Origin of the sequence: Evansella vedderi (genome assembly GCF_030813435.1) — a bacterium.
Lineage (GTDB): Bacteria > Bacillota > Bacilli > Bacillales > Salisediminibacteriaceae > Evansella > Evansella vedderi.
Map to the genome: position 1 here is coordinate 1 of NZ_JAUSUG010000034.1, position 44,045 is coordinate 44,045.

39 protein-coding genes, 1 rRNA gene, 1 other RNA gene and 1 other annotated feature are annotated in these 44,045 nt (G+C 37.0%); of the genes, 2 read left to right on the forward strand and 39 right to left on the reverse strand.

Features of this window, described 5'->3' with window-relative positions:
* Positions 1-322 precede the first annotated feature (322 nt).
* From J2S74_RS25595 to guaB, 37 genes are all read right to left on the reverse strand, one after another.
* Entirely contained in the window at positions 323-589 is a 267-nt protein-coding gene (locus tag J2S74_RS25595) for a pro-sigmaK processing inhibitor BofA family protein (protein WP_307332049.1), read from the reverse strand.
* Between the two features lie 160 nt (positions 590-749).
* On the reverse strand, positions 750-968 hold the full coding sequence (locus tag J2S74_RS25600; protein ID WP_307332051.1) for a YaaL family protein: 219 nt from the start codon (positions 966-968) through the stop codon (positions 750-752).
* A gap of 11 nt (positions 969-979) precedes the next feature.
* Positions 980-1,576, reverse strand: a complete 597-nt coding sequence (recR, locus tag J2S74_RS25605; protein WP_307332053.1) for a recombination mediator RecR — start codon at positions 1,574-1,576, stop codon at positions 980-982.
* 318 nt (positions 1,577-1,894) lie between these two features.
* Entirely contained in the window at positions 1,895-2,206 is a 312-nt protein-coding gene (locus J2S74_RS25610) for a YbaB/EbfC family nucleoid-associated protein (RefSeq protein WP_307332056.1), read from the reverse strand.
* A gap of 43 nt (positions 2,207-2,249) precedes the next feature.
* A complete protein-coding gene (gene dnaX / locus J2S74_RS25615) occupies positions 2,250-3,974 on the reverse strand; it encodes a DNA polymerase III subunit gamma/tau (RefSeq protein WP_442345773.1) in 1,725 nt (574 codons plus the stop codon).
* A 417-nt stretch (positions 3,975-4,391) separates the two neighbouring features.
* Positions 4,392-4,657, reverse strand: an RNA gene (gene ffs, locus J2S74_RS25620) — signal recognition particle sRNA large type.
* Positions 4,658-4,794: 137 nt separating this feature from the next.
* Positions 4,795-4,959: a YycC family protein gene (locus tag J2S74_RS25625; protein ID WP_307332062.1), complete on the reverse strand. Its 165-nt coding sequence runs from the start codon at positions 4,957-4,959 to the stop codon at positions 4,795-4,797.
* Between the two features lie 56 nt (positions 4,960-5,015).
* Positions 5,016-5,510 (reverse strand): tRNA adenosine(34) deaminase TadA, encoded by a 495-nt coding sequence (gene tadA, locus J2S74_RS25630; RefSeq protein WP_370876076.1) that lies wholly within the window; start codon positions 5,508-5,510, stop codon positions 5,016-5,018.
* A gap of 137 nt (positions 5,511-5,647) precedes the next feature.
* On the reverse strand, positions 5,648-6,157 hold the full coding sequence (locus tag J2S74_RS25635) for a TlpA family protein disulfide reductase (protein ID WP_307332064.1): 510 nt from the start codon (positions 6,155-6,157) through the stop codon (positions 5,648-5,650).
* A 46-nt stretch (positions 6,158-6,203) separates the two neighbouring features.
* Positions 6,204-6,332 (reverse strand): CcmD family protein, encoded by a 129-nt coding sequence (locus J2S74_RS25640; protein WP_307332067.1) that lies wholly within the window; start codon positions 6,330-6,332, stop codon positions 6,204-6,206.
* Between the two features lie 12 nt (positions 6,333-6,344).
* Entirely contained in the window at positions 6,345-7,079 is a 735-nt protein-coding gene (locus J2S74_RS25645; RefSeq protein ID WP_307332070.1) for a cytochrome c biogenesis protein, read from the reverse strand.
* 6 nt (positions 7,080-7,085) lie between these two features.
* On the reverse strand, positions 7,086-7,775 hold the full coding sequence (locus J2S74_RS25650) for a heme exporter protein CcmB (protein ID WP_307332072.1): 690 nt from the start codon (positions 7,773-7,775) through the stop codon (positions 7,086-7,088).
* Positions 7,772-8,473 (reverse strand): heme ABC exporter ATP-binding protein CcmA, encoded by a 702-nt coding sequence (gene ccmA / locus J2S74_RS25655; RefSeq protein WP_307332075.1) that lies wholly within the window; start codon positions 8,471-8,473, stop codon positions 7,772-7,774. The genes J2S74_RS25650 and ccmA overlap by 4 nt, the downstream gene beginning before the upstream one ends.
* A gap of 16 nt (positions 8,474-8,489) precedes the next feature.
* Complete coding sequence (locus tag J2S74_RS25660) at positions 8,490-8,885, reverse strand: hypothetical protein (RefSeq protein WP_307332078.1); 396 nt, start codon at positions 8,883-8,885, stop codon at positions 8,490-8,492.
* Positions 8,886-8,888: 3 nt separating this feature from the next.
* Positions 8,889-9,275: a hypothetical protein gene (locus J2S74_RS25665; protein ID WP_307332080.1), complete on the reverse strand. Its 387-nt coding sequence runs from the start codon at positions 9,273-9,275 to the stop codon at positions 8,889-8,891.
* 12 nt (positions 9,276-9,287) lie between these two features.
* Positions 9,288-9,788, reverse strand: coding sequence for a cytochrome c-type biogenesis protein CcmH (locus J2S74_RS25670; protein ID WP_307332082.1), 501 nt, complete (start codon positions 9,786-9,788; stop codon positions 9,288-9,290).
* A gap of 2 nt (positions 9,789-9,790) precedes the next feature.
* On the reverse strand, positions 9,791-11,770 hold the full coding sequence (locus J2S74_RS25675; RefSeq protein WP_307332084.1) for a heme lyase CcmF/NrfE family subunit: 1,980 nt from the start codon (positions 11,768-11,770) through the stop codon (positions 9,791-9,793).
* 361 nt (positions 11,771-12,131) lie between these two features.
* Positions 12,132-12,584, reverse strand: coding sequence for a cytochrome c maturation protein CcmE (locus J2S74_RS25680; RefSeq protein ID WP_307332087.1), 453 nt, complete (start codon positions 12,582-12,584; stop codon positions 12,132-12,134).
* A gap of 16 nt (positions 12,585-12,600) precedes the next feature.
* Positions 12,601-13,611: a hypothetical protein gene (locus J2S74_RS25685; protein ID WP_307332089.1), complete on the reverse strand. Its 1,011-nt coding sequence runs from the start codon at positions 13,609-13,611 to the stop codon at positions 12,601-12,603.
* 635 nt (positions 13,612-14,246) lie between these two features.
* Positions 14,247-15,926, reverse strand: coding sequence for a peptide-binding protein (locus J2S74_RS25690; RefSeq protein ID WP_307332092.1), 1,680 nt, complete (start codon positions 15,924-15,926; stop codon positions 14,247-14,249).
* Between the two features lie 533 nt (positions 15,927-16,459).
* Positions 16,460-18,115: a peptide-binding protein gene (locus J2S74_RS25695; RefSeq protein ID WP_307332094.1), complete on the reverse strand. Its 1,656-nt coding sequence runs from the start codon at positions 18,113-18,115 to the stop codon at positions 16,460-16,462.
* A gap of 336 nt (positions 18,116-18,451) precedes the next feature.
* The gene (locus tag J2S74_RS25700) at positions 18,452-20,098 is read right to left on the reverse strand and encodes a peptide-binding protein (protein ID WP_307332098.1); all 1,647 of its coding nucleotides are present in this window, start codon (positions 20,096-20,098) and stop codon (positions 18,452-18,454) included.
* 284 nt (positions 20,099-20,382) lie between these two features.
* Positions 20,383-21,291, reverse strand: a complete 909-nt coding sequence (gene opp4C / locus J2S74_RS25705) for an oligopeptide ABC transporter permease (protein ID WP_307332101.1) — start codon at positions 21,289-21,291, stop codon at positions 20,383-20,385.
* A 13-nt stretch (positions 21,292-21,304) separates the two neighbouring features.
* Positions 21,305-22,252, reverse strand: coding sequence for an ABC transporter permease (locus J2S74_RS25710; RefSeq protein WP_307332104.1), 948 nt, complete (start codon positions 22,250-22,252; stop codon positions 21,305-21,307).
* Between the two features lie 136 nt (positions 22,253-22,388).
* The gene (locus tag J2S74_RS25715) at positions 22,389-23,372 is read right to left on the reverse strand and encodes an ABC transporter ATP-binding protein (RefSeq protein WP_370876078.1); all 984 of its coding nucleotides are present in this window, start codon (positions 23,370-23,372) and stop codon (positions 22,389-22,391) included.
* 32 nt (positions 23,373-23,404) lie between these two features.
* A complete protein-coding gene (locus J2S74_RS25720) occupies positions 23,405-24,385 on the reverse strand; it encodes an ABC transporter ATP-binding protein (protein ID WP_307332109.1) in 981 nt (326 codons plus the stop codon).
* Between the two features lie 704 nt (positions 24,386-25,089).
* The gene (gene opp4C, locus J2S74_RS25725; protein WP_307332112.1) at positions 25,090-25,998 is read right to left on the reverse strand and encodes an oligopeptide ABC transporter permease; all 909 of its coding nucleotides are present in this window, start codon (positions 25,996-25,998) and stop codon (positions 25,090-25,092) included.
* A 13-nt stretch (positions 25,999-26,011) separates the two neighbouring features.
* Positions 26,012-26,959, reverse strand: a complete 948-nt coding sequence (locus J2S74_RS25730; protein ID WP_307332114.1) for an ABC transporter permease — start codon at positions 26,957-26,959, stop codon at positions 26,012-26,014.
* A gap of 78 nt (positions 26,960-27,037) precedes the next feature.
* On the reverse strand, positions 27,038-28,705 hold the full coding sequence (locus tag J2S74_RS25735; protein ID WP_307332115.1) for a peptide-binding protein: 1,668 nt from the start codon (positions 28,703-28,705) through the stop codon (positions 27,038-27,040).
* A 77-nt stretch (positions 28,706-28,782) separates the two neighbouring features.
* Positions 28,783-29,799, reverse strand: coding sequence for an ABC transporter ATP-binding protein (locus J2S74_RS25740; protein WP_307332117.1), 1,017 nt, complete (start codon positions 29,797-29,799; stop codon positions 28,783-28,785).
* The gene (locus tag J2S74_RS25745; protein ID WP_307332122.1) at positions 29,792-30,778 is read right to left on the reverse strand and encodes an ABC transporter ATP-binding protein; all 987 of its coding nucleotides are present in this window, start codon (positions 30,776-30,778) and stop codon (positions 29,792-29,794) included. Before J2S74_RS25745 ends, J2S74_RS25740 begins: the two co-directional genes overlap by 8 nt.
* A 538-nt stretch (positions 30,779-31,316) precedes the next feature.
* Entirely contained in the window at positions 31,317-32,990 is a 1,674-nt protein-coding gene (locus J2S74_RS25750; protein ID WP_307332124.1) for a peptide-binding protein, read from the reverse strand.
* A gap of 837 nt (positions 32,991-33,827) precedes the next feature.
* The gene (serS, locus tag J2S74_RS25755; RefSeq protein ID WP_307332127.1) at positions 33,828-35,108 is read right to left on the reverse strand and encodes a serine--tRNA ligase; all 1,281 of its coding nucleotides are present in this window, start codon (positions 35,106-35,108) and stop codon (positions 33,828-33,830) included.
* Between the two features lie 289 nt (positions 35,109-35,397).
* Positions 35,398-35,622, reverse strand: a binding site (T-box leader).
* Between the two features lie 43 nt (positions 35,623-35,665).
* Positions 35,666-36,250: a pyridoxal 5'-phosphate synthase glutaminase subunit PdxT gene (pdxT, locus tag J2S74_RS25760; RefSeq protein WP_307332130.1), complete on the reverse strand. Its 585-nt coding sequence runs from the start codon at positions 36,248-36,250 to the stop codon at positions 35,666-35,668.
* A gap of 158 nt (positions 36,251-36,408) precedes the next feature.
* Positions 36,409-37,296 (reverse strand): pyridoxal 5'-phosphate synthase lyase subunit PdxS, encoded by an 888-nt coding sequence (gene pdxS / locus J2S74_RS25765; RefSeq protein ID WP_307332133.1) that lies wholly within the window; start codon positions 37,294-37,296, stop codon positions 36,409-36,411.
* A gap of 186 nt (positions 37,297-37,482) precedes the next feature.
* Complete coding sequence (locus J2S74_RS25770) at positions 37,483-38,889, reverse strand: D-alanyl-D-alanine carboxypeptidase family protein (protein WP_307332136.1); 1,407 nt, start codon at positions 38,887-38,889, stop codon at positions 37,483-37,485.
* A gap of 208 nt (positions 38,890-39,097) precedes the next feature.
* On the reverse strand, positions 39,098-40,555 hold the full coding sequence (gene guaB, locus J2S74_RS25775; protein WP_307332138.1) for an IMP dehydrogenase: 1,458 nt from the start codon (positions 40,553-40,555) through the stop codon (positions 39,098-39,100).
* Between the two features lie 136 nt (positions 40,556-40,691).
* Between guaB and J2S74_RS25780 the strand changes: the two genes are divergently transcribed.
* The gene (locus J2S74_RS25780) at positions 40,692-41,630 is read left to right on the forward strand and encodes a YaaC family protein (RefSeq protein ID WP_307332141.1); all 939 of its coding nucleotides are present in this window, start codon (positions 40,692-40,694) and stop codon (positions 41,628-41,630) included.
* A gap of 45 nt (positions 41,631-41,675) precedes the next feature.
* A complete protein-coding gene (locus J2S74_RS25785; protein ID WP_307332144.1) occupies positions 41,676-41,999 on the forward strand; it encodes a hypothetical protein in 324 nt (107 codons plus the stop codon).
* 364 nt (positions 42,000-42,363) lie between these two features.
* On the opposite strand, the gene megL is transcribed toward J2S74_RS25785, so the two are convergent.
* Entirely contained in the window at positions 42,364-43,545 is a 1,182-nt protein-coding gene (gene megL, locus J2S74_RS25790) for a methionine gamma-lyase (RefSeq protein WP_307332147.1), read from the reverse strand.
* A gap of 428 nt (positions 43,546-43,973) precedes the next feature.
* Positions 43,974-44,045, reverse strand: a 5S ribosomal RNA gene (gene rrf / locus J2S74_RS27500); the annotation flags it as partial.

Here is a 44,045-nt window from a genome sequence, read left to right on the forward strand (position 1 = left end):
TGTTCTGACATCAAAACCAGTTAAACTGGCTAATTTAAAAATTCATTGACGGGATATTTGATCGGTCGTATAAATACGACGTTCATATCCCACTTCGCTTGGCTTTTTGTTTAGTTTTCAAAGGTCAAAATTGTGTGTTGTTTTTAGTGACAACTTCTATATTATATCAATATAACAATCAGTTGTCAATAACTTTTTTAAAATATTTTGTGACGCCGTTTTTAGCGGCAAGAAATAATATATCATGTAAAAAAAATAAAGTCAACAGCTTCTCCCAAAAAAGTAGAAAACTGTTGACACTACTATCTTAGTATTATTAAAACTAAGGAATAATTAGCATATCAACAAATATTAATGCTACAATGCCAGGTATCCCTAAGAAACCTGATATGGCAGCAGTAAAAACATTTATTGGCAAGCTGTAGTCAAACAATCCACCGAATGTATTAAGGAAAAATAATAATAAGGCTCCAATCAATAAACGAATTGCCCCTTGTCCCATCCATCTTAACGGCTTCATAGGAGCCCCTAATATTAATAATAAAAATATCAAAGCTCCTAATAACGATAAGACAACAACTGGTTCCATCCTTCTAGACCTCCTCCAAATAAAATAACATCAGCCCTTACCATTCCTTGCAGATAAGAAATAATCAATGAATGGTTATACCCGTATTATTAAGTACAGATATTTTGTACAAGCTTTTTTTATGAATGTATGTTATTTAGGGGGAAGTTAGAACATTAATTTATTTTTTTACGCTTGTTCTTCTAATTCGAGCTTCTTTTAATAGGAATAAATATTTCGCCTTTTCCAATTTACCTTTATATAACACCTCACCATGGTAATCAACACTATTATTAATCAATGCTTCCTTCTGATTTACCCTTTGTTTTAATTTTTCCAAATGCCATAAAAGAGACTTATCCTCTTCGTTACGGATTTTCCCTCGCTTTCTAAAAAGCATGTTGACCACCCCTAGATCTCTCTTCTTCCTTCTATTGCCTTTGATAAGGTAACCTCATCTGCATATTCTAAATCCCCCCCAACAGGTAGTCCATGGGCGATCCTAGTCACCTTCAACCCTGTTGGTTTTATTAATCGAGAAATATACATGGCTGTAGCCTCCCCTTCAATATTAGGGTTTGTGGCAATAATTACTTCCTGTATAGTGTCGTCCTGTAATCTTTTTAGTAAATCAGGAATAAAAATATCTTCTGGTCCAATTCCATCCACCGGTGAAATGGCTCCATGCAAAACATGGTATAGACCAGTATATTCCCTCATTTTCTCCATCGCTATCACATCTTTTGCATCTTGCACTACGCATATTATAGACTGATCCCTGCTTTTATCATCACAAATTCGACAAGGGTCAGAATCAGTAATATGATGGCAGACAGAACAATAGGTCAGTTGCCTTTTTGCATTAACTAAGGCTTTAGCAAACTCCAATACTTCATCTTCCTTCATATCTAACACATAAAATGCCAGTCTTGCTGCAGTTTTTGGACCTATGCCCGGTAAACGCATAAACCCTTCAATCAACTTTGAAATAGGTTGAGGATATTGCAACAATGTTTCCCCCTTTAACAAACTACATATATCTATTTTTCTTTATTTATTGGATGATAAAATACATCTTTTGTTCCTTCATAGAAAAGACTTGGTATATTACCAAGTCTTTTCTTATACATCATTTATTATTTTCTGTTGCCCTTCCATCTTTCCTTTGGCTCTGTTAAACTTGTTGTTGCTTTTTGCTCCTGGACGCTCGCTTTCCCGCAGGAGTCTCGCGCCTTCCACAAAAATCAACCATCTGTTAAAAATCAACACTATCCTTCAACAGAGCCTTTCCTTTAAATAAATATCTGAAAAATATCTTCCTGTTTATTAGAACAAACCTGGGATATTCATACCTTTAGTGAACTTGCCCATTTTCTCTTGAACAAGCTCATCTACTTTTACTAATGCTTCATTTGTGGCAGCTAGTACAAGGTCCTGCAGCATTTCCACATCGTCCGGGTCTACTACTTCTTCTTTAATAATAATATCCAAGATTTTTTTCTCACCATTAGCAACAACGGTTACCATTCCGCCGCCGGCAGAAGCCTCTACCGTTTCTTCTTTAAGCTGCTCCTGTGCTTTTGCCATTTCACGTTGCATTTTTTGCATTTGTTTCATCATATTTCCCATATTTTTCATTATTCTTCCTCGCTTTCTCATCCAACATGGATAATATTATGTGTTAGTCTTTTATTTCAACTAAATCCCGCCCAACAAGCTTAACTGCTTCTTGTACGAGAGGGTTCTCTTCTTCCGTTGTATCACCATCACTTTCAGAGTCAGATCCCTTTTTTTGCTCCCTCAAAAAGGATTCCTTTGTCTCTTCCCAGTGTGGATCTAATATGGACATTAAAGTCATGGGACGCTGCAATAATGAGGATACAGCTGATTCCACCACTTCCCGAAATTTATCATCTATCATATCCCTATGCATTTCATTCTTAAATGCTAACACAAACTCCCCTTCAGAACTAGCGACAGGTTTACAATCATTTAACCAGGCTGAGGCTGGAACACTTTTCTGCTTCACTTGCTCCATAACTTGCCCCCAATTACTTTGTAAAGCCTGTAAATATTGTTTTGATGCCCGCTGCAGCATAGCCTTAACCCTTGTAATTTGGGCCCGGCTCTTTCCACTTGCTTGAATTGGCCGAGGTTTAGGACGTTGACCTTCCACTTGCTGTATATCACTATTATTGCCCCCTGACGGTTGTACAGATGACAGGCGGCGAAGGGTACCCTCTAACTCATTAACTTTTGATAGAAGGGTTTGGATTGTTTCACTTTGATCTATAGCATTGGGAGCCGTGCCATTAGCTTGTTTGGAGATATGACACGCTTGAACAATAAACATTTCTAGAAAAACCTGAGGGTGATTGGACCACTTCATCTCCTGTTGAAAATGGTTCAACTGCTCCATGATGGAGTATATCCACTGCTGGTCTAATTCCTCTGCTATTTGTTGAAATTTATCATCAGCAGTAACCCTATTTTTACTTTCCTCCAGCTCCGGTGCTGCTTTTACCATTAGTACATCACGATAGAAGAAAATTAAATCCTCAATAAAACGATTTGGATCCTTTCCCTCACTAACAATTGTATCTATTATATTTAGACCTTTAGCTACTTCTCCATCCTTCAGTGCAACAGCAACATCATATAGAAGCTGCTGTGAAATGGCCCCTGTAATGGAGAGTACATCCTCCAAGGTAACCGCTTCATCTGCATAGGAAATGGCTTGATCTAGTAAGCTGAGGGCATCACGCATTCCCCCTTCAGACACTCTTGCGATCAATACCAGTGCGTCCTCTCCAACATCTATTTCACTGGATTGAATAATTTCTTTCATACGATCAATCATCGCTTGAGCGTTTATCCGTTTAAAATCAAATCGTTGACATCTTGAAATAATTGTTAATGGAATTTTATGAGGTTCTGTTGTTGCTAATATAAAGATAACATGTCGAGGAGGCTCCTCCAATGTTTTGAGGAGGGCATTAAATGCTCCTGTAGATAGCATGTGAACTTCATCGATAATGTACACTTTATAGCGAACAGCACTTGGGGCAAATTTGACTTTATCTCGAATATCCCTTATTTCATCAACACCGTTATTACTTGCAGCATCGATTTCCATCACATCAACAATGGTACCATCTTGAATTCCTTGGCAGGCCTGGCACTCGTTACATGGTTCTGCTATTGGTGCCTTTTCGCAGTTTATGGCTTTAGCGATGATTTTAGCTGCACTTGTCTTACCTGTTCCCCTAGGACCGGTAAACAAATAAGCGTGGGAAAGTTTTTCCTGCAGCAATGCATTTTTTAATGTTTTTGTGATGTGTTCTTGGCCAACTACATCTGTTAGACATGTTGGTCGCCAAACCCGATAAAGTGCTTGGTAGCTCATTGTTGGCACCTTCCCCTTCTCCATTAACAATCTATATATACTTCTTTAAACACATTCAGTTTGTTAACAGGCCACTTTTCTTCAAAAAATAAGTAATTGACTCCATACCTATTATACCGATTTATATGTATATTTACAAAATGTATATATATGAAATTTCATTGATAGATCTAACAAAACATTTTATAAAAATAAGTCTTCCCTGAAAATACAAATCAGGTTGTCATTCGCTACGGTCCGCTCCCTTTCCACGGGCGAACCGCAGGAGTCTCACGGACCTTCGCTCATTCATATTTTTGAATATCGTAATTTTTTGTTCGGCGAGTAATCCCAGGTGTATCCTTTTAGAATACAGCTAAAGAAAAAAACTACCTGAGATCAGGTAGTTTCATTTTTGTATTTATTAAAAATTAAATGCCGTGCACCTTCTGTCGGTAATAGTACCCCAAGCGTTACCTAAGCAGTTAGCTCAGACCAGGCGACTCTACGGCACACGGAAATGACTGCTTACTGCTGCTTCCTTCCGGACCTGACAGGGTTCACAGGTTTCCGTTGCGTAGAACCCAATCGTCAACACCACTTACTTAGGTCAGACCTCACGATACTAAAACCTCGAGAAGGGATTCGGCCTCGCTATAGCGGATTGCGAGTACAGGGCACCGCTACCTCCCCGCTTAGCACGGCAAAGTTGATAATAAAGTTAGGCGTCTTTTTCGGTGACGCAATTACTAGTATAGAGGTTTTATAACTCTTTTGCAATAGTTGACTCCTAAAGGTTTATTGGTAATAATGGATAACCTTTCCGTAGAAGGCAGTTATCCTACTTATCTTCTTGCTTTTCACCAGTACCTTCTTCTTTCTCCTCTAACTGTTTTAACTTTGCCATAAGAATATGTGGTGGCGTGTGCATCACATGCTCCAAAGGCATTTTTAACTTTTTCGCAAGCATTTGTGCTGTTTCTAATGAAATTTGGTTTGGTTTCATTTTATAATATCCTCCAGCCCTTTGGATTTAACACTCTATAATAATTGTAACATTTATTATTTCTTTTGTTCTTTCTTCCGCTTTCGAAGCTGTTTAAAAAAATCCTTTAATAATATAGCACTTTCCTCTTCCAGTATACCACTTGTTGCAGGAACTTGGTGGTTAAATCTCGGCTCATCTAATAAGTTCATTAAAGTGCCGCTGCAGCCTGCTTTAGGATCTCTCGCTCCATAGACCACTCTTTTTAACCTCGATTGTACAATAGCACCTGCGCACATAGGACATGGTTCAAGCGTAACATATAAAGTACAATCCTCTAAACGCCAACTACCCACTTCTTTACAAGCATCCTGAATGGCTAAAAGCTCTGCATGTGCCGTGGACAGCTGCTCCCTTTCCCTCAAGTTATGTCCCCTTGCGATAATCTCTCCATCTTTAACTATAACAGCACCTATAGGTATTTCACCTATAATTCCCGCCTTTTCTGCTTCAAATAATGCCTCTTGCATATATTTTTCGTCTTCTTTTATCCGTTCTGTTTTAATAGTCATCTACCCATCACCCAATTAATAGTTTAACCCAATATCCCTGCCCTTCAAAACACATTTCCATTGCTAAATTCAATATATAAAATGTAAAGGGATGACTCAAACGAATAAATAAACCCCTTTGAGTCACCCTCGTACTATTATTGATTTAATTCCATTACCTTATCACCCAATACGTCCATTCTAACAGCTCCCACATAATGGGCTACTATAATTCCATCCTTATCAACAACCACTGTCTCTGGCTGCCCTATAATTCCAAATCGATTCGTAACATTCATGTCAAAGTCAAATAAGAATGGTTTTTCAAAACCAGTTCGTTCCATCCAACGATTCACAGCATTTTTTGATTCCGCTTTTACAATACTGTAGAAAACCATATCATTTTGATATTTCTCGTGAAATTCGATAAACTTTGGAGCTTCCTCTTCACAGGGTCTACACCAAGTTGCAAAGAAATTAAGAACAACAACTTCGCCACGATGATCCTCTAAACGCAAAATATCTCCCTCAAGATTCTCTAACTCAAAAGGATATGCTTCATCACCGATTGCAACAACATTGCCTTGTGCACGTATCCCCATTACAAATACGACTAACATTCCTATAACAAAAATAAGGACTAATACTTTTGCAACCCTTTGATTCAAGATCTCCCCTCCCTTTAACAACCCTCAATTTAACGACGGAGACTTTTTATTTTTCAATAAGTTCCTTCAAAAATCTTACTTCTTTAATTGCAGCCTTTTGTCTTTTTCCCAAAAACAATACATATCCACCAATTAGTAACCAAATGATGGTGTATGCTGCGAATAAATATCCCATATCAAATCCCCCTTAGCTAATCATTTTTTCTTGCTGTTTTGCTTTTAATTTAGCAACATGTATGCGAAGCTTTTCAATATATATTCCTTTTTGCATTAATACTGTATAAACTAATGTCATCGTCAACACAGTGAATATAAAGGTGAATAGCATGGAAGGTTCCATTCCTCCGCCAGACTCCTCAACTCCCTCGCCCATTACTACAGGGTGAAGGGTAGATTCCCACCAACGGACAGACATGTAAACAATCGGTACATTAATTGCCCCGATAACCCCTAATACTGCTGAAAGCCTTCCTTTTTTCTGCCACTCCATATCTAAGCTTCGAACGGTAATATAGGCTATATAGATAAAGAATAAGATGACAGTTGTAGTTAAACGTGGTTCCCAATTCCACCAAACATTCCAGGCAGAACGCCCCCAAATGGGACCTGTAGTTAATACGATAGCTGTGAATACGACACCTATTTCAGCACTTACTCCAGCAATCATGTCGTAAATTCTCTTTCTAGTAATTAAAAATAAAATACTAAAAACTGCAACCACTCCAAATGCCAGAAAAGCGTTCCATGCCGATCCCACATGAAAATAAAAGATCTTCTGTACCACACCCATTTGTCTTTCTACTGGCGACCAAATAAAAACTAAGTATAATGCAACGACTACTGCAGGAATCGTAATCATTACCATAACTCGATGCAGCAAGCTAGGTTCTGGTAAATTGGTTAACCCTTTATCCTGTTGCATTTTTCATTACACCTCCAATACGTATTCAAATAATAAAAGACCCGCTACAAAAAAGATTAAATCGTATGCAATCATTAACTGCATCCATGACATGGCACTGCTAAGTTTTTCTAAATCTATCAAAACAATTCTAGTTGCCTGTACCGCTGCAATTACAACTGGTGTGGCCAACGGCAAAAGTAAAATTGGCAGCAACATTTCACTGCTTTTAGAGTTAGAAGATAAGGCTGCTAAAAAGGTTCCTACACTTACAAATCCAAAAGTTCCAAGAAAAATAATACCAACTAAATAGAAAATACTTTCTATAGTTAAAACTCGAAAATCAAATAATAGGAACAATAACGGAATAGCAATGATTTGTACAATTAAAACAAATATAAAATTTGCAATAAACTTGCCTAAAAATACGCTGGAGGCGTCTATTGGCGCTACTACAAAAGCATGTATATGGTCGTTGCTTTGTTCAGTAGTAAAAGACCGATTTAAACCAAGAATTGCCGCAAAAATAGTTATTATCCAAATCATTCCTGGTATTAATACGCGTACAGATTGATTAGAGGGATCAAAAGCAAAGCTAAATGTTACGATAATTAAACTTGAGAATATAAGCATGGTAGTTACAATCTGCCGCGTTTTCCACTCCGAGTATAGATCTTTTCCTGCAATTACAAGGGCAGGCAATAATAGATTCTTCATGAGTGAATCGCCTGCCTTTCGTAGTGTGTATACAGCCAATTGACATCTTGACCTTCAAGGGGGATGTCGTCCTTCACACGGCCATTTTTTAAAATAATTACCCTATCACAGGTTTTGATCACCTGAGGGAAGTCGTGTGTAACAAGGACAACTGTAACACCCTTTTTCTTTAAACGAAGGATTACTTTATTTAAAATATCCACAGCCTGCTGATCTAGCCCTGTATGAGGTTCATCTAATAGCAAAATTTTCGGGTCATGTAGAATAGCTCGAGCAATTGCTAAGCGTTGAATCATCCCCCTTGAAAAGGATCTAACCGGTTCATATTTAAAAAAGGTTAATCCCACCTCTTCAATTAAATCATCAATCCTTTTATCCGGTTTTTTCACATGATACAGCTTTGCAAAAAATCGGAGGTTCTCTACAGGAGAAAAATGCTCATATAGAAAACTTTGGTGACCAAGATAACCAATAATTTGCTGTAGTTCATACTTATCTTTTTTCAAAGGCTCTTCATCGATCAACAAACTTCCCTCTGTAGGTTTTAGAAGTCCAGCAGTAATTTTTAACCAAGTGCTTTTTCCCGCACCATTTGGACCAATAATAGCTACCGTTTCCCCTGAGGCTATTTCTAAATTCATCCCTCGCAGGATCATTTTTTCTCCGATAGTTTTAATAATGTTGTTCGACTGGATCATTGGCATTCCCTACTATCTATTCAATATATTTATTTAAGTCACTTTTCACCTTAAACAAGTACTTCTTATAGGCTTCAACCTTTTCTTCCATTTCTTTCTCCGTTATCACACCAGCGGAAAAATCTTCTTCCACCTGTAAAATTTTATTTAATAGGATGTTTTTCTTTGTTGCCAATTCTTGAAACTTCTTCTCATCCACATCTTCCATTACTCCCTCTTCTTTTAAATGTTCTTTCCTATTAATATGAATGAAGTATCCTACTCCGAAAACGAGAATGAAAAATAATAGTGCTGTTACTAAATGAGGTTCAAAGTTTCGTAAAGGGGATTCATACCAAATACGAATATGACCTGGATTATGGAAAGAAGTAGACGACCTAGTAACAGATCCTAATATAATCCATTGAGTCATCACCTACTTCCCCTTCCTCTTTTGCCTCATCAGCCTTATTTCTCTTTCAATTTCTTCTTCTAATTCCTTATCAATAACGATGGATTCATTTAAAATTTCCTTCGATTGCTTTTCCACTATTTCCGTATTACTCATAGACTCCTCTCTCATCTTCTGGGCCGCAAGGTTCTCATAATGCTTTTTTAGTTTTTCGAAGTCCTCTTTCGGAAGTTTACCCATGTTATATTCCATTTCTAGTTCATTTATTGTTGCAAATATATTTTCTTTTGAGTATTCATCAAGATCATCTTTTATCTCATCTGTTGTCCAATGCCGCTTATTTGAAAAAAACGGCTGGGCTACTAAGAATGTACATAATCCTATTATTAGTAAAGCTGCTACGTATCCCATGCCCATCACATCCTAATAATACTTTTTACGTTCTTTATCGATTATCGATCTTAAAACTTCATCCTCTGTTTCATCTACATCATCGTTACTATCCACAGTTACTTCCTCTAAAATGAGCTGTGCATTATTTACCCACTTTCTAATTAGGAGAACAACGCCAACACCTGCAACCCCTAAAACAGCAAATGGGGTAATCCAAGCCGTTAAGCTAAAACCACTTTTTTCAGGAGCAGTTAAAATTACTTCTCCGTACATTCCAACATAAAAGTCTTTAATCTCGTCTTGTGTCCAGCCATCATTTAATTTTTCTAGAATTTCAGTTTTGAAGGAATCATTTAACCCACAGCCATCCATATTACATTCTAAATGGTCTTGCCCACATCCACATAAGCACATATATTGCTGAGCACTTTGCCTGAATTCTGGAGAATTAAAATCGTACGTCCCAGTTGCAAATACCGGTAAGGCAGCAAAGGTCATCACCATCAACAGAGCAATGATTCGCTTTATCATTATTAATACACCTTCCTTCGTGGACCTGCATAACGAGGTACAATATTGCCATACCTACCGTTCCAAATAGCAAAAATAGCTCCAATAGTAACAACCCACGTACCAATCCAAATCCACTTCACCAGCGGATTAACTTTAAATTTAAAAGTAGCTCGCTGATCCTGCTCCCACGCACTCAAAACAATATAAAGGTCTTCACTTAACGTACTTCTTACAGCAACATTCGTCGACGGTTCCTCCCAGTTTAGATAGAACATTCTTTCCGGTTGCATATATCCAAGGTTTCTTCCATTTTTCTCTATCTTCATATTGGCAAAAACGATGTCATTAACTCCTTCACTACGTTGAGCTAATCCTTCATAGGTTATGGTGTAATCACCTATCTCCATCGATTCACCAACTCTCATTGTTAAAAGCTTTTCTTCGTCAAAGTTAGCACCAATAATTCCAAAAGCCATCAATGCAATTCCTATATGAACGATATACCCCCCATATCTCCTTCTTCCTCTAATCATTAAATTATATAAAGCGACTGGGACAGACTCTTTCGTAACCTTTCTACGTGCTGCAGTTCCCCGAACAAACTCTACAATATGTGTTAAAATCATAAATGTTACAATCGTCCATCCAATAATTGGGTAAGCACCTTGAACTCCCATTACTACTAACAAACCAGCCACAACTAAACTAATAATTGCTGGAATTAGGAAGTTATCACGGAGATTCTTTACAGTTGATCGTTGCCAAGCAATTAATGGACAAACGGCCATAAGAAACAATAAAGCTAGCAATATCGGTGACATAACTGTATTAAAAAATGGAATTCCTACCGTAACCTTCGTTCCACGAACAGCTTCACTTACTAGCGGAAAAACAGTTCCCCAGAAAACAGCAAAGGTTGCACCTAATAAAATGAGGTTGTTAATTAAGAAAGAGCTTTCCTTTGATAAAAACGATTCAAATTGACCCGTGTCCTTTTTAAGTAAATGGTAACGACTCATTAAAATGTACATGGAGAAAATAACCATGAATGCCATAAAAATTAGAAAGTAAGCACCTAAGTTCGATTCACTAAATGCATGTACAGAGGTAAGGACTCCACTTCGTACTAAGAAGGTACCAAACAATGTAAGGGCATAAGATAAGATAATTAAACTTAAGTTCCAAACCTTCAACATGTTCTTACGTTCTTGAATCATAACAGAGTGTAAATATGCGGTTACGGTTAACCAAGGCATGAACGAGGCATTTTCTACAGGATCCCATGCCCAATATCCACCCCAACCTAATTCCGTATAAGCCCAATAACCGCCAATAACATTTCCAAGTGTTAAGAAAAGCCATGCAAGAATCGTCCACCTTCTCGTCATTTTTACCCAGAAGGAATCCATGCTCTTTAATATTAAGGAAGCAATAGCAAAAGCAAAAGGCACCGCTAACCCTACATACCCTAAATAGATTGTAACTGGATGAAGTATCATACCCGGATCTTGAAGCATCGGATTCAAACCGCGACCTTCCACCGGTACACCATCAAGAAGGATAAATGGTTTCGTTACAAATGCTAGTATTAAATAGAAGAAAATCATGTTCAAAGTCATTATCGCAACAATATAAGGTGTCATTGGATTACGCCGCATTTTACGTGAGTAAGCGACCATTACTGCATACATTGTTAAGAAGAACGTCCAAAGTAACAATGATCCAGCATTCCCAGCCCAAAATGCTGCTAGTTTATATAGAAGTGGAAGGTCTGAGCTAGTATATTGATAAACATACTGAAATTGAAACTGACTAGTGCCTAGTAAATAGAACAATAGTAATGTTGAAATAGATGCAAGTATAAAGATAGATAGTGTAGCTCCCCTAGCACTGTCAATCAAACGTTGATCCTGTTTTCGGATTCCGAGGACAAAGGCTACAAATGCATAAATAGATAATATTAATGCTAGATAAATCGATAGATTTACTATAATATTCACGTTGTCTCACCCACTTTGATGATAATAAAAGGCACTTTTCGAATAGATTGCTTCTGCACCACTTCGTTTGCTCGTCGCACAAGATCATGTTGTTTTTAAAGCATATTTTTTGCTTGAATACGATACAGGCGGACCAATTACGCCTAAAGGTAGCCCACATCCTATGGACAACGGCGTAATTTCACCGCCCTGGTTCCGCGGGCAACACTTCAGCCGTTGCTTTTCGAGGCCATTGAAAAAGGGAAAAACATCCTTTTTCAGTGGCCTCTGCTTTTCCCGCTGGATTCGCCACCTTTTGCTTCTCCAAGCTTTTTTATAAGCAACAAAGTTTGCAAATGCAGCCTAATAAAAAACGATTAATTTAATCCTCGTTATTTCCCTCTCGAAGTAATTCCCTATGGAAATCAGCATCGTAATTTTCAGGATCTTCAGCCTCATAGACGGATGGACAACGAGTTTGAACACGTTCTGCTTCAAATACACCATCTTCTTGTAAATAACCATGTACAATTACAATAACTTCATCAGAGAAGTTATCTGGTCTAACACCATGGTGAAAAACATCTAACGTATTACCTTCTTCATCTTCGATGGTAAAGCGAAGTTCGATTTCATCGGCTCTCCAATCAACAGAACCCGCTTGTAAAAAACCTTCTGTAGTTACATATCTACCCTCATACTGTGCACCGTTTACTTTTGCTTCTAAAATAGAAATTTCTGATCCACTTGATGCTGGTGTTGCTGTTATAAGTAAAATGAGAATACTCAAAAGCAAAGCACTGCTCCCTAGAAAAACCTTCGTATTTTTCTTCACTTCCCCTCCCCCCTTTTTAAGATAATTTCCTCATTTTATTTCGATACGTAGTTTCATCAATTTCTCCATTCATTAACTGTTGTCGTAAAGTCTTTTTCTCTGCTTGAATATCTACCTTCGCCACTTTTTGGCTTAGACTGTTCCTCCCCACTTCCTGAACAGGTGGACTTTTATAGCTTTTTAAACCGAAGAACACGAGCAAGCCTGCAATAATGACAGAGATGCTTATCATCACTGCATTTTCAGTAGAAATCAAATAATTGTCTCCTCCAGTGACAGATCCTGAGTTTCCACCAATTCCAGCATGAACATCATCATTGGGTGGTTGTTGAGACTCTAACGCCTCTAAAGTAGAAATATTATCATCCTTAATGTAGGAAACTTGTAAATTAAATTCTTCTCCAGCCGTTAAGCCTTCAAAATCATATCCGTGAACGGGAACTCCAAACATATCCGTAACTCTGTCTGGATCTACACTTAGACTCATATCCTCCGCACCAAAAGGTTCAAATATTAATACAGTCATGTTTTCTGTTTCTCGATCCAACTGAAAATGGAAAGAAAATTCCCTAGCTGCATCACCGTCAAAGGGAGAATAATAATACTCCACTACATAACGATACTCTTCTCCTGGAGCTACCCCCCCTGCTGGAGTCCAAGTTATCGTTCCAGCCTCTTCATTAACAGTGTATTCTAAGTCATCCACTTGACCTTGATCATTAAACTTCCCTACTAACGCAAGGTACAAGGTGGGATCATTTACTGGCACATCAATAGTAAAGCTACCTTCAAAAACCTCTTCACTTTCGTTGATAAACATTCCATGTTGACCATACAATAATACTGGAACTTCCCCCTTCCAACCATTTGGAGTTACATATTCTGGCATGAGCTGAATTACTAGCTCCCTATAAGGCAACTCACCCTCTGTTCGATCTGTTTTTGCAGCAACATTCCAAGTCTGAAAAGCTAGTATAATTAATACCGCTAAAGTAACAGTAAAGTATCGAAATAAACTCTTCCTCATTTCCCTTCTCCCTTTCGTACCTGTCTTTTCTATATTGACTTTATTACGTTATACGTTTAATAACTGTGATGTAAATCACAGTACACCATGACGGTTTTGTGAATGTTAGTGCTAACATATGTCTATAAAATGAACAGAAAAAACTAGCCTTTGCCCACTTTTATTGTAAAAATATAGTGAAATTAACAGTGTTGAAAAGAGGATACTAATAATGAAGAATTTATTATGTAAACCCAGAATCAACTAGTGAACGAAAAAAGGAAAAGAGGAGCATTTTCATTCTCCAAAAGATGAAATGTGAATATATTTTGAAGGAGTTATGGGAAAGTGTGTAACAATGTAGTGATATTGTGTAAGAGGAAAATTGGAGTAACATTAAAATAATAAAAGAGGCTGGGACAAAAGCGTTTTGTCAATGAGAATTCCGAACGAAGCATATAAATCGCTTCGGAAATATACTTCGCTTTCCGCGGGCGGCTGGTGAGCCCCCTCGTGCTTACGCACGTGTGGTCTCACCTTTGCCTTTGCTCCCGCAGGAGTCTACGTATATTTCCTCCGCTACAATAATACATTGTTCGTATTTTCATCTAAACACTTTAGTTGTGTCCCAGCCTCTTTTAAAACTTTTACCAGAATTAGTTGTCTAGCCACCACTCATGAACTTTATACATGTCTACACGTGGGTGGTGAGTGAAACCTTTAATGTCTTTATTCATTGCCACAAATTGTTGTGGATAGAATAAGAATGTATATGGTTGATCTTCAGCAATTTGTGCATAGATTTGCCCTAATACTTCTGCACGCTCATCTTGGTCAAGAATAGTTGTATTTAGGTCAGATAATTCATCTACAAGGTCATTTCTATAAGCACTTCTGTTAAGACCGTTTTCGATTTCTTTAGAGTGCCAGATTGCAGTTGGGTCTGGATCAAGGGCAAGACCCCAAGCCATTACAATTGCATCAAAATCAAAGTTTGGAGGGTTGATCTGATCTAAGAAAGCTCCCCACTCCATTTGCTCAGCATGAACTTTGATACCAATTAGGTTTAAGTATTGCTGTACAATAATTCCAATGTCACGACGAGTAGTGTTACCGTCATTTGAAAGGATAGTAAACTCGAAGATCTCCCCGTCTTTTTCCATAATTCCATCATCATTATGTTCCCAACCAGCTTCATTTAATAATTCAATCGCTCTGTCTGGATCATAATCAAATGCTGGTACATCGTCATTATATGCCCAGCTTAATGGAGATACAGGTGCATCTGCAACTTCAGCTTGCCCCTCCATGATTGTTTCCACGATCTCTTGACGATCAATGGCATGTGTTAATGCTTGACGAACTCTTACATCTTCGAATAATGGACGATCTAAGTTCCAACCAATGTAGTCATAACGTAAAGCTAATACAGATGAAAGGTTTACATGGTCATACGTTTCAATTGTTGCAATTTCACTTGTTGGTGCAATCATATGATCGATGTCACCAGTTTCTAATAATAATACTAGTGCATTTGAGTCAGAAGCAAATCGAAATGTTACATTGTCAAGGTATGGTCTACCTTCAAAATAATCATCGAAAGCTTCTAGCTGTAAGTTCTGACCTGGTACCCATTCAACAAATTTAAATGGACCAGCACCAATTGGTTGGTCAATATTAAATTCTCTATAATCTTCTAAGTCAGCAACTGGAACATCTTCTAATAAGTGTTTAGGAAGAATACCGTATCCTACTCGTGTAGGGAATGCAGCATCTACTTCACTTAAAGTAAACTTAACTGTGTAATCATCTATAGCTTCTACACTTACAAGTGTTTCAAAGTTACTAGCTCGAGGACCAGTGTAATCTTCATGTAAGAAAATTTCAAAAGTAAATACTACATCATGAGCTGTTACTTCTTCGCCGTCATGGAAAAGAACACCTTCATGCATTTCATAAGTCCACTCTAATCCATCTTCAGAGATTTCCGGATCAGATTTTGCAATTAGTGGTTGAACTTCTAGGTTTTCATTTGTGTAAGTTAAACCAGCAAAAACTAAATCCGTTACATCTGCACTAGCAGAGTCACTGTGATAAAGAGAGTTAAAAATAACCGGTTCACCAGAAGTTCCTAATACAATACTTCCACCTTCTCTAGGTTCTCCAGTAGTTTCTTCTTCTCCGTCATCTTCCGTACCTTCACTTTCTCCTGTACCTTGCTCAGCATCATCTGTATCTACAGATGCGTCTTCACCGTTACCGCCACAAGCTACAACAAAAAGCGATAACATTAAAATCATGCTTATTAACATAAGTAATGATTTTGTAGTTTTCATGTGTATTTCCCCCTTAAAGCTTTTTATATAAAAGTAGAGGTTGGATTCAATTAATCTATTATCCAAAACTCTAGCTCTTATAACAATTTGATTTGTGTTTACTTTCAAATAATTTCATTCACGCTATTGTTTTTCTAATATAATTATTTGAAAATAAGAAAGCTTTCAACTAATAGAAATGTTATATTAGACTAATAGCAAAGTCAATGGTATTTTTGCAAGTTAAAATTTTCTGAAATCTATAAAAATCAATAATTTATCCTAAATCATTTCGAAACACTAAAGAAAAAACACGTTTTACCCCTTTATACCAAGGGTATGTAAAGTTATTTAAAAATTGTTAATTATATAAAATTATATTATTTCAAAATAAATTTTGCATTAAAAATTTTGCATTAAAAATTTTGCATAACGTTTTATATAAACTTTAATTGTTTAAAATTCAATCGATATATTTCTTATTACAATTCCTGTTTATGTTTATAAATGAAAAAGAGAGCAACCAGTATGAACTGATTACTCTCTTTTATTATTTATCTGTCTAACCACCATTCGTTAACTTTATACATATCTACACGCGGGTGGTGAGTAAATCCTTTTACATCCTTATTTAACGCAACAAATTGCGTTGGGTAATATAAGAAAGTATAAGGTTGTTCTTCAGCAATAATTGCGAATGCTTCAGCTAACAGCTCAGCACGCTCATCTTGGTCAATTATAGAACGGTTAATATCAGAAATTTCATCTACACGATCGTTTCTATACGCACTTCTGTTAAGACCGTTTTCAATCTCTTTTGAATGCCAAATCGCAGTTGGATCTGGATCAAGGGCTAACCCCCAAGCCATAACTACAGCATCAAAATCAAAGTTTGGAGGATTGATTTGATCTAAGAATGCTCCCCACTCCATTTGCTCAGCGTGTACTTTGATACCAATTAGGTTTAAATATTGCTGCGTAATAATTCCGATGTCACGACGAGTAGTATTTCCATCATTGGAAAGGATTGTGAATTCAAAAATTTCTCCATCCTTTTCCAAATATCCATCTTCGTTATGCTCCCAACCAACTTCATTTAGTAACTCAATAGCTCTGTCTGGATCATAATCGAAAACTGGTACATCATCATTATATGCCCAACTTAAAGGAGATACAGGTGCATTGGCAACCTCTGCGTGACCTTCCATAATTGTTTCTACAATCTCTTGACGGTCAATAGCATGCGTTAATGCTTGTCTAACTCGCACATCCTCAAATAGTGGACGATCTAAGTTCCAACCAATATAGTCATAACGTAAAGCTAGTGTTTCATATAAATTTACATGATCATACATTTCAATGGAAACTAACTCACTTGTAGGTGCGATCATGTGATCAATGTCACCAGTCTCTAGCAATAAGACTAAAGCATTAGAGTCCGATGCAAAACGGAATACAACTTCATCAAGATAAGCTCTTCCCTCAAAGTAATCTTCATGTACAGATAATGTTAAGTGTTGACCTGGAACCCATTCTTCAAATTTAAATGGTCCTGCACCAATTGGGTTTTCAATATTGAACTCATTATAATCTTCTAACTCAGAAGCTGGGATATCCCCTAAAATATGTTCTGGTAAGATATCATAAGATGTCATTGTTATAAAGCGAGCATCAGGCTCTGATAACGTAAATTTAACAGTGTACTCATCTAAAGCTTCAACTGACTCTAACGTTTGGAAGCTGCTTGCACGAGGACCTGTATAATCTTCGTGAATAAATTGACTGAAAGTAAATACTACGTCATCAGCTGTCAGTTCTTCACCATCATGGAATAGTACGCCTTCACGTAATGTAAATGTCCACTCTAAACCATCCTCAGAAATTTCAGGATGATCCGTTGCGATATGTGGCTGCATTTCAAGATTTTCATCTGTATACATTAATCCAGCAAAAACTAAATCAGTCACATCTCCACTTGCAGTATCTGTGTGATAAAGTGAATTAAACATTACCGGTTCACCAGAAGTCCCTAATACAATACGGCCACCTTCTCGTGGCTCTCCAGTTGCTTCTTTCTCAACTGTTTCAGTACCAGTATCTGTATCTGTTCCTGTTTCATCAGGAGTTTCTCCGCCTCCACATGCAGCTAATACAAGTGAAAGCGTTAAAATCATGCTTAATAGAATAAGTAATGATTTGCTATTTTTCAATTTTATTTCCTCCTTCATTTAATATTAAAAGAATGAGTTTAAAATTTTCTTATGTAACTTAAATCCAAACTCATTTTAAATATAACTTCCCTATAGATACTATACTAATGTAACAATATTGTCAAAGTTTAATAGATTGTAATATACTTCAGACACTTCTCACTAGACAAAAAAATTGAATTTATCAGTAAATTCATACATATATGTATTATTACAGTATATCGAGTAGTTAATGTTCATATTATTTTAAAATGTTATAAGACAAAACCTTTGTAGATTAAAATAAACAAGTGAGCAGCTTATTTCTGGCTGCTCACTTTATATACTTTACACCTATTATCTATTTAGCCACCATTCGTTAACCTTGTACATATCCACTCGTGGATGATGTGTAAAACCTTGGACATCTCTGTTTAATGCCACGAATTGATTTGGATAATACAAAAATGTATATGGCTGTTCTTCGGCCAATATAGCCCAAGCTTCTCCAAGAAGTTCTGCACGTTCATCTTGATCGATAATCGTTGTATTTATATCGGAAATCTCATCAATTCTGTCATTACGATAGCTAATATTATTTAATCCATTTTCAATTTCTTTAGAGTGCCAAATAGCCGATGGATCTGGGTCTAAAGCAAGCCCCCAAGCTAAGACAATGGCATCGAAATCATAATTCGGAGGGTTTATTTTATCTAAAAATGCTCCCCATTCCATTTGTTCTGGTTTTACTTCAATACCTATTTGTCCGAGATATTGTTGAACTATAATTCCAATATCACGACGTGTAGTATTGCCATCATTAGAAAGTATGGTAAAGGAGAACTTCTCTCCATCTTTTTCAAGAATCCCATCTTCACCTGGTTCCCAACCAGCTTCTGATAACAACTCAAGTGCTCTATCAGGATCATAATCAAAACGGGCAACATCTTCATTATAAGCCCAACTTAAAGGCGATACTGGTGCGTGTGCTACCTCTGCTTGACCTTCTAAAACCGTTTCAGTAATTTCTTGTCGATCTATTGCGTGTGTTAATGCCTGCCGTACCCTAACATCTTCAAATAATGGATTCTGTAAGTTCCAACCAATATAGTCATAACGTAAGGCTAGGGTAGAAGAAAGATTTACGTGCTCATATGTTTCAATCGCAACCAGTTCACTTGTTGGGGCAATCATATGATCAATGTCACCAGTTTCCAATAAAAGAACTAATGCATTTGAATCGGATGCAAAGCGGAATGTTACTCCATCAAGATAAGGACGTCCTTCAAAATAATCTTCGTGCGCTACTAAACTAAGACTTTGACCAGGATCCCAATTTTCAAATTTAAACGGTCCTGCACCAATTGGATTTTCAATATTAAATTCATTGTAGTCTTCTAAATCACCAATGGGAACATCCCCTAAAATATGCTCCGGTAAGATACTATACCCTGTTAGTGTATGAAAACGTGCATCTGGCTCCCTTAAGGTAAATTTAACAGTGTAATCATCTACGGCTTCTACACTTTCTAGTGATGTGAAGCTACCAGCACGTGGACCAGTATAGTCTTCATGTAAAAAAATGTTGTATGTAAATACAACATCGTGTGCTGTTAGCTCTTCTCCATCGTGAAACAACACTCCTTCTTGTAACTCAAACGTCCACTCAAGACCATCATCGGAAATTTCTGCGTTATCTTTAGCGATGTGTGGTTGAACTTCTAAACTTTCATCTGTGTAAGTCAACCCAGCAAATATTAAGTCAGTTACATCAGCACTTGCTGAATCTTGGTGATAAAGTGCATTGAAAATAACCGGCTCACCTGAAGTACCTAATACTATTGTTCCACCGTATTGAGGATCACCTGTAGGTTCATCAACTTCTTCATCCGCCCCCCTTTCTGCTGTGTCTGTGTCTTCTGGCGTAGTACCACAAGCAGTTAAAAACATAAATAACATAAAAATTAGGTTTACTAATATAAAAATTGATTTTGTAGCTTTCAAGTTAATGTCCTCCTTTATTTTGTTAATTTTAATTTCATGATAGTTTTTGGTTTAAATATCCTGATTATGCAAATGTAGAATTACTTTTTTATTATTTTCTATATTAAATTAGCTGTTTTCCAAAAGGTTTTCATTTTTATAAAAATAAAAGTTGGCTTGGTTGCGCTGGAATCGCCGCCTTTCGCTTTTCCATGCTCTAAAAAAAGAAACAGAGTTTGCAAAAACAACCATTAAATTAGTCAAAAAGAAAACGAGTGGCATATTGCCACTCGCTTAAATTATTTTTATTTCTCAACAACTCGCGGATCTAATGCATCTCGTAAACCGTCCCCAATGAAGTTAAAACATAGTACTGTAATTAAAATCATTAAACCTGGGAAGGTCGGATACCATACGGCTGTTCTAAATATGGTGACACTTTGAGAATACGTCAGCATATTACCCCAAGAAGCTCTTGGAGGTTGAATACCTAATCCTAAGAAACTTAGGGTAGATTCTGCAAGGATAAATCCACCAACTGCTAGTGTTGCAGCAACGATAACTGGTCCCATAGCACTTGGGAGAATTTGTCCAAAGATAATTCTTGTATTTGACATACCAATTGTTCTAGCTGCCAATACGAACTCTCGATTCTTAAGTGTTAAAAATTCTCCACGAACTAAACGTGACGTACCTGTCCAACTTAGTAATGCAAATACTAAAATTAAGATTTCCATACTTGGTTCTAATACAGCAACCAATGTAATTAATAGGAAGATATTAGGGAAAGAGATAATTACGTCTACTAATCGCATTAAAAATGCATCTACTCTTCCTCCAAAAAATCCAGCAATTGCTCCAATTGTCGTTCCGATGGAAACTGCCCCAAGCATAGCGACGAATCCTACAGTTAAGGATACTTGACCACCGTGTAATAAACGACTGAAGAGATCCCTTCCTAAATGGTCAGTCCCCAACCAAAATTCAGGTCCTGGAGGTGCTAACCTGTTTCTTAGATTTTGAAAATTTGGGTCGTGTGGTGCAATCCATGGTGCTAGAACACACGCTGTGATAATAATTGCCAATGTAAATAATCCGAATACTGCTAATTTATTTTGCATAAACTTAGCAACAATAATTGACAATAGAGATCGTCTTTTACCTAATGTCTGATCACTTTGTTGCTGTATTACGTTATTTTCAGGTTTTCCCATTGTTCAGCACCTCCTAGTACTCAATCCTTGGGTCCATAATAGCATATAAAATATCTGCTATTAAGTTACCAATGACCGTCAATACAGCGGCAAACATAGTAATCGCCATAATGACTGGGTAGTCCCTTTCGAAAGTGGCGTCAATGAACAATTTACCAATTCCCGGCCAGCTAAATAATGTCTCAACAACTACGGATCCCCCGATGAAAGTTGGTAACATCAAACCAAAGATCGTAATAATTGGAATTAGTCCATTACGTAACCCATGTTTATAAACAACTGTTCTTTCTCTAAATCCTTTCGCTCTAGCAGTTCGGATATAATCTTGGTTAATAACTTCTAACATACTTGAACGAGTATAACGTGTTAACCCTGCCATATCAGCAGTGGCTAATACAAATGCAGGTAAAATAATATGATGAATTCTATCTAATAAATTGAACTCCGAACCTAATGTGGATACACCACCAACTGGTGTCCATCCTAACTGAACTGAGAATACCATGATTAACATGAGTCCTAACCAGAAGTTAGGGGTGGCTAGTCCAATAAATGAGGTAAAGGTGACCCCATAATCGAGCTTAGAATACTGCCTGGTGGCTGATAAAACCCCAAAAGGAATGGCTATGATAACAGCTAAAAATGTTGAAACTACCATTAATATAATCGTATTAGGTAAACGATCCATAATTAACTGGGTAACCGGTTGCTTCCTAGTAAAGGAATTACCTAGATCCCCTTGTAATACATTCCCCATCCATCGTAAATATTGAATATGGGCTGGGTCATTTAAGCCTAACCTCTCCATTTGACGTTCTCGGTCTTCTACTGAGATATCAGGATCCAAGTTTAAGACCGTAGGTTTACCTGGCGCCGCATACATAATCGCAAAGGAGAGGATGGATATCCCAATTAATATAGGGATCATCATAATTAAGCGGCGGATAATATATGTCGTCATGTGGTTAACTCCTTTACTTTAGATTTGCAAGTTAAAGGATGTTTCACCTTTAACCTGCTACATAATTTTAATACATTTGTTTTCAACTTATATACCTCCTACCTAAATTTGATTTGTAAAATACTTGATAGAAGGATTAATTATATAAGTGACAAGCAACAAAATGCCCAGGCTCTAATTCTTGTAACTTTGGAACTTCCACTTTACAATGATCCATTGCCTTAGGACAGCGTGTATGGAACACACATCCTGTCGGAGGGTTAGATGGACTTGGTACATCGCCCTTTAAAATGATTCGTTCTTTTTTTACTTCACTTGGGTGAGATTTTGGTACTGCTGATAAAAGGGCTTGTGTATATGGATGTAATGGATTAGAGTACAGTTCTCTTTTTGGAGCAACCTCCATCATTCTACCTAAATACATAACCCCAATTCTATCCGAGATGTGTTTTACTACACCTAAGTCGTGAGCAATAAATAAATAAGTTAATCCAAAATCTTTTTGTAAATCATCCATAATGTTTAACACTTGTGACTGAATTGAAACGTCTAGTGCTGATACCGGTTCGTCACCAATTATTAATTTTGGATTTAATGTTAATGCCCGTGCAATACCGATACGCTGACGTTGACCACCTGAGAACTCGTGAGGATAGCGGTTTCTTAAATCTGGATTCAAACCAACTTTCTCAAGCAAGTGCTCCACACGCTCTTTACGTTCAGCTTTAGAGTATAACTTATGAACTCGAAAAGGCTCTTCTAAAATCGTACCTACAGTCTTTCTAGGGTTTAAAGAAGAATAAGGATCTTGGAAAACCATTTGGATATCTTTTCTATATGGCTTTAATTGCTTTTCATTTAGTCCTGAAATGTCTTTTCCTTCAAAAAGGATTTTTCCATCAGTTGGTTCATACAAACGAATTAACGTTCTTCCTGTAGTTGATTTACCACAACCGGATTCACCAACAAGTCCGAAAGTTTCTCCTTTTTTTATGGCAAAACTTACATCGTCAACAGCCTTAATATGCCCTACTGTTTTTTGTAATAAGCCTGCTTTTACAGGGAAATATTTTTTTAAACCTTCAACTTCTAATAAAACATCTGATTTATCTTGAGTAATGCTATTTTTTTCTTGCTTTAAAGTTTCAGTCATTAGCTGCCAACTCCTTCCTCATGCAAGAAACAACGAGACTTGCGTCCTGGTTTAATTTCTTTTAATTCTGGTTGTTCGTCAATACACTTTTGCATTACATGTGGGCAACGTGTTGAGAAACGACATCCTTTAGGGAATGAATCTGGTGTAGGGACGTTACCTCCAATTGAAGATAGTCGTTCTACTTCCTCATCAATTTTTGGAATTGAATTTAATAGTCCTTGTGTATAAGGGTGTAATGGCTCATCAAACAGACTTACGATTGGCGATTCTTCAACAACTTGTCCCGTATACATTACAATTACACGGTCAGCTAGCTCTGCAACTACCCCAAGGTCATGGGTAATTAGAATTATTGAAGAATCGAACTTCTTAGATAAATCCTTCATTAACTCTAATATTTGTGCTTGTACTGTTACGTCCAATGCAGTTGTAGGCTCGTCCGCAATTAGTAGCTTCGGATCACAACTCATAGCCATTGCAATCATAACACGCTGTCTCATACCACCCGATAATCGGTGTGGATAATCATCTAAAATACCTTCTGCTCTCGCAAACCCTACTATTTTTAATAATTCAATGGCTTTTTGGCGAGCTTCTTTATAAGATAATTTCTTATGATAGATTAGTACTTCCGTAATTTGCTCTCCAATAGTTAAAACTGGGTTTAAAGATGACATTGGTTCTTGGAAAATCATTGCAATTTCGTTTCCACGTACTTTATACATTTGATTTTCACTAAGCTGTACTAAATCCTTACCATCAAAGTTAATTTCCCCATCTACGATCTTTCCGCCTGGCTTAGGTACAAGACCCATAATGGATAAAGAAGTAATACTTTTGCCTGATCCTGACTCACCAACAATTGCCAGAGTTTCACCTTTGTTTACTTTAAAGTCAACTCCATCAACTACTGGCAGTACTTTATCTTTAGCAAAGAAATGCGTCTTTAAGTTTTTTACTTCTAATAAAGTAGACATTGAAGTATTCACCACCTATTTAAATTTAAAATCACAACCGTGACACTTATATCTATTAACCTTAAATATAATTTTCTGTAAATTATACTGAAAAAATATTATCCCCCTTAACTATAGTAAATTTATAGTTATACAGAAATAATATATTTTTTCGCACGCTAACTATGTTATACGAATGTCACAAAAATGTCAACTTTGTAAAGGTACAAAGAATTAATTAATATAACATACAACGTATAAATAACCAGAATTCCCAAATTGGTAAATATAATTAGAAAAATAATAAAAACGATAACCATTATTTTGACCTATATCTCAGATCAATGTCAAAAAAGTATTTAACCTATTTTCTAATAGATTTTAATATTTTTAAATATTTTTTTACTTTTCTAATATACATACAATAACACCAAAATCCTTCTATTTATATAGGTAACTTTTTTCCAACTCTCACGTTACCCTTAGTTTTGTTGATATTAAAGGGATAAAATCGGTAAAATTAATTACTTCCTATATATATATATGCCATGGAAGGGCACATACTATTTTATAAACATTAGTTTCATAAATAAATGTATTAAATATGGAAATAAATCCACCTCTTGTTATTTACTAAACAAATTAGTCATAAATTATTTAAAGTATAAAAAAAACCACCATAGTGAATGGTAGGTTTTTGTAATAATTTTAATATTTATACAATATCATTTTTCGACAATTCTTGGATCAAGCGCATCTCTTAAGCCATCTCCAATAAAATTAAAACACAATACGGTAATCAAAATTGCTAATCCCGGAAAGGTTGGATACCACACTGCATTTCTGAAAATGGTAACACTTTGAGAATACGTCAGCATATTACCCCAAGAAGCTCTTGGTGGTTGGATACCTAAACCTAAGAAACTTAATGTTGATTCTGCAAGGATAAAATTACCTACCGCTAATGTTGCAGCAACAATTACTGGTCCCATTGCACTTGGAAGAATCTGACCAAAAATAATTCTTGTATTAGACATACCTATCGTTCTTGCAGCTAAAACAAATTCACGATTCTTAAGAGTTAAAAATTCCCCTCGTACTAAACGGGAAGTACCTGTCCAGCTAAGTAAAGCAAATACTAATATTAATATTTCCATGCTCGGCTCTAAAACAGCTACTAGTGTTATTAATAGGAAGATATTCGGAAAAGATATAATTACATCCACTAAACGCATTAAAAATGCATCCACTTTTCCTCCGAAAAAACCAGCAATCGCTCCTATTGTCGTTCCGATAGAAACTGCACCAATCATGGCAACAAATCCTACAGTTAGTGATACTCTTCCACCATATAATAATCGACTGAATAAATCCCTTCCTAAATGATCAGTCCCTAACCAAAATTCAGGCCCTGGTGGCTCTAGCCGATGTCTTAAATTTTGTAGATTAGGATCATGTGGTGTAATTAAGGGCGCCAAAATAGCACTTGTAATAATGATTGATAATACTACTAAAGCAATTACAGCTAATTTATTTTGAAAAAATTTCGCAACAATTATGGATAATAATGAACGCCTTTTTCCTAACGTTTGTGCATTTATATCATTAGGAAGATTAATTTCTGGTTTAGCCATTGAACAGCACCTCCTAATACTCTATCCTTGGATCCATAATAGCGTATAATATATCTGCTATTAAGTTACCAAGGACCGTCAAAACAGCGGCAAACATCGTGATCGCCATAATGACTGGGTAGTCCCTTTCGAAAGTGGCGTCAATGAACAATTTACCAATTCCTGGCCAGCTGAATAATGTCTCAACGACTACAGAACCGCCAATAAATGTAGGTAACATCAATCCAAAAATAGTTATAATTGGAATAAGTCCATTACGTAAACCATGTTTATATACGACAGTTCGTTCACGAAATCCCTTTGCTCTCGCAGTTCGGATATAATCTTGGTTAATTACTTCTAACATACTTGAACGAGTATAGCGTGTTAACCCTGCCATATCAGCAGTGGCTAATACAAATGCGGGTAAAATAATATGATGAATCCGGTCTAACAAATTAAAATCTGCACCTAATGTGGAAACTCCACCCACTGGTGTCCAACCTAATTGCACAGAGAATAACATAATTAACATAAGTCCTAGCCAAAAGTTAGGTGTTGCTAAACCAATAAATGAGGTAAATGTAACCCCATAATCAAGCTTTGAGTACTGTCTAGTGGCTGATAAAACCCCAAAAGGAATGGCAATAATAACAGCTAAAAATGTTGAAACTACCATTAGTACAATGGTATTGGGTAATCGATCCATGATTAATTTTGTAACAGGTTGCTTTCTAGTAAAAGAATGACCTAAATCCCCTTGCAGCACATTCCCCATCCATCGAAGATACTGAATATGGACAGGATCATTCAATCCTAGTCTCTCCATCTGTCTTTCTCGATCTTCTACAGATATGCTAGGGTCCAGGTTTAAAACTGTAGGCTTTCCTGGAGCAGCATACATAATTCCAAAGGAGAGTATTGATATTCCAATTAATATGGGGACCATCATAACAAGTCGGCGGATAATATATGTCGTCATATTATTTACTCCCTAAATTAAATTTGCAAGGAAGAAGAAGGACAATGCCCCCTTCCCCTTGCAATTTAAAAGCTAATATTATTCGCTAATGTACCAGTCGTTCACACGGTAGAATGTTACACGTGGGTGATGTACAAATCCACCAAGAGTGTTAACCATTCCTAAGTGTTGGTTAGGATAGAATAAGAAAGTATACGGCTGCTCTTCAGCGATGATCTGGAATGCTTCAGCAAGCAGTTCAGCGCGCTCATCTTGATCAACGATAGAAGAGTTTTCTTTTGCAATTTCATCTACACGCTCATTGCTATAGCTGATGAAGTTTAAGCCTTGCTCAATTTCCCAAGTGGCCCAAATAGCTTCTGGGTTCGGGTCAAGACCTAGGTTCCATCCTAAGATAATAGCATCAAAGTCATGGTTAGGAGGGTTGATCTTGTCTAAGAATGCACCCCACTCCATTTGCTCTGGAGTAACTTCAATTCCAACGTCACCTAACATTTGTTGCATGATAATTCCAATGTCACGACGAGTTGTATTTCCGTCATTAGAAAGGACTGTGAAAGAGAAACGCTCTCCGTCTTTTTCTAAGATTCCATCAGAGCCTGGCTCCCAGCCTGCTTCAGCAAGTAATTCCCTTGCACGATCAGGGTCAAAATGGAATTCAGGAACACTGTCCGGGTAAGCCCAGCTCAACGGAGATGCTGGAGCATGCGCTACTTCTGCTTCCCCTTCTAAAATTGTTTCTACGATTTCTTGTCGATCAATTGCATGTGTTAATGCTTGACGTACTCTTACATCTTGGAACAATGGATTTTGTAGGTTCCAACCGATAAAGCTGTAGTTCAATGCTAGAGTTGAAGATATATTTACATGATCAAACGTTTCAACAGTTGCAAGTTCTGAGGATGGAACGTTAATAAAGTCTACATCACCAGTTTCAAGTAATAATACTAAAGCATTTTGGTCAGCAGCAATACGCCAAGTAATTTTATCTAAATAAGGACGCCCTTCAAAATAGTCTTCATGTGCTTCTAAAGTTACGCTAACACCTGCATCCCAACCTGCAAACTTAAATGGACCAGTTCCAATTGGGTTTTCAAGGTTGAACTCATTGTAATCTTCTAAATCTGCAATAGGTACATCACCTAAAATATGCTTAGGTAAAATAGAGTAAGATGCTGTAATTGGCCATGCTGCATCTGGTTGAGATAGAGTAAATTGAACAGTATAGTCATCTAATGCTTCTACACTCTCTAAATATTGGAATGTACTTGCACGTGGACCAGTATAGTCTTCATGAATTGGAATACTGAATGAGAATACTACGTCTTCCGCAGTTAATTCAACACCATCATGAAATAGAACTCCTTCATGGATTCTATAAGTCCAAACTAGACCATCTTCAGAAACTTCTGGATAATCAACTGCTAAATCTGGAACCATTTCAAGCTCTGTATTGGAAGTCATTAAGCCATTGAATAGTTGACCTTCAATATCAGCACTTGCAGAGTCTGCAGAGTAATACGGGTTGAACATTACTGGATCACTCATGCTACCAAGTACAAGTTCTCCACCGTATTGAGGACCTGTTGCTTCTTCTTCATCTTCATCTTCGTCTTCTTCTGTTGCATCTGTTTCTCCTGGAGACTCGTCTGCTGGTTCTTCAGGAGCATCATCTCCGCCGCCACAAGCTACTGCGAAGATTGACAAGAATAAAACCATTGCCATTAAAAGTAATAATTTTTTCATTTTCTTTTTCCCCCTTAATAATTTATTTATTTAAAAGACAGAACTTGGAAACTTTATAAAGTTGTCATATAAGTGATTTATTCGTATAAATGACAAGCTACAAAGTGACCTGGTTCCAGCTCTTTTAACGCTGGAATTTCTTGCTTGCAATGATCCATTACCTTCGGACAGCGTGTATGGAATACACAGCCCTTTGGTGGATTAGAAGGACTTGGAACGTCCCCTTTCAAAATAATTCGTTCCTTCTTCACTTCACTTGGATGTGATTTTGGAACAGCGGATAAAAGTGCTTGGGTATATGGGTGAAACGGATTGCTATACAGCCTCCTTTTCGGAGCTATCTCCATCATCTTCCCTAAATACATAACGCCAATTCTATCCGAGATATGTTTAACTACCCCAAGATCATGGGCAATGAATAAATAAGTTAAGCCAAAATCCTTTTGTAAATCATCCATAATATTCAACACTTGCGATTGAATGGAAACATCCAGTGCTGACACCGGTTCATCACCGATTATTAATTTCGGATTAAGTGTTAGAGCTCTAGCAATACCAATGCGTTGTCGTTGACCACCGGAGAATTCATGGGGATAACGATTTCTTAAATCTGGGTTTAAACCTACCTTTTCTAGAAGGTGTTCTACCCGCTCTTTTCGTTCAGCTTTAGAATATAATTTATGAACTCGGTATGGCTCTTCTAAAATTGTTCCAACCGTCTTCCTAGGATTTAAAGAAGAATAAGGATCTTGGAAAACCATTTGAATGTCTCTTCGATATGGTTTTAATTGTTTTTCATTTAAATTAGAAATGTCCTTACCTTCAAAAAGTACTTTTCCATCCGTTGGTTCGTACAACCTAATAATTGTTCTTCCTGTAGTAGATTTACCGCAACCTGATTCACCAACGAGTCCGAAAGTTTCTCCCTTTTTCACATAGAAGCTTACATCATCCACAGCCTTTACATGGCCTACTGTTCTTTGTAAAATACCAGCCTTTACAGGGAAGAACTTTTTTAACCCATTAACCTCGAGTAGTATGTCTGATTGATTTTCATTGACAGTTAGCTTTTCTTGCTCTAGTGTTTTAGCCATTACTATTTACTCCTTCCTCATGGAGGAAACAACGGGACTTTCTTCCTGGTTTCACTTCAATCAAGTCCGGCTGCTTATCAATGCAAACTTGCATAACATGAGGACAACGAGTGTTAAATCGACAGCCCTTTGGAAAGGAATCAGGTGATGGAACATTTCCTGCAATGGAAGTTAAACGCTTTCTTTCTTCATCTAATTTGGGAATTGAACTTAATAAACCTTGAGTATATGGATGTAGTGGTTCATCGAAAAGACTAACAACTGGCGACTCTTCCACAACTTGCCCTGCATACATTACAATTACTCTATCAGCTAATTCTGCTACAACACCAAGGTCATGTGTAATAAGAATGATTGAAGATTCGAATTTTTTCGATAAATCTTTCATTAATTCCAGTATCTGGGCTTGGACTGTTACATCCAACGCGGTGGTAGGTTCATCTGCAATTAATAGCTTTGGATCACAACTCATGGCCATGGCAATCATAACACGCTGACGCATTCCCCCAGATAATCGATGAGGATAGTCATCTAGAATACCTTCTGCCCTGGCAAATCCGACTATTTTTAGTAATTCAATCGCCTTTTGCCGTGCTTCTTTTTTTGAAAGCTTTTTATGATAGATTAGAACTTCCGTTATTTGTTCTCCTATAGTTAAAACTGGGTTTAGAGAGGACATAGGTTCTTGGAAAATCATAGCTATATCGTTTCCACGAACTTTGTACATTTGATTTTCACTTAGCTGCACTAAGTCTTTTCCATCAAAAAGTATTTCACCTTCAACGATCTTCCCCCCTGGTTTAGGGACAAGACCCATGATAGATAATGATGTAATACTTTTACCTGATCCTGACTCCCCTACAATTGCTAATGTTTCTCCCTTCTTAACTTTAAAGTCCACCCCATCAACCACTGGTAATACTTTATCTTTAGAAAAGAAATGAGTTTTTAAGTTTTTTATTTCTAATAATGTTGACATAGTGCAGTTGTTCACCACCTATTTTTTAGTACATAAGTAACTAGTTTCCATTTAGCTTTTTCAATATATATAATTTTTAGAAAAAAGTCAATATTCTAATAAAATTATTTAGAAATTTCTAATTATTTTATTTATACAAAGTCTCTACTAATGATACTTTTACTTTTTATTTAAAATCTACAGAAATAAGACAAAATCTTACATAGTTTTTCATTCAAATATAATATTTTGGGTGATATTATCATTTTATTACGATTACTAATACAGGATAATTAAGAGTTAATAAATATAAATTTTTTATTATATTAATACACTGTTTCTTCCTTACATTCTGTTATCTTTAATAGTATTTTAATTTTCAAAATTCTTTTTGTAAAGAGTTATTTTTTTGAAAATTTTAAAATTATCTTTTTATCTTTGAATATTAATCTACTAAATAAAAATTATCAAGAAATATTTTTTCATTTTCCTAAAATATTTAATTATACGAAAAAAGAGGCTGTCTGTTAGCCAGCCTCTAGGAGATAATATTATATTATTACTCGTTGATCCACCAGTCGTTCACGCGATAGAAAGTTACACGTGGGTGGTGAGTAAATCCATCGATAGTGTTAGTCATACCTAAATGTTGGTTAGGATAGAACAAGAAAGTATATGGTTGCTCTTCTGCAATGATTTGGAATGCTTCGTGAAGCAGTTCAGCACGCTCATCTTGATCAACGATAGAAGAGTTTTCTCTTGCGATTTCATCAACACGCTCATTGCTGTAGCTAATGTTATTTAAACCTTGCTCAATTTCCCATGATGCCCAAATAGCTTCTGGGTTCGGGTCAAGACCTAGGTTCCAACCTAAAATAATAGCATCAAAATCATAGTTTGGTGGATTAATTCTGTCTAAGAACGCCCCCCACTCCATTTGCTCTGGAGTAACTTCAATTCCGATGTCACCAAGCATTTGCTGCATAATGATACCGATGTCTCGACGTGTAGTGTTACCATCGTTAGATAGAACAGTGAAAGAGAATGTTTCTCCGTCTTTCTCAAGAATTCCGTCGTCATTTGGCTCCCATCCAGCTTCAGCTAATAATTCTAAAGCTCTGTCTGGATCATAATGGAATTCAGGAACTTCTGGTGGGTAAGCCCAGCTTAATGGAGATGCTGGCGCATGTGCCACTTCTGCTTCCCCTTCTAAAATTGTTTCTACTATCTCTTGACGATCAATAGCATGTGTTAATGCTTGACGTACTCTTACATCTTGGAACAATGGGTTTTGTAAGTTCCACCCGATGTAGCTATAGTTTAAAGCTAAAGTAGAAGAAATATTAACATGGTCAAATGTTTCTACTGTTGCAAGCTCATTAGCTGGTACTGTAATAAAGTCAACATCACCAGTTTCAAGTAATAATACTAATGCATTTTGGTCCGCAGCAAAGCGCCATGTAACTCGATCTAAGTAAGGACGTCCTTCAAAATAATCTTCATGTGCTTCTAAAGTTAAACTTGTACCAGTGTTCCAGTCCACAAATTTAAACGGACCTGAACCAATTGGGTTTTCAAGGTTAAATTCATTATAATCTTCTAGATCAGCAACAGGAACATCACCTAAAATATGCTCTGGTAATATGGCATAAGATGCAGTGATAGGCCATGCAGCATCTGGTTGAGAAAGTGTGAATTGAACAGTGTAATCATCTAACGCTTCAACACTCTCTAAATATTGGAACGTACTTGCACGTGGGCCTGTATAATCTTCGTGAATCGGAATACTAAAAGAGAACACAACGTCATGGGCTGTAAGCTCTTCACCATCATGGAATAGGATTCCTTCGTGAAGCTCATATGTCCATACTAAACCATCCTCAGAAACCTCTGGGTAATCTTTTGCATGATGTGGAACCATTTCAAGCTCCGGATTTGAAGCCATTAAACCACCGAAAAGTAACCCTTCCACATCAGCACTTGCTGAATCTTGAGAAAAGTAAGGGTTGAACATTACTGGATCACTCATACCACCTAATACAATACTTCCACCGTATTGTGGTTCACCAGCAGCTGTATCGTCACCTTCATCTTCTGTACCATCTTCATCTTCTGTAGCTGGAGCTGGATCATCTTGTTCTGCTGGATCCTCTTCTCCGCCACCACATGCTACTGCAAAAATCGAAAGCAATAGCACCATCATTAATAATGCTAATAATTTTTTAGCTTTCAAAACGCCTTCCCCCTTAATTCTTTTATATTTATTTAAAAGGTAGAGACAGGATTTCTTCCTATTCTCTTACTCTTTTAAAACAAGAAATAATAGATTCCTAGATAGATTTTTTGAAATTTTTAGATAAATGATTTTTTAAAATATTTTTATGAAATTAAAATTGTTTTATATAAAAATTAAAAAATGTCTTACAATTCTATTTATTCTTTTTTCTTGAGAAAAAATATCTCTATAGCTATATAACCATAAACTGTGAGAAAATTCAAATACAAAATAACTTTCAAAAATGATTTTACATATTTTTAATAACTTTAGTATTGGTTTTATTGCATTTTTATTAGAAAATCGAAATTATTTTATTATTTCGATAAAATAAGTTTTTATTCATTTTTTCTCCCAGCAGATCCTTTCGTATAACTAAATAAAACAAGGAATAACATACTCTAATAATAGTTTCTAAAACTATTTAATAGATAAAACACTTATGCAAAAATATCTATTTTCAAAAATAAATATACATTTTTAATGGATTATTTTTTCATATTTATTGCAATTCCATTTCTAATATTACAAAATTGTTACAAATGTTTATGCTATATGAATTATGACTTTTTCTATCGTAGTAAAAAGAGGCTAGGACATAACTAAAGTGTTTAAATGAAAATACGAACAATGTAAATACCTTAGCGTAGGAATATACGTAGCCTCCTCGAGTAGTTTGCGAGGAGGCTCACCAGTCCGCTCACGGAAAGGGAAGTATATTTCCAAAGCGTTTTATATGCTCCGTTCGGATTTCTCACTAAGAAAACGCTTTTGTCCCAGCAACTTGTTTAAATATTATTTTTTTCTAATCTGTTCCTTGTTTCCCATATAAGGCCTTAACACCTCAGGAATTACAACAGATCCGTCTGCTTGCTGATAATTTTCCAATATAGCTGCAACAGTTCTTCCGATAGCTAAGCCAGAACCATTTAATGTGTGAACAAACTCAGCTTTTCCTTTTGCATCACGTTTGAAACGAATATTGGCTCTACGCGCTTGGAATGCTTCAAAATTACTACAAGAAGAAATTTCCCGATACGTATTATTACTTGGAATCCAAACCTCTATATCATATTTTTTAGCCGCAGTAAAACCTAAATCCCCTGTACACATATTTAAAACTCGATAAGGAAGCTTTAACAGTTGAAGTACCTTCTCTGCATGGGATGTCAATAACTCTAGCTGCTCATAAGACTCCTCTGGTTTAACAAAGCGTACTAGCTCAACCTTGTTAAACTGATGTTGGCGAATTAACCCCCTTGTGTCTCGCCCTGCAGATCCCGCTTCAGAACGAAAACAAGCACTGAAGGCTGTATATGCTTTCGGAAGTTCGTCACCTTTCATAATTTCATCTCTATGGAAATTTGTAACTGGCACCTCTGCGGTTGGAATTAAAAAGTATTCCTCTTCCCTAATCTTAAATGCATCCTCTTCAAATTTCGGCAGCTGACCGGTTCCAGTCATGCTGTCACGGTTAACCATATATGGAGGTAAAACCTCTTCATATCCGTGCAGGTCTTGGTGAAGGTCCATCATAAAGTTAATTAAAGCACGTTCTAACCGGGCCCCCAATCCTTTATAAAAAACAAAGCGGCTGCCTGTTACCTTTGATGCCCTTTCAAAGTCTAAAATACCTAAATCAGTTGCAATATCCCAATGGGCCTTTTCTTCAAAGTCAAAGTTTGGGACTTCTCCCCATCGTCTAATTTCTTCATTTTCATCCTCATCAGCCCCTACAGGTGCACTTTCGTGAGGAATATTAGGGATAGATAAAAGAATTTGATTTAAAGTTCCATCCACTTCCCTCAGTTCTTCATCTAACTCCTTTACTTTATTTGAAACATCCTTCATTTCTGCGATAAGACTATCGGCATCCTTCTTTTCTCTTTTTAATTGTGAAATTTCTTGAGATACCGTGTTTCGTCTATTTTTTAATTCCTCTACTTCTTGAATTAAATCCCTTCTCTTTTGGTCCAATTCTTCGAAACGATCTAAATCTGAAATATCTTCATTTCGATGGGCAAGCTTTTCTTTAACTTCCGCAAAGTTATTTCTTAGTAATTTTACATCTAACATTTTTTTACCTCCTAATAATTATGTAGTTTTTGGATTTACTTTTTCTGTAGGCTTTTTTTTCTAAAAAAAATTGTATTTTTAAGGTAATATGATTTTGCTTGGATCGGCTACAGGCGGAGCAATTACGCCTTAAGGCAGCCCATGTCCTGCGTCTGCGATTACTCGTCGCATGAAAAGACATGTTGCTTTTCCCGCTGGAGTCGACGCTTTCCGCTTCTCCAAGCTTTAAAAAAGAATTAATTTTACAATGAGAGCCTTTTATTAAATAAAAAACTCCCGTCCCCATATAAACAGGGACGAGAGTTAACCCGCGTTACCACCCTGGTTGAAAGGCCTGAAATTAAATGCCCCTTCCACCTCGAATCCGTTAACGGAGGATCAACCGAAATAGCCTACTTGAATTTTCGACTATTTGCTCTAGGATGGATTCACTAAAGTGACTCACCGATTCACAGCTGCCATCGGCTCTCTGAAGAGTACAACTAAAGCTACTACTTCCCGTCAACACTTTTTCAATGTTATATTATTCCTATTTTAACCGATTTACCAATATTTAATCAAGCTGGTACAACACAAGAACGTACCATTTCCACAAAATATTGATGCATTCGATTATCTTCTGTCAATTCTGGATGGAAGGAGCAAGCCAAAAATGGTCCTTCTTTAGCAACAACAATTTCACCATCGAATTCTGCTAATACTTCTACCCTAGAACCAACCTCTTGAATAATTGGAGCACGTATGAATACAGCATCAATGTCATCACCAATACCTTTTACTGGTAAAATAGCTTCAAAGCTTTCTCTCTGTCTCCCAAAAGCATTTCTTTCTACCTTTATGTCCATAACCGCTATATGTGGCTCCACATTCCCTACAAGCTCTTTTGCCATAAGAATAGCACCAGCACACGTGCCAAAAATTGGTTTGTTTTTTGCTGCGAACTCCTTTAACGGTTCATAGAAATCATATTTATTAATTAAACGACGCATTGTTGTGCTTTCACCGCCAGGGAATACAAGGCCATCTAATTCTTCAAGCTGTTCTACCCGTTTAACAGGTATAACCTTAACATCAGATGCTTCTAATGCCTTTACATGCTCCCTAACTGCTCCTTGCAACGCTAATACACCTATGTTAATCATGCTGAATTACTCCTCTCCATAAGGATAAGGTTAGTTTATAAAAAATCTTTCAGATTTGAAAGACGTCTAGCTTCACTGCCCTATCGACGTTAAGAACTTCCCTCACCTGTCTGAGAGAGCCGGAACGTCGATGGTACAGGGAAGTTCCGCTTTTCTTATTACCAGCCTCTTTCTTGCATGCGATCCTTTTGCTCTAATGTTGAGATTTCGATACCTTTCATTGCAGCACCTAAGTCTTTAGATAACTCTGCAATTAAAGCGTAATCTTGATAGTGGGTTGTAGCTTCTACGATAGCTCTAGCAAATTTAGCTGGATTATCTGATTTAAAGATACCGGATCCTACAAATACTCCATCAGCACCTAATTGCATCATCAATGCAGCATCTGCAGGTGTTGCTACACCACCGGCAGCAAAGTTAACAACTGGCAACTTTCCATTTTCCTTAATATTTAATAATACTTCAAATGGTGATCCAGTGTTCTTTGCATACGTCATTATTTCATCCACAGACATATTTACTACTTCATTAATTTGCGATTGCATCATTCGCATATGACGAACAGCTTCTACAATATTACCTGTCCCTGGTTCACCTTTTGTTCGAATCATGGAAGCACCTTCTGCAATACGACGAGTTGCTTCACCAATATCACGTGCACCACAAACGAAAGGAACTGTGAAATCACGCTTGTACAGGTGATATACTTCATCAGCAGGAGTTAATACTTCACTTTCATCAATATAGTCCACACCCATTGCCTCTAATACACGTGCTTCTACAATATGTCCAATACGACATTTTGCCATTACCGGAATGGTTACTGCATTTGTTACTTCTTCCACAATAGTTGGGTCAGCCATACGAGCTACTCCACCTGCTGCACGAATATCTGAAGGAACACGTTCAAGAGCCATAACAGCTACAGCTCCCGCTTCCTCTGCAATCTTAGCTTGCTCAGCGTTAACAACGTCCATGATAACGCCACCCTTTTGCATTTCAGCCATTCCACGCTTCACACGATCAGTACCTACTTGTCTTTCCATGTTACATCGTCCCCCTAAAATAATATACTTAGTTGTATTTTGGATTTTCATTTCAGATAATATCCAATGTTTCCTTTCCCATTATAACGAAAAATTAGAACATTTTAATAGGAATACACCTTTTTCTTCGTAAAAACTAATTTTTTTATGTAAAAAGTGGAGAGAAGTCCCTCCACTTTCCTTGCATTAATTAAATAATCCTCGTACGGCATCAGCAACACTTCCCCAAATACCTGAGAAAAATTCACCAATACCTTGGAACATTAACGAGAACCAACCAGCTTCTTCGACAGCCTCATTCGTAATAATATCTACAGAACGGAGACCATCTCCTTGAATATAGTTTTCCTCACCAGCACCAATGTATTCCACTGTCATTGTTCCAATTACTTGATTTGCTTCAATAGGAGCAATGAGTCTCCCTTGTTCATCTAATAAAGATTCATCTAATTGAACGGAATAAGAATAAGCATCTTCATCATCCCAATGGACAAGTGAAGAAACACTCTCTGCAGTGGAAATAGATACCTCATCTGCCTTCCCTCTAGTAACAGGAATTGTCTCATATCCCTCTAATTCCATACCCGCTGGAAATATTTCTTGTTTAGAAAAATTGTTAAAACCATATTCCATTAAACGTCTCGTTTCTTGGAAACGTTGCCCTTCAGATTCTGCTTTCATAACAACACTAATTAAACGTTGGCCATCCCTTTCGGCCGTTCCAGTAAAACAGAATCCTGCAGCACTAGTAAAACCAGTTTTTAAACCATCAATCGGTTCGTAATCCCAGTCAGAGTACGTAGTACCAACAAGCATTTTATTCCAGTTTTGCATGGTAATAGCATCTTCTGTACCTTCTTTAAATATTTTCTCTGGAATACTTGCCGTATCTAATACTTCAGGAAAATCATTTATTAAATGAAAAGCTAAAATGGCAGATGCACGGGCAGACATATAGTTATCCTCATTCGCACCTGTGCCTTCTGCGTGATAACCATCTAAAAGGTGATTTGGAAGCCCAGTGGAATTAACAAATTGAAAATCTCCTAAACCTGCTTCTGCAATTTCTTCTAAATCATCCATACCATATTGAGCCCCCGCTTCTCGCAGTGGGGTTCCTAATCCTAACTCTTTTCCTTTATCATTCATCATTTTAACAAAGTTACCATAAGAACCTGCAATTAATTCTGCTAAAGCCATAGTGGAAGCATTAGCTGAATAGATGGCTACAGATTCATATAGTTCCTTTACTGTATACGTCTCATCTGTTCGTAGCATAACATTAGATAAACTTTGGTTATGAGACATTCTTGCTAAATAATCAGGAATTGGAACTGCCTGATCCCAAGTAATTTGTCCATTATGAACAGCCTCTAAAATTAAATACTCCGCCATCATTTTTGTCATACTTGCAGGAGGCAGAGGTTGATCTACATTTTTCTCCAATAAAATCTTTCCTGTATCTGCATCTACTAATATTGCTGTTTCAACCTGTGGTTCAAAATTAGCCTGTGTCGTTGAAACATTAAAAGTAAATACACTCATAAATGTAAAAACGAATAATAGGCTCAATAAACCTATACGTTTCATCATCTTGCACACCCTCTCCCATTTTCTCTAAAAAATAATATATATTTTACAGAGTCTATTCAAAATGGAGTGTTTTTCCCTTTTGAACAGACTCATTCTATTATTTTTTTTCTAAAAAACTCGAACAATCGATATTTTATCATATAAACGGCCAAAAAAATAGATAGGGAAGACCCTATCTATCGTTTTCCTTTATAATTATTTTCTTCCATTATAGAGAATAATTTGGAGCTTCCTTTGTAATTTGAACGTCGTGTGGATGACTTTCCACTAAACCTGCTCCAGTAATTTTAATAAATTGAGATTCATCCCTTAATTTATCGATGGTCTGAGATCCACAGTAACCCATTCCAGCTCGGACTCCTCCGACAAGCTGATGAATGGTATCCTTCAATGGACCTTTATACGGAATACGTCCTTCAATTCCCTCTGGCACTAATTTTTCATTTCCTTCTTGGAAATAACGATCCTTACTTCCCTTTTCCATTGCACCTAGTGAACCCATTCCCCTATAAACCTTGAACTGTCTTCCTTGGAAGATTTCCCTTTCACCTGGGCTTTCTGATACACCAGCAAGAAGGCTGCCTAACATAACCGCATGTGCACCCGCTGCTAATGCTTTCACGATATCACCGGAATACTTAATTCCTCCATCGGCTATAATCGGAACACCGTGTTTCCTTGCTTCTGTTGCACAGTCATAAACAGCAGTAATTTGTGGAACTCCAATACCGGCAACAACTCGAGTAGTACAAATGGAGCCTGGTCCAATACCAACCTTTACAATGTTGGCACCTGCTTCAATAAGGTTTCTTGTTGCTTCTGCTGTTGCTACATTACCGGCAATAATATTTAAGTTCGGATATTGACTCCTTACCTCTCGAACCTTATCAATGACTCCTTTTGAATGACCATGTGCTGTATCAATAACTAATACATCGATTCCGGCTTCCACTAGTGCTTTCGTTCTTAAGTCAGAGTCACCACCAACCCCTACTGCGGCACCGACAACAAGTCTCCCTTGGGAATCTTTTGCTGAATTAGGGAATTCAATAGCTTTTTCAATATCTTTAATAGTAATAAGTCCTTTAAGAACTCCGTCATTATCTACTAATGGCAGCTTTTCAATCTTATACTGTTGAAGAACCTTTTGCGCTTCCTCCAAAGTTGTTCCTACAGGGGCTGTTACGAGTCTTTCCTTTGTCATTACATCACTAATTGGTATGGAGTAATCATCAATAAATCTTAGGTCACGATTGGTTAGAATACCTACTAATTTTAAATCATCATCAACAATTGGAACACCTGAAATTCGATATTTACCCATTAAATGTTCTGCATCAAACACTTGGTGCTGTGCAGTTAGATAAAATGGATTGGTTATAACTCCACTCTCAGAACGTTTTACTCTGTCTACTTCCTCTGCTTGTTGTTCAATGGACATATTCTTATGAATAATCCCTAAACCGCCTTCACGAGCCATAGCAATAGCCATCTTCGCTTCTGTTACTGTATCCATTCCTGCACTAATGATAGGTATGTTAAGTTGAAGTGTATCCGATAATTTTGTCTTCACACTAACATCCCTAGGAAGTACTTCGGATTTGGCAGGAATAAGCAATACGTCATCAAACGTTAAGCCTTCCTTTGCAAATTTGTTCTCCCACATGAGACAATTCCCCTTTCAATCTTTCGCAAAATATTATTTGTAGCTTATCAAGTGGACACACTACTGTCAAGAAGCCTAATGCGATTCTCGAATAGTAAGATAATTCTCATTTTTTAACTGGAAGAGGTGGAAATGTATGTATGAGAAAAACAAATTTACAATCCTTTTTCAATCAGTAGAATATGTAAAACATTTCTTGCAGAAAAAATATGAGGAAAAAGGAATAGGTTCACCGAATGAACTTGCTTTTCAAAATAGCTATGCTTTTGTTTATTATATAAAACTAGGGGAGTCTTATTTTTCACAAGGGGTAGAAGCCCCAACAGAAATTAAACCAGTTTTGTTTTTCTATGGTTTAAGCCATTGGTTAAAGGGAGCCTTACTAACGGTGGACCCAGAATACCCAGCTACAACACAGGTTCTGGCTCATGGAGTTTCCGCCCGTAAGCGGAAAAAACAAGGATATCGCTTTTTATCTGATGAAATTAAAGTTCAAAAGGATGGATTTTTCCCTTATTTATCCAATCATTTTTTTTCCGTTAAGCAATTAACAGGAGAAAAGTATAAGATGAAGCATTTACTCATGTCTATTCCTGAAATGAATTCCACCTTCGAAAAGTTAGAAAAGGAAGCTCCTTTATTACCAATTAAAAAAAATGAAAATTATCCAGAGTATATCGTTTCCTTAGATTTACTAAAGAAGCTTCGCATGTCTCCAAAACGATTGGAAATGCTGGTAAAGGAAAAAACGGGCTCAATTATAACCTGTCTAGAGCAAGGAGATCAAATTTCAATAAAGATTGAAAAAGAAGGAAGCTCCTTACCTTTTTTCCATTCAAGGGAAGGACGATTATACATGTCTACTGTACTACCGATTTATTGGAATTTACCTGAAATACTTTCCCACTTTTTACTTTTATATAATTTGAGTATGATTTGCCGGTACGAAGCGGAATGGTGGGGGGAAGTTCTCTACTCCTTTTCCTCTAATGACCTCCCCTTTATCGATACATTCTTGTGGTGTGTTCAGGAAAAGACTCCATTACTTGTGGAAAGATTATTTTTTGATGACTGAAGAAGTATTAATGAGGATTTATAAACTAGGCTCTGTTAAAGGATAATGTTGATTGAAGCAGAAGAACACAATTTAGATATTTTCAGGGTAGACATCCATACAAATACAATTTGCACCATGGATTATGAAAATGGGTATCAATCTTGTCTCGCGAATCCGCTTCAGGCGGACGCTTTCCGCGGGCAATGCTTCAGCCTCCTCGGCGCACTAGCGTGCTCCTGTGGGGTCTTCAGCTATTGCTTTTCGAGGCCACTGAAAAAGATAAAAAGCGATCTTTTTCAGTGGCCTCTTGCTTTTCCCGCTGGAGTCGCCGCCTTCCACTTCTTCGAGAGTGCAAACGGCAACATGGATTTTGTATTTTTAGGGTAGACCTCCATCCAATAGTAATTTTGCACCATGGAGTATGAAAAATTTTAGTCTGCATTGGAATGAGCGAAGGTCCGTGAGGTTAACTGTCTCTTCCTCTGCAAGCGTATGCTTCGTAGCGGATCCGTCGAGACAACTCGTAGCTTACTCAAGAGGCATCACGTGTGATGCCTCTCTGAAGTAAACGCTCGTTCCTGTGGGAAAATGGCCTAGCCGAGACCTCACAGCGACGAAGTCGCGAGGAGGCTTGGCAGGTCACCTACGGAAAGCGAGCGAACCGTAGCGAATGACAACCTGATTATATTTTCAGGGTAGTCATAAAAAGAAAAGGCGTCTATAAAATAAAATTACAGCCGCCTTTATTAACTTAATTTATTTTATTTAACGCTGTTTCGATATCATTCCAGATATCTTGTTCACTTTCTAAGCCTACAGATAACCTTAAAAGAGAGTCAGTAATACCCATTTTTATCCTTTCCTCTTCTGGAACAACGGCATGGGTCATTGTTGCTGGATGCTGAATAAGAGTTTCGGCGTCCCCTAAACTAACAGCAACTTGAATTAATTGTAACTCATTCATAAATCGTTGTGCCCCTTGCTTCCCACCCTTTACCTCAAAGCTAATTAATCCTCCAAAGTTTTTCATCTGTCGTTTTACCAATTGATGGTTATAGAATTCTGGATCACCAGGATATACTATATTTGTAACTTTCGAATGGGACTTTAATTTTTCAAATAAATAATGGGCATTACTGCAATGTCTATCCATTCGTACAGCGAGGGTTTTTAATCCTCTAATAAGTAGCCAAGCATCAAAAGGGGAAAGTACTCCACCAATATCCTTTTGAGTAGTCATCTTCACATTTTGTATAAAATTATCGGGCCCTACAGCAAGACCTGCAATCACATCCCCGTGCCCTCCAATGTATTTAGTCGCACTGTGAATCACTATATCTGCCCCCAGCTTTAATGGTTGCTGTAAATAAGGCGAACAAAAGGTATTATCCACTACAACAAATATATCTCTTTCCTTTGCTATCTTTGATACTAGCTCAATATCAACCAATTTCATTGTAGGGTTAATCGGTGTTTCAATATAAATAACACTTGTATTATTTTTGATTTTTCCCTTAATCGGTTCTTCATTATCCATATTAATGAGGTCATAGTCCACATTAAATTTGTCTTTCATAATATTTAAGAAACCAAATGTACAACCATAGACACCTTCTGATACTAATATGTGATCTCCCGTTTTCACAAGTGCTATTAAAATAGCTGATACGGCAGCCATACCTGAAGAAAATGCAAGTCCTGCTTCTCCCCCCTCTAAATCTGCTATTTTACTTTCGAATTCATTCACTGTAGGATTTCCTAAGCGGGAATAGATGTAACCGCTTTCATTTCCGGCGAAACGAGCTTCCCCTTGCTCAGCGTTGGCAAAGGTAAACGTAGATGTTTGATATAGAGGTGGTGCTAAACTGCCGAAATGCTGTTGTCTATCAAAAAATCCATGAATTAATCGTGTTTCTATATCTTTTTTCCCCATTTGAAAACCTCCCAGAAATTTTGATCTCTCAATATTATTATACTTAATGTAGTTGAGTGTGCGAAGGGAAATTGTCCATTAAAAATCGTTGACTTTTTATTTTCACTATGTTAAATGCCAAAATTGAGGCGTTACCCGCTATTAGAGGCGGGTTTTACTGTCCGGTTTAGACCAACTTACTTGCCACGTTCACATTTTAGACGCAAAAATAGCTTGCTGATTTAGTATGTATCACCTAGTCGGGCGATTAATTAAAGGTCCCTTATATTTACCCGCTGTATTTGATTGTTTACCCGCCGTTAGAAGGCTTTTACCCGCTAATACGAAGGTGTTACCCGCCATAAATAGAACTTTACCCGCGGTATTCACATTTCAGACACAATTCGGTATATAAAAAAAGACACCCTCATCTGAGAATGTCTTTATCTGCCCAGCAACGTCCTACTCTCACAGGGGGAAACCCCCAACTACCATCGGCGCTGGAGAGCTTAACTACCGTG

What these genes read in the sequence shown, in the direction of transcription:
- J2S74_RS25690 (WP_307332092.1), bottom strand. Translation starts at nt 15,926, where the DNA reads ATGAAAACTACAAAATCATTACTTATGTTAATAAGCATGATTTTAATG.
- opp4C (WP_307332112.1), bottom strand. Translation starts at nt 25,998, where the DNA reads ATGGCTAAACCAGAAATTAATCTTCCTAATGATATAAATGCACAAACG.
- J2S74_RS25660 (WP_307332078.1), bottom strand. Translation starts at nt 8,885, where the DNA reads ATGACTCAATGGATTATATTAGGATCTGTTACTAGGTCGTCTACTTCT.
- guaB (WP_307332138.1), bottom strand. Translation starts at nt 40,555, where the DNA reads ATGTGGGAGAACAAATTTGCAAAGGAAGGCTTAACGTTTGATGACGTA.
- J2S74_RS25665 (WP_307332080.1), bottom strand. Translation starts at nt 9,275, where the DNA reads ATGGGATACGTAGCAGCTTTACTAATAATAGGATTATGTACATTCTTA.
- J2S74_RS25740 (WP_307332117.1), bottom strand. Translation starts at nt 29,799, where the DNA reads ATGGCTAAAACACTAGAGCAAGAAAAGCTAACTGTCAATGAAAATCAA.
- J2S74_RS25730 (WP_307332114.1), bottom strand. Translation starts at nt 26,959, where the DNA reads ATGACGACATATATTATCCGCCGACTTGTTATGATGGTCCCCATATTA.
- J2S74_RS25600 (WP_307332051.1), bottom strand. Translation starts at nt 968, where the DNA reads ATGCTTTTTAGAAAGCGAGGGAAAATCCGTAACGAAGAGGATAAGTCT.
- J2S74_RS25645 (WP_307332070.1), bottom strand. Translation starts at nt 7,079, where the DNA reads ATGCAACAGGATAAAGGGTTAACCAATTTACCAGAACCTAGCTTGCTG.
- J2S74_RS25670 (WP_307332082.1), bottom strand. Translation starts at nt 9,788, where the DNA reads ATGATAAAGCGAATCATTGCTCTGTTGATGGTGATGACCTTTGCTGCC.
- J2S74_RS25780 (WP_307332141.1), top strand. Translation starts at nt 40,692, where the DNA reads ATGTATGAGAAAAACAAATTTACAATCCTTTTTCAATCAGTAGAATAT.
- tadA (WP_370876076.1), bottom strand. Translation starts at nt 5,510, where the DNA reads ATGACTATTAAAACAGAACGGATAAAAGAAGACGAAAAATATATGCAA.
- J2S74_RS25735 (WP_307332115.1), bottom strand. Translation starts at nt 28,705, where the DNA reads ATGAAAAAATTATTACTTTTAATGGCAATGGTTTTATTCTTGTCAATC.
- dnaX (WP_442345773.1), bottom strand. Translation starts at nt 3,974, where the DNA reads ATGAGCTACCAAGCACTTTATCGGGTTTGGCGACCAACATGTCTAACA.
- serS (WP_307332127.1), bottom strand. Translation starts at nt 35,108, where the DNA reads ATGTTAGATGTAAAATTACTAAGAAATAACTTTGCGGAAGTTAAAGAA.
- pdxT (WP_307332130.1), bottom strand. Translation starts at nt 36,250, where the DNA reads ATGATTAACATAGGTGTATTAGCGTTGCAAGGAGCAGTTAGGGAGCAT.
- J2S74_RS25640 (WP_307332067.1), bottom strand. Translation starts at nt 6,332, where the DNA reads ATGGGATATTTATTCGCAGCATACACCATCATTTGGTTACTAATTGGT.
- J2S74_RS25710 (WP_307332104.1), bottom strand. Translation starts at nt 22,252, where the DNA reads ATGACGACATATATTATCCGCCGCTTAATTATGATGATCCCTATATTA.
- J2S74_RS25625 (WP_307332062.1), bottom strand. Translation starts at nt 4,959, where the DNA reads ATGAAACCAAACCAAATTTCATTAGAAACAGCACAAATGCTTGCGAAA.
- megL (WP_307332147.1), bottom strand. Translation starts at nt 43,545, where the DNA reads ATGGGGAAAAAAGATATAGAAACACGATTAATTCATGGATTTTTTGAT.
- pdxS (WP_307332133.1), bottom strand. Translation starts at nt 37,296, where the DNA reads ATGGAAAGACAAGTAGGTACTGATCGTGTGAAGCGTGGAATGGCTGAA.
- J2S74_RS25650 (WP_307332072.1), bottom strand. Translation starts at nt 7,775, where the DNA reads ATGAAGAATCTATTATTGCCTGCCCTTGTAATTGCAGGAAAAGATCTA.
- J2S74_RS25720 (WP_307332109.1), bottom strand. Translation starts at nt 24,385, where the DNA reads ATGTCTACTTTATTAGAAGTAAAAAACTTAAAGACGCATTTCTTTGCT.
- J2S74_RS25685 (WP_307332089.1), bottom strand. Translation starts at nt 13,611, where the DNA reads ATGAGGAAGAGTTTATTTCGATACTTTACTGTTACTTTAGCGGTATTA.
- opp4C (WP_307332101.1), bottom strand. Translation starts at nt 21,291, where the DNA reads ATGGGAAAACCTGAAAATAACGTAATACAGCAACAAAGTGATCAGACA.
- J2S74_RS25770 (WP_307332136.1), bottom strand. Translation starts at nt 38,889, where the DNA reads ATGATGAAACGTATAGGTTTATTGAGCCTATTATTCGTTTTTACATTT.
- ccmA (WP_307332075.1), bottom strand. Translation starts at nt 8,473, where the DNA reads ATGATCCAGTCGAACAACATTATTAAAACTATCGGAGAAAAAATGATC.
- J2S74_RS25745 (WP_307332122.1), bottom strand. Translation starts at nt 30,778, where the DNA reads ATGTCAACATTATTAGAAATAAAAAACTTAAAAACTCATTTCTTTTCT.
- J2S74_RS25595 (WP_307332049.1), bottom strand. Translation starts at nt 589, where the DNA reads ATGGAACCAGTTGTTGTCTTATCGTTATTAGGAGCTTTGATATTTTTA.
- J2S74_RS25610 (WP_307332056.1), bottom strand. Translation starts at nt 2,206, where the DNA reads ATGAAAAATATGGGAAATATGATGAAACAAATGCAAAAAATGCAACGT.
- J2S74_RS25785 (WP_307332144.1), top strand. Translation starts at nt 41,676, where the DNA reads ATGTTGATTGAAGCAGAAGAACACAATTTAGATATTTTCAGGGTAGAC.